General features: G+C 65.9%; 54 protein-coding genes and 1 pseudogene (1 of these 55 running past the window's edge). 31 read left to right on the forward strand and 24 right to left on the reverse strand.

Annotation, left to right across the window (positions count from 1 at the left end; translation table 11 throughout):
• Positions 1–231: 231 nt before the first annotated feature.
• Complete coding sequence (locus tag ACFPOB_RS16900; RefSeq protein WP_377799579.1) at positions 232–1,338, forward strand: hypothetical protein; 1,107 nt, start codon at positions 232–234, stop codon at positions 1,336–1,338.
• 199 nt (positions 1,339–1,537) lie between these two features.
• The gene (locus ACFPOB_RS16905; RefSeq protein WP_092156799.1) at positions 1,538–1,843 is read left to right on the forward strand and encodes a hypothetical protein; all 306 of its coding nucleotides are present in this window, start codon (positions 1,538–1,540) and stop codon (positions 1,841–1,843) included.
• A gap of 126 nt (positions 1,844–1,969) precedes the next feature.
• Here ACFPOB_RS16905 and ACFPOB_RS16910 read toward each other — a convergent pair whose 3' ends face one another.
• The 5 genes from ACFPOB_RS16910 to ACFPOB_RS16930 form a co-directional block, all read right to left on the reverse strand.
• Complete coding sequence (locus tag ACFPOB_RS16910; RefSeq protein WP_377799580.1) at positions 1,970–2,440, reverse strand: hypothetical protein; 471 nt, start codon at positions 2,438–2,440, stop codon at positions 1,970–1,972.
• Between the two features lie 104 nt (positions 2,441–2,544).
• Complete coding sequence (locus ACFPOB_RS16915) at positions 2,545–3,981, reverse strand: homospermidine synthase (protein WP_377799581.1); 1,437 nt, start codon at positions 3,979–3,981, stop codon at positions 2,545–2,547.
• 83 nt (positions 3,982–4,064) lie between these two features.
• Positions 4,065–4,877: a phosphodiesterase gene (locus tag ACFPOB_RS16920; protein WP_377799582.1), complete on the reverse strand. Its 813-nt coding sequence runs from the start codon at positions 4,875–4,877 to the stop codon at positions 4,065–4,067.
• 123 nt (positions 4,878–5,000) lie between these two features.
• Positions 5,001–5,537 carry a GNAT family N-acetyltransferase gene (locus ACFPOB_RS16925; protein ID WP_377799583.1) on the reverse strand — a complete coding sequence of 179 codons (537 nt, stop codon included), beginning with the start codon at positions 5,535–5,537 and terminating at the stop codon, positions 5,001–5,003.
• Positions 5,538–5,875: 338 nt separating this feature from the next.
• Positions 5,876–7,021: a type III PLP-dependent enzyme gene (locus ACFPOB_RS16930; protein WP_377799584.1), complete on the reverse strand. Its 1,146-nt coding sequence runs from the start codon at positions 7,019–7,021 to the stop codon at positions 5,876–5,878.
• Positions 7,022–7,682: 661 nt separating this feature from the next.
• Between ACFPOB_RS16930 and ACFPOB_RS16935 the strand changes: the two genes are divergently transcribed.
• Positions 7,683–9,260, forward strand: a complete 1,578-nt coding sequence (locus tag ACFPOB_RS16935; protein ID WP_377799585.1) for an OpgD/OpgG family glucan biosynthesis protein — start codon at positions 7,683–7,685, stop codon at positions 9,258–9,260.
• 157 nt (positions 9,261–9,417) lie between these two features.
• Here ACFPOB_RS16935 and ACFPOB_RS16940 read toward each other — a convergent pair whose 3' ends face one another.
• The gene (locus tag ACFPOB_RS16940) at positions 9,418–9,846 is read right to left on the reverse strand and encodes a RidA family protein (RefSeq protein ID WP_377799586.1); all 429 of its coding nucleotides are present in this window, start codon (positions 9,844–9,846) and stop codon (positions 9,418–9,420) included.
• Between the two features lie 164 nt (positions 9,847–10,010).
• Here ACFPOB_RS16940 and ACFPOB_RS16945 point away from each other — a divergent pair, with 164 nt between their 5' ends.
• A complete protein-coding gene (locus tag ACFPOB_RS16945) occupies positions 10,011–10,727 on the forward strand; it encodes an AprI/Inh family metalloprotease inhibitor (RefSeq protein WP_377799587.1) in 717 nt (238 codons plus the stop codon).
• Between the two features lie 141 nt (positions 10,728–10,868).
• Here the strand turns inward: ACFPOB_RS16945 and ACFPOB_RS16950 are convergent, their stop codons facing one another.
• Positions 10,869–11,486, reverse strand: coding sequence for a GNAT family N-acetyltransferase (locus tag ACFPOB_RS16950; protein ID WP_377799588.1), 618 nt, complete (start codon positions 11,484–11,486; stop codon positions 10,869–10,871).
• Between the two features lie 160 nt (positions 11,487–11,646).
• The gene (locus ACFPOB_RS16955; protein WP_377799589.1) at positions 11,647–12,243 is read right to left on the reverse strand and encodes a LysE family translocator; all 597 of its coding nucleotides are present in this window, start codon (positions 12,241–12,243) and stop codon (positions 11,647–11,649) included.
• A gap of 98 nt (positions 12,244–12,341) precedes the next feature.
• Between ACFPOB_RS16955 and ACFPOB_RS16960 the strand changes: the two genes are divergently transcribed.
• From ACFPOB_RS16960 to lpdA, 11 genes are all read left to right on the forward strand, one after another.
• Positions 12,342–13,205 carry a LysR family transcriptional regulator gene (locus tag ACFPOB_RS16960; RefSeq protein ID WP_377799590.1) on the forward strand — a complete coding sequence of 288 codons (864 nt, stop codon included), beginning with the start codon at positions 12,342–12,344 and terminating at the stop codon, positions 13,203–13,205.
• Positions 13,206–13,293: 88 nt separating this feature from the next.
• Complete coding sequence (zapE, locus tag ACFPOB_RS16965; protein ID WP_377799591.1) at positions 13,294–14,472, forward strand: cell division protein ZapE; 1,179 nt, start codon at positions 13,294–13,296, stop codon at positions 14,470–14,472.
• Positions 14,473–14,474: 2 nt separating this feature from the next.
• Positions 14,475–15,077: a TetR/AcrR family transcriptional regulator gene (locus tag ACFPOB_RS16970; RefSeq protein WP_377799592.1), complete on the forward strand. Its 603-nt coding sequence runs from the start codon at positions 14,475–14,477 to the stop codon at positions 15,075–15,077.
• A 244-nt stretch (positions 15,078–15,321) separates the two neighbouring features.
• Positions 15,322–16,284: a malate dehydrogenase gene (gene mdh / locus ACFPOB_RS16975; RefSeq protein ID WP_377799593.1), complete on the forward strand. Its 963-nt coding sequence runs from the start codon at positions 15,322–15,324 to the stop codon at positions 16,282–16,284.
• Positions 16,285–16,357: 73 nt separating this feature from the next.
• The gene (sucC, locus tag ACFPOB_RS16980; RefSeq protein WP_377799594.1) at positions 16,358–17,554 is read left to right on the forward strand and encodes an ADP-forming succinate--CoA ligase subunit beta; all 1,197 of its coding nucleotides are present in this window, start codon (positions 16,358–16,360) and stop codon (positions 17,552–17,554) included.
• Positions 17,555–17,563: 9 nt separating this feature from the next.
• Entirely contained in the window at positions 17,564–18,448 is an 885-nt protein-coding gene (gene sucD, locus ACFPOB_RS16985; protein WP_377799595.1) for a succinate--CoA ligase subunit alpha, read from the forward strand.
• 145 nt (positions 18,449–18,593) lie between these two features.
• On the forward strand, positions 18,594–21,551 hold the full coding sequence (locus tag ACFPOB_RS16990) for a 2-oxoglutarate dehydrogenase E1 component (RefSeq protein WP_377799596.1): 2,958 nt from the start codon (positions 18,594–18,596) through the stop codon (positions 21,549–21,551).
• 39 nt (positions 21,552–21,590) lie between these two features.
• The gene (gene odhB, locus ACFPOB_RS16995) at positions 21,591–22,868 is read left to right on the forward strand and encodes a 2-oxoglutarate dehydrogenase complex dihydrolipoyllysine-residue succinyltransferase (RefSeq protein WP_377799597.1); all 1,278 of its coding nucleotides are present in this window, start codon (positions 21,591–21,593) and stop codon (positions 22,866–22,868) included.
• An 11-nt stretch (positions 22,869–22,879) separates the two neighbouring features.
• Positions 22,880–23,266, forward strand: a complete 387-nt coding sequence (locus ACFPOB_RS17000) for a hypothetical protein (RefSeq protein ID WP_377799598.1) — start codon at positions 22,880–22,882, stop codon at positions 23,264–23,266.
• Between the two features lie 15 nt (positions 23,267–23,281).
• Positions 23,282–23,707 (forward strand): VOC family protein, encoded by a 426-nt coding sequence (locus tag ACFPOB_RS17005; protein ID WP_377799599.1) that lies wholly within the window; start codon positions 23,282–23,284, stop codon positions 23,705–23,707.
• A gap of 27 nt (positions 23,708–23,734) precedes the next feature.
• Positions 23,735–25,135 carry a dihydrolipoyl dehydrogenase gene (gene lpdA, locus ACFPOB_RS17010; RefSeq protein ID WP_377799600.1) on the forward strand — a complete coding sequence of 467 codons (1,401 nt, stop codon included), beginning with the start codon at positions 23,735–23,737 and terminating at the stop codon, positions 25,133–25,135.
• 117 nt (positions 25,136–25,252) lie between these two features.
• Here the strand turns inward: lpdA and folD are convergent, their stop codons facing one another.
• A complete protein-coding gene (gene folD, locus ACFPOB_RS17015) occupies positions 25,253–26,107 on the reverse strand; it encodes a bifunctional methylenetetrahydrofolate dehydrogenase/methenyltetrahydrofolate cyclohydrolase FolD (protein ID WP_377799601.1) in 855 nt (284 codons plus the stop codon).
• A gap of 223 nt (positions 26,108–26,330) precedes the next feature.
• Here folD and ACFPOB_RS17020 point away from each other — a divergent pair, with 223 nt between their 5' ends.
• The 5 genes from ACFPOB_RS17020 to ACFPOB_RS17040 all read left to right on the forward strand — a co-directional run bounded on the left by ACFPOB_RS17020 (position 26,331) and on the right by ACFPOB_RS17040 (position 31,546).
• Complete coding sequence (locus ACFPOB_RS17020; RefSeq protein ID WP_377799779.1) at positions 26,331–27,659, forward strand: cytosine deaminase; 1,329 nt, start codon at positions 26,331–26,333, stop codon at positions 27,657–27,659.
• Positions 27,660–27,795: 136 nt separating this feature from the next.
• Complete coding sequence (locus tag ACFPOB_RS17025; RefSeq protein ID WP_377799602.1) at positions 27,796–29,223, forward strand: FAD-binding oxidoreductase; 1,428 nt, start codon at positions 27,796–27,798, stop codon at positions 29,221–29,223.
• Positions 29,224–29,231: 8 nt separating this feature from the next.
• Complete coding sequence (locus tag ACFPOB_RS17030) at positions 29,232–29,825, forward strand: NAD(P)H-dependent oxidoreductase (protein WP_377799603.1); 594 nt, start codon at positions 29,232–29,234, stop codon at positions 29,823–29,825.
• 81 nt (positions 29,826–29,906) lie between these two features.
• On the forward strand, positions 29,907–30,380 hold the full coding sequence (locus tag ACFPOB_RS17035; protein WP_092156821.1) for a MarR family winged helix-turn-helix transcriptional regulator: 474 nt from the start codon (positions 29,907–29,909) through the stop codon (positions 30,378–30,380).
• 311 nt (positions 30,381–30,691) lie between these two features.
• Positions 30,692–31,546: a DMT family transporter gene (locus ACFPOB_RS17040; protein WP_377799604.1), complete on the forward strand. Its 855-nt coding sequence runs from the start codon at positions 30,692–30,694 to the stop codon at positions 31,544–31,546.
• Between the two features lie 132 nt (positions 31,547–31,678).
• Here ACFPOB_RS17040 and ACFPOB_RS17045 read toward each other — a convergent pair whose 3' ends face one another.
• On the reverse strand, positions 31,679–32,581 hold the full coding sequence (locus ACFPOB_RS17045) for an NAD(P)-dependent oxidoreductase (protein WP_377799605.1): 903 nt from the start codon (positions 32,579–32,581) through the stop codon (positions 31,679–31,681).
• Positions 32,582–32,685: 104 nt separating this feature from the next.
• Between ACFPOB_RS17045 and ACFPOB_RS17050 the strand changes: the two genes are divergently transcribed.
• Positions 32,686–33,771 (forward strand): LacI family DNA-binding transcriptional regulator, encoded by a 1,086-nt coding sequence (locus ACFPOB_RS17050; RefSeq protein ID WP_377799606.1) that lies wholly within the window; start codon positions 32,686–32,688, stop codon positions 33,769–33,771.
• 7 nt (positions 33,772–33,778) lie between these two features.
• Here ACFPOB_RS17050 and ACFPOB_RS17055 read toward each other — a convergent pair whose 3' ends face one another.
• From ACFPOB_RS17055 to ACFPOB_RS17075, 5 genes are all read right to left on the reverse strand, one after another.
• Positions 33,779–34,675 (reverse strand): NAD(P)-dependent oxidoreductase, encoded by an 897-nt coding sequence (locus ACFPOB_RS17055; protein ID WP_377799780.1) that lies wholly within the window; start codon positions 34,673–34,675, stop codon positions 33,779–33,781.
• Between the two features lie 43 nt (positions 34,676–34,718).
• A complete protein-coding gene (locus ACFPOB_RS17060; RefSeq protein WP_377799607.1) occupies positions 34,719–35,624 on the reverse strand; it encodes a carbohydrate ABC transporter permease in 906 nt (301 codons plus the stop codon).
• A complete protein-coding gene (locus ACFPOB_RS17065) occupies positions 35,617–36,570 on the reverse strand; it encodes a carbohydrate ABC transporter permease (protein WP_377799608.1) in 954 nt (317 codons plus the stop codon). Before ACFPOB_RS17065 ends, ACFPOB_RS17060 begins: the two co-directional genes overlap by 8 nt.
• Positions 36,571–36,631: 61 nt before the next feature.
• A complete protein-coding gene (locus ACFPOB_RS17070) occupies positions 36,632–37,939 on the reverse strand; it encodes an ABC transporter substrate-binding protein (protein WP_091836484.1) in 1,308 nt (435 codons plus the stop codon).
• Positions 37,940–38,044: 105 nt separating this feature from the next.
• The gene (locus ACFPOB_RS17075; RefSeq protein ID WP_377799609.1) at positions 38,045–39,097 is read right to left on the reverse strand and encodes an ABC transporter ATP-binding protein; all 1,053 of its coding nucleotides are present in this window, start codon (positions 39,095–39,097) and stop codon (positions 38,045–38,047) included.
• A gap of 244 nt (positions 39,098–39,341) precedes the next feature.
• Here ACFPOB_RS17075 and ACFPOB_RS17080 point away from each other — a divergent pair, with 244 nt between their 5' ends.
• From ACFPOB_RS17080 to ACFPOB_RS17090, 3 genes are all read left to right on the forward strand, one after another.
• Positions 39,342–40,103: a FadR/GntR family transcriptional regulator gene (locus tag ACFPOB_RS17080; RefSeq protein WP_377799610.1), complete on the forward strand. Its 762-nt coding sequence runs from the start codon at positions 39,342–39,344 to the stop codon at positions 40,101–40,103.
• A gap of 177 nt (positions 40,104–40,280) precedes the next feature.
• Complete coding sequence (locus ACFPOB_RS17085; RefSeq protein ID WP_377799611.1) at positions 40,281–41,255, forward strand: 2-hydroxyacid dehydrogenase; 975 nt, start codon at positions 40,281–40,283, stop codon at positions 41,253–41,255.
• A complete protein-coding gene (locus ACFPOB_RS17090) occupies positions 41,240–42,064 on the forward strand; it encodes an AprI/Inh family metalloprotease inhibitor (protein WP_377799612.1) in 825 nt (274 codons plus the stop codon). The genes ACFPOB_RS17085 and ACFPOB_RS17090 overlap by 16 nt, the downstream gene beginning before the upstream one ends.
• A gap of 168 nt (positions 42,065–42,232) precedes the next feature.
• Here the strand turns inward: ACFPOB_RS17090 and denD are convergent, their stop codons facing one another.
• The 7 genes from denD to ACFPOB_RS17125 form a co-directional block, all read right to left on the reverse strand.
• A complete protein-coding gene (gene denD, locus ACFPOB_RS17095) occupies positions 42,233–43,216 on the reverse strand; it encodes a D-erythronate dehydrogenase (RefSeq protein WP_377799613.1) in 984 nt (327 codons plus the stop codon).
• A gap of 188 nt (positions 43,217–43,404) precedes the next feature.
• Positions 43,405–44,151 (reverse strand): SDR family oxidoreductase, encoded by a 747-nt coding sequence (locus ACFPOB_RS17100; protein ID WP_377799614.1) that lies wholly within the window; start codon positions 44,149–44,151, stop codon positions 43,405–43,407.
• Positions 44,152–44,176: 25 nt separating this feature from the next.
• A complete protein-coding gene (locus ACFPOB_RS17105) occupies positions 44,177–44,623 on the reverse strand; it encodes a GNAT family N-acetyltransferase (RefSeq protein WP_377799615.1) in 447 nt (148 codons plus the stop codon).
• A 1-nt stretch (position 44,624) separates the two neighbouring features.
• Positions 44,625–45,299 carry a GNAT family N-acetyltransferase gene (locus ACFPOB_RS17110; RefSeq protein ID WP_377799616.1) on the reverse strand — a complete coding sequence of 225 codons (675 nt, stop codon included), beginning with the start codon at positions 45,297–45,299 and terminating at the stop codon, positions 44,625–44,627.
• Positions 45,296–45,622, reverse strand: coding sequence for a hypothetical protein (locus ACFPOB_RS17115; RefSeq protein WP_377799617.1), 327 nt, complete (start codon positions 45,620–45,622; stop codon positions 45,296–45,298). The genes ACFPOB_RS17110 and ACFPOB_RS17115 overlap by 4 nt, the downstream gene beginning before the upstream one ends.
• Positions 45,619–46,458, reverse strand: coding sequence for an isocitrate lyase/PEP mutase family protein (locus tag ACFPOB_RS17120; RefSeq protein WP_377799618.1), 840 nt, complete (start codon positions 46,456–46,458; stop codon positions 45,619–45,621). The genes ACFPOB_RS17115 and ACFPOB_RS17120 overlap by 4 nt, the downstream gene beginning before the upstream one ends.
• 145 nt (positions 46,459–46,603) lie before the next feature.
• Complete coding sequence (locus tag ACFPOB_RS17125) at positions 46,604–48,442, reverse strand: IlvD/Edd family dehydratase (RefSeq protein ID WP_377799619.1); 1,839 nt, start codon at positions 48,440–48,442, stop codon at positions 46,604–46,606.
• A gap of 343 nt (positions 48,443–48,785) precedes the next feature.
• On the opposite strand from ACFPOB_RS17125, the gene ACFPOB_RS17130 reads away from it, so the two are divergent.
• Both ACFPOB_RS17130 and ACFPOB_RS17135 read left to right on the forward strand, forming a co-directional pair.
• Entirely contained in the window at positions 48,786–49,970 is a 1,185-nt protein-coding gene (locus tag ACFPOB_RS17130; protein ID WP_377799620.1) for a pyridoxal phosphate-dependent aminotransferase, read from the forward strand.
• A 2-nt stretch (positions 49,971–49,972) separates the two neighbouring features.
• The gene (locus ACFPOB_RS17135; RefSeq protein ID WP_377799621.1) at positions 49,973–50,308 is read left to right on the forward strand and encodes an NIPSNAP family protein; all 336 of its coding nucleotides are present in this window, start codon (positions 49,973–49,975) and stop codon (positions 50,306–50,308) included.
• Here the strand turns inward: ACFPOB_RS17135 and ACFPOB_RS17140 are convergent.
• Together ACFPOB_RS17140 and ACFPOB_RS17145 are read right to left on the reverse strand one after the other, a co-directional pair.
• Positions 50,292–51,605: an MFS transporter gene (locus tag ACFPOB_RS17140; RefSeq protein WP_377799622.1), complete on the reverse strand. Its 1,314-nt coding sequence runs from the start codon at positions 51,603–51,605 to the stop codon at positions 50,292–50,294. The two genes, ACFPOB_RS17135 and ACFPOB_RS17140, sit on opposite strands and share 17 nt — an antisense overlap.
• Before the next feature lie 70 nt (positions 51,606–51,675).
• Positions 51,676–52,569 carry a tellurite resistance TerB family protein gene (locus ACFPOB_RS17145; protein WP_377799623.1) on the reverse strand — a complete coding sequence of 298 codons (894 nt, stop codon included), beginning with the start codon at positions 52,567–52,569 and terminating at the stop codon, positions 51,676–51,678.
• A 278-nt stretch (positions 52,570–52,847) separates the two neighbouring features.
• Between ACFPOB_RS17145 and ykgO the strand changes: the two genes are divergently transcribed.
• From ykgO to ACFPOB_RS17170, 5 genes and pseudogenes are all read left to right on the forward strand, one after another.
• Complete coding sequence (gene ykgO, locus ACFPOB_RS17150) at positions 52,848–52,973, forward strand: type B 50S ribosomal protein L36 (protein ID WP_038363015.1); 126 nt, start codon at positions 52,848–52,850, stop codon at positions 52,971–52,973.
• Positions 52,974–53,204: 231 nt separating this feature from the next.
• Positions 53,205–53,783 (forward strand): tetratricopeptide repeat protein, encoded by a 579-nt coding sequence (locus ACFPOB_RS17155; protein WP_377799624.1) that lies wholly within the window; start codon positions 53,205–53,207, stop codon positions 53,781–53,783.
• Between the two features lie 182 nt (positions 53,784–53,965).
• Positions 53,966–54,379, forward strand: coding sequence for an MbcA/ParS/Xre antitoxin family protein (locus ACFPOB_RS17160; RefSeq protein ID WP_377799625.1), 414 nt, complete (start codon positions 53,966–53,968; stop codon positions 54,377–54,379).
• Positions 54,376–55,086, forward strand: coding sequence for an RES family NAD+ phosphorylase (locus ACFPOB_RS17165; RefSeq protein WP_377799626.1), 711 nt, complete (start codon positions 54,376–54,378; stop codon positions 55,084–55,086). Before ACFPOB_RS17160 ends, ACFPOB_RS17165 begins: the two co-directional genes overlap by 4 nt.
• Positions 55,087–55,099: 13 nt before the next feature.
• Positions 55,100–55,721 (forward strand): annotated as a pseudogene (locus tag ACFPOB_RS17170) (endonuclease/exonuclease/phosphatase family protein) (it continues 178 nt past the right edge of the window).

Raw genomic sequence — 55,721 nt, forward strand, 5'->3', positions numbered from 1 at the left:
GTGGCTGGGGTCCACATCGCTCGCTCCAAGATGGCCTGAACAACCCCTTGGAATCACGAGTGCCCCAGTCGCTCAACCCTTTCGGGACGGGCTCTTACTGGCCGTTGACCCTGTTTCGCGATGGAGAGCGCCCGGTAACGACCTGCTCATCGCAGTTGGCGAAACTTCGTCCAACGAGTGGGATGAGGCGGCTGGCTGGGGTGCGGGCTGCCCAATGGGTTGGGTTCTGTCGTGTCCGGGGACGAGATCAGCGCCATCTGGCAGCGAGTCAAATTGCGCCTGCAGGAAAGCGGCCAACGCCTTCAGCCGCGTCTGCAGGGCCTGGCCGAAGTCGCGCCGGGTCGCTTCGATCTCGCCGCGCGGCTGGTCGATCTCGCCGACGTGACCGAGGCCGGTCTTGCGCGGATCTTGCGGCCGGTCCGGCGTGCGCTGCGCTCCGGCGTGGTCGGCCTGACCGGCGGCCTCGTTTGGCGCGGTCTTGCAGCCCTGACCGGCATCAGCCTGACCGCGATGCTCGTCGCCGGCCTCTCGTCCGGTTCGTCCGAGCCCGCGCTCGCTAGTCTTGCCTCACCGACAGAGGCTTCGGTTGCTTCCACGGTCCGTGATGTTCGCCTTCAGGCGCTGCCGATCGCGGTCGGGCAGGATGGCTGGGTGGCGATCGGCCGTCCGATCGCGCTGTTCGGGCTGGACTCGCCCGAACTCGACAAGCGCAGCGGTTATGAGGCGCGGCGCAGCCAGGACGGCCAGCGGCGGGAAGACCTGCTGAGCTTCGGCGAGTTCGATGGCGACAAGTCGTTCCTCTCGCTCAAATTCCAGGTCAACCGCGATGCGCAGGTCCAGAAGGCGTTGGCCGGCCAGTCGCAGCCCTTCGTGATCACGCTGGTGCGCGAGAGCGCGGCGCGCGGGCTCTCGGTCGGGCGCAGCGGTGCTGCCACCACGATCGAGACCAAGTTCGGTATCGTCGAGACCGCCGATATCGGCCTCAGCGACGGCACGTCCGGACGGGCGTGCATCGCCTTCCGCCATCTCGATGGGGCGGCGCATCTGTCCTTCTCCGGCTGGTGGTGCGGCAGCGAGGCGCGGCCGGCCGACCGGGCGCAACTGATCTGCCTGATCGACCGGATCGATCTTCTCAGCGCCGGCGACGATCCGGAGCTGCGCGCCAGCTTCGCCCGCACCGAGCTCAACCGCCGGCAGGGCTGCTCGGTGCCGCGGCTGGCCGCGACCGGGCGCAAGAGCTCCTGGCTCGATGCCGACGCCAAGGCGCCGGCATTGCGGCCGACCAAAGCATCGGACCGAAAAGTGGAGTCCACTTTTCGGAAAACTCCGATGCTCTGATAACGAGATAGATCACCGTCATTGCGTCCTGTCGGACGCGCGGTGATCTAGCGGCAAGCAGGCGCCGCCGCGGTAACGGCCTCGTGTTGCGGCGGCGCACTGGCGGACCGCAACAAAAGCATTAACTCAAGAATTGTATCGTCAGCGACAGCCGGTCCGCCAGCAGCCTCGGCGGGGGCAACCGCCTCAGGAGATCGTCATGCGTTCGCTTTCCCGTCTTGCCGCCGGCTTGGCCCTGTCTGTTGCAGCCGTCACTTTCGCGGTCTCGGTCGCCGAGGCCCAGCAGCAGCGCAAGCCCTTGCGCGTCACCGTGCAGAAGCGCAGCTATTTCGACGCTGGCAATGTCGTGCCGGTCGGCAGCATGAACCGCTATGCGTCGCAGCATTTCGTGGCGAGCCCGGTCTATTCCGCAGCCGGCGAGCTCTACGGCGAAGGCACGCTGCCCTCGCGCATCGGCTCGGGCGCCAACCCCTTCGCCAACAGTTTCTCGACGCCGCGCTTCTGAGCGGCGCCTGACGATTGTGCGTCATTGCGTAGTCACACGTTCGCAATGACGCCTCGTCAAGTCAGGCCGACGCCTAACCTCCAAGAGGACTATCGCGGAGCGTCTTCCGACTGGGCTTACTGAGAACTAGTTCCGGTAGGCCTTGAAGAAGTCCATGCCGATCTGGCCAATTGTCCAGGTTCCATTGAAAAAACCTGCCTCGCCGATCTGGCCAGCAACGTAGGCCGCCCGACCGACATCGCCGCTTTTGATACCACCGCCGCAGCTTGTCTCATTCGCCGGGATGCGGATGATCTCGTCGACCTCAACCCCGCGGATGCTCTCCAACACCTTGGCAATAGCCGTCTCCCTCTCGAAATTGGGAAGGCTGCCGGCTGGCTTGTCTCGCTCGATGCGCAGGATTTCGATCCGTGCAATCACCGGGCTGTCTTGGGCTACTGGCGGTATGGCCGGCAGTAGCACGACCTGATGAAATTGCACCCCGCGACAGGCGAACGCCGGCATAGCAGCCACAAGTTGAGCTGTGAGCGACAAGGATAGGATGATCGCGGCTCGCCACATGCCGACAGCATAGCGCGACCAAGGTGCTGCATCCATCGCTGGCTGCGCCGATGGCGGAGCGCCGGGATGATCTCTCTTGAACAGTGCTGATTCCGCTGTTCCGGGCCACCGTGCGGCAGCCCGGAACGCAGTCATGCGCGTCAGCGCACCAGGATATTCCTGAACTGCCAGGGGTCGGAGGTGTCGATATCCTCCGGGAACAGGCCCGGGCGGCCGTCGAGCGGCGTCCAGTCGGTGTAGTAGCCCTTCACCGGGCCGAGATAGGGCATCTGGATCGCAAGGCAGCGGTCGAGATCCATCTCCTCGACCTCGACGATGCCGGCCTTGGGGTTCTCCAGCGCCCAGACCATGCCCGCGAGCACGGCCGAGGTGACCTGCAGGCCGGTCGCGGTCTGGTAGGGCGCGAGCTGGCGCGCTTCCTCGGTCGAGAGCTGCGAGCCGAACCAGTAGGCACCCTTGTCGTGGCCGTAGAGCAGCACGCCGAGCTCATCGATGCCGTCGATGACCTCGTTCTCCTCGAGGATGTGGTGCTCTTCCTGCGGCCGGCCGGCATTGCCGAACATCTCGTGCAGCGAAAGCACGGCGTCGTTGGCCGGGTGATAGGCGTAGTGGCAGGTCGGCCGGTAGATCGCCTTGCCGGTCTCGTCGCGCACGGTGAAGTAGTCGGCGATCGAGATCGACTCGTTGTGCGTCACCAGGAAGCCGTATTGCGGGCCCGGGGTCGGGCACCAACTGCGCACCTTCGTCTCGGCGCCGGGCTGCATCAGGTAGATCGCCGCCTGCGAGCCGGTCTCATGGGTGCGGGCATTGTCCGGCATCCATTTCTCATGGGTGCCCCAGCCCAGCTCGGCCGGCTGCACGCCCTCGGAAATGAAGCCCTCGACCGACCAGGTGTTGACGAAGACGCCCGGCGGCTTGGGGTTCTTCGAGCGCTGCGTGTCGCGCTCGGCGATATGGATGCCCTTGACGCCGACCTGCTTCATCAGCCCCGCCCATTCCTCGCGGGTGGTCGGCTGCGGCACGTTCAGGCGCAGGTCGGAGGCGATGTTCAGCAGAGCCTTCTTGGCCAGCCAGGAGGCCATGCCGGGATTGGCGCCACAGCAGGAGACGGCCGTGGTGGAGCCCGGCGCGCGGGCGCGCTTGGCGGCGAGAGTCATCTCGCGCAACGCATAGTTCGAGCGCTCGCCCGGGCCCTTCGTCTCGTCGAAGTAGAAGCCGAGCCAGGGCTCATTGACCGTGTCGATATAGAGCGCACCGAGGCTGGAGCAGAGCTCCATGATGTCGCGCGAGCCGGTGTCGCAGGAAAGGTTGACGCAGAAGCCCTGGCCGCCGCCGGCGGTCAGCAGCGGGGTGAGCATGGTCTTGTAGTTTTCGAGCGTCACGGCTTCATGGATGAAGCGGATGCCGCGCTCGTCCAGAAGGGCGCGGTTGTCGTCGTCTGGCGCGATGACCACGAACCGGCTCTTGTCGAATTTCAGATGCCGCTCGATCAGCGGCAGTGTCCCGCGGCCGATCGATCCGAAGCCGATCATCACGATCGGGCCGCTGATCTCGCCGTATACGGGCCAATCCGTCATTCTTTTGCACTCCTGGGTGAGTTTGGTTGAGGATAAGCGGACGCTGGTATGGGGCGGGCTCTCCGGCGTCAATGCCGGCGAACTCACTCCTTGCCGAGGCTGAAGGGGTAGGGGCCTTCGAAGGCGCCGACATAGGCGGTGTGCGAGATCAGGCCGGTGCCGGGCCGCCCCATATGGAGCATGAAGGCCGGCGGCTCCATCAGGAAGCGCGCCTCGGCGCCCGGCGTCAGGTCGAGGATGACCTGATGGGCGACGCCAGGCACGACCTGGCCGATCGTGCCGGCATAGCGGACCTGGACCGGGCGGTGATGGTGGCCGCTGAGCACGCGCTCGATATTGGGATGGCGCGCGACGATCTCTGTGAGGCGCGCCGCGCCGTCCTTGAGCATGACCGCGTCCATATAGCCGAGGCCGCAGGAGAAGGGCGGGTGGTGCGTGAACACCAGGACCGGCCGGCCTTCGGCTTCCGCCAGTGCCCGTTCGAGGAAGTCGAGGCGCGCATCGCAGATGGCGCCGGAGCTGGAACCCGGCAGCAGCGTGTCGAGGCCAATCAGTCTGAACGGACCGAGATCGGCCTTGAACTGGATGAAGCCGCCGCTGATATCGGCATGCGGACCGAGGTCGAGCCCGGCGATCATCGGCTCGCGGACATCGTGATTGCCGGGGATCAGCAGCGTCGGCAGGCCGAGCTTGCCCAGCATCGAACGGACGAGCGCATATTCCTCCGGCAGGCCGCTCTCGGTCAGGTCGCCGGTGATGACGAGGATGTCCGGGCGGACGGGCAGGGCGGCGACGGCGTCGAAGGCGCGCTGCGTCATGCCGATCGTGTCGGAGACCTTGAGCGCGAGGCGGCCGGGCGGGCAGATGTGCAGGTCGGAGAGATGGGCGATCAGCATATCGTCTTCTTCGTCAGGAATGCAGCCTGGACCGCCTTACCTGACGGCAGCCCGCGCGGCCAAGGCCGCGCGGGCTTCAATGACGCGATTTGATGACGGATCGACTACGATCTAAGGGCGACGTCAGGCTGCGCGACGTCGGAGACCGTCCATTCCCTCGGCCGGGGCGAGCACCCCGGTGGCCTTGAGCACGCCATTCGCGCCCCGGAGCGCGCCGTCACGCAGTTCCAGGCCGAGGAAACGCTCGCGCTCGAACGGGCCGGGCATGGCAAGCTCGGCCATAGGCTTGGCCGTGAAGCCGAAGCGCTCGTAATAGGGCGCATCGCCGACGAGCAGGATCGCGCCATGGCCGCGGCAAACGGCGCGCCAGATCGCCTCGCGCATCATCGCCTTGCCGAGACCCTCGCCCTGCAGCTCCGGCGAGACCGCGAGCGGGCCGAGCAGCAGCGCCGGCTTGCCGTTGGCCTCGACATGCCAGAGCCGCACGGTCGCGACGACCGCACCGTCGCGCTCGGCCGTCAGCGCCAAGCCATCGGCCGGAAGGCGGCCTTCGCGCAGGCGCTCGCTCGACTTCGTCGAGCGGCGCTCGCCGAGGCAGCGGTCGAGCAGGGCCTCGCGGGCCGGGATATCGGTCTCGATCTCGTCGCGGATCGTGATCATGACGCACCTCCTGCCGGAGCGCCCGCCATCACGCGGACCTTCCCGGCGCCGCGCGGACGCGGCCACAAGCAAGGGATTGTGTGGAAGAGGGTCCGGCGGGAGCCACGTCCGCGCGCTCCTTTCTTGGAGGCGCGAACGCTCCGCCCGGTTTCTCGGGCAGCCTGCCGATAGTGGCAGGGCGCTTCGCCGGACCCGATTGGTTCGAGGCTGGCGAGCCAGCCCTCGGCGCGCTTTCCGTCCGGCTGATTTCAGCCGGACGAGAAGAATTCGCGCCTACCTAAAGTTGAGCATGTTCTGATCGCAAAAGTGGGATCCACTTTTGCGGAACATGCTCGGCGTCAGATGACGTATTGCTTCAGCGGCGGGAAGCCGTTGAAGGCGACGGCCGCATAGGTCGTCGTATAGGCGCCGGTGCCCTCGATCAGGACCTTGTCGCCGATCTCCAGGCTGAACGGCAGCATGTACGGGGTCTTCTCGTACATGACGTCGACCGAATCGCAGGTCGGGCCGGCGAGCACGCAGGGAACCGTGGCGTCGCCGTCCCGGATCGTTCGGATCGGGTAGCGGATCGCCTCGTCCATCGTCTCGGCGAGACCGTTGAACTTGCCGATGTCGAGATAGACCCAGCGAACCTGGTCGTCCTCGCTCTTCTTCGAGATCAGCACGACCTCGGCCTCGATCAGGCCGGCTTCGCCGACCATGCCGCGGCCCGGCTCGATGATGGTCTCGGGCAGACGGTTGCCGAAATGCTTCGACAGCGCCTGGAAGATCGCATCGCCATAGGCCGGGACGCCCGGGATCGGCTTCAGGTAGCGCGCCGGGAAGCCGCCGCCGAGGTTGACCATCGACAGCGAGAGACCGCGGGTGGCGCACTCCTTGAACACGGCCGAGGCCGAGGCCAGGGCCGAATCCCAGGCGTTCACATTCGCCTGCTGCGAGCCGACATGGAACGAGATGCCATAGGCCTGCAGGCCGAGACGATGGCCGTGCTCGAGCACGTCCGCGGCCATTTCGGGCACGCAGCCGAACTTGCGCGAGAGCGGCCAGTCGGCGCCGGCGCCATCGCAGAGGATGCGGCAGAAGATGCGCGAACCTTCAGCCTTGGTGGCCGCGGCGGCACGGGCGATCTTCTCGACCTCGGCCTCGCAGTCGACGGCGAACAGGCGCACGCCGAGCTCCATGGCGCGGGCGACGTCGCGCTCCTTCTTGATGGTGTTGCCAAAGGAGATGCGGTCCGCCGTGGCGCCGGCCGAAAGCGCCAGCTCGATCTCGACGACCGAGGCGCAATCGAAGCAGGAGCCGAGCTTGGCCAGGAGACGCAGCACTTCCGGAGCCGGGTTCGCCTTGACCGCGTAGAAGACGCGGGTGTCCGGCAGCGCCCGGGAGAAGGCGACATAATTCTCGCGAACGACCTCGAGGTCGATCACAACGCAGGGGCCGTCCTCGCGGCGGTCACGCAGAAATTCACGGATGCGCTCGGTCATGAGACGCAGCTCCCTTCGGCGCAAGCGGCGCCGATGCGACGTGTAGCCGGTTGAAACGACCGCGACCCGAGGCGCTGTGGAGACGCCTAAGGACTGCGGACGAAACGTCCGGACCCGAAACACCGTCGATTGGGGAGACCCCGCACGGCCGGCAATGAAGGACAAGCCTCTTCGGTGCCGGCCTGTGGAAAGCCGGCGAGACCAAAAAAGCCCGCTCCGTCGTTGCTTTAAGCTGCGTCCCCCGTGGAGATTCGGGGTTCGCCGGTTTTGCCTCCGGCTGCCGGTCGCTGTTCGGGAGCGGCCCTCTTGCAAGAGCCGGGAGCGTGATTTGAGGGGATGTCCATCCCCCTCCATCCGTTTCCCATCCCTGGCGGCTGTCCGGCCTCTTGTCCGGATGCCCACCGACCAGCACGCGGCCACAGGCACGTGCGAATTGGGTGTGCCTCATATACGGGCGGGTGCCAGTTGCTTCAAGTTTTTTCTGACGGCCGGGACCGGATTTTTTACAGGACGGACCCGCAGAGCGCGCGGGGCGACCTCGCGCCCTTTCAACGCTGGCTGGCTTGGGCCGCGGCTACGCCCTAGACCGGCCCCATTTCATCGCCTAAGTCGTTGGCGCAGCGCGCCTTCGCGCGCCTACATCTAGGGGCAAGCTTCGATCATGACGGTTACCGATCGCCGCCGGGTTCTGGCCGGGCTGAGCGCCGCTCTGTGCGCCACTGCCGCGCCGCAGGCTTTGCTGGCGCAGCAGCCGGAACAGGCGCCGCCGCAACCGCGATTCGGCTTCGAGGAGGTGACGCGCCGAGCTCGCGAGATCGCGGCTGTACCTTATGAAGCCGGGCCGGCCTTGCCGGAAGCGCTGACAAGGCTCGATTTCGACGCCTGGCGCGAGATCCGCTTCCGACCAGAGCGGGCGCTGCTCGCCCAGTCGAATTCCGGCTTCCGTATGCAGATGTTCCACCCCGGCTTCCTGTTCACCCGGCCGGTGACGGTGAACGTGATCCGCGACGGCGTGCCGATGCCGATGCCCTATGCCGCCAATCTCTTCGATTACGGGCGGACCAAGTTCGACAAGCCGCTGCCGGTCAATCTCGGCTTCGCCGGCTTCCGTCTCCACTACCCGCTCAACGATCCTCGCGTCTTCGACGAGCTGATCTCCTTCATCGGGGCGAGCTATTTTCGTGTGCTCGGGCGCGCGCAGCGCTATGGCCTATCGGCGCGCGGCCTTGCGATCGGCGCGGGCGTGCCCGGAGGTGAGGAATTTCCGATCTTCCGCGAGTTCTGGGTGGAATCGCCGACAGCCGATGCGGACCGCGTTACGGTCTATGCCCTGCTCGATTCGCCCTCGGTCTCCGGGGCCTACCGCTTTCACATCTATCCCGACGGCGACAGCGTCGTCGATGTCGGCGCGGTGCTATTCCCGCGCAAGCCGATCGAGAAGCTCGGCCTCGCGCCGCTGACCTCGATGTTCTTCACCGGCGAGAACGACAGGCGCTTCCACGACGATTTCCGCACCGAGTTGCACGATTCGGACGGGTTGATGATCCATTCCAGCACTGGCGAGTGGATTTGGCGGCCGCTGCGCAACGCCCGCGTCCAGGCCGTCTCGTCCTTCGTCGAGCGCAATGTGCGCGGCTTCGGCCTGATGCAGCGCGACCGGGTGTTCGAGCACTATCAGGACCTCGACCTCAACTACGAGCTGCGGCCATCCTATTGGATCGAGCCGCAGGGCGACTGGGGCGAGGGCGTGGTCGAGCTGATCGAGCTGCCGACCACCGACGAGACCAACGACAATATCGTCGCGCTGTGGGCGCCGAAGTTGGCGCTTGAGCCCGGCCGCGAGTTCCGCTTCGGCTACAAGCTGACGGCGATGCTCGAATCCGGCGATCTGCATCCGGGCGGGCGGGTGATCAACACCTATCAGGCCAAACCGAAGGCGCTCGGCTCGGGCGAGGCGGTGACGGAGAATACAAGGCGCTTCATCGTCGACTTCGCCGGCGGTGATCTCGGCTACTATCTGAAGCAGCCGGAGAAAGTAGAGATCGTGCCCTCGATCGCCTATGGCCGGATCAACCGCGCCTTCCTGGTGCCAAATCCGAAGACGGAGGGCTTCCGCGCCTTCATCGACATCGTGGTCGAGCCGGGCCAGCTCGCCGAGATGCGCGCCTTCCTGAAGAGCGGCAGCAAGACTCTGACCGAGACCTGGAGCTATCCCTGGCGGGCGCCCGACCCGAGCTGATCCTTGCGAGGGTTCCGTTCAATCTTGCGGGTCGTCCCGCGCGTAGCGAAGCGAAGACCCGGGACCCATTCCGGACCCTCTTTCGGATAGGTTCCGGAATGAATTCCGGATCGGCGCCGCTGACGCGGCTTGTCCGCGATGACTTGGAAGGGGTGGGTCAGAATTTCGGCGCCGTGGCTGCACGCGTCGGTTTGCGCCGCTTCTCGGGAGCGGCTGCGACGACTTCGATCTCGACCTTGAACTCCGGTAGGGTGAAGCCGGAGACGATCATCAGCGTCGAGGCCGGCGGCGGCTCGCCGACATGGGCATCGCGCGATTCCATATAGCCCTTCATATGGGCACGGTCGGTGACGTAGGCATTGATGCGGACGATGTCCTTCAGCGTCATCCCCGCCTCGGCCAGGATCGCGGTGATGTTGGCAAAGCACAGGTCGGCCTGTTCTCTGACCCCTTCGGGGATCGTGCCGTCGGCCGCGATGCCGAGCTGGCCGGAGCAGAGGACGAGCCGCTGGCCTGCGGGCACCTCGCAGCCATGGCTGTAGCGGGCGAAGGGCGCGCGGATCGAAGAGGGATTGAGCGGCTTCATCGTTCGGTCCGGATGGTGGGACACCTTCTGCCATGTCGTCCGCGCGCTGCAAAACCATGTTGAGACTTGACCGACGCCCCTTTGCAGCCTTGAACGCGCTCATGCCACGTTCAGGCGACAGGTTTCACGGTGCTGAGGGTGGCCGAGCTATCGAAATGACGGGGATGAGCTTGAGGACTTCTGCGCTGCTGCGGGCCGCGAGCCTGCTGCCTCTCGTGCTGCTGACCGCCTGCGCCGGCTCGCAGCGCTTCGGCGGGTATGGCTCGGGTCCGGGCCAAGCCGCCTCGCGCGCGCCGGTCTATAGTGAGCCGGTGCAATCGGCGCCGCCGATCCAGTCGGCTCCGATCACGTCCGAGCCGTTGCCGCCGCCGGGTGGCTATCCGAGCGCGCCGCCCCCGCAAGGCGGCGGTTATCCGGTGGGCGGCCCTGCGCCCGGCTTGCCGCCCCAGAACGATCCTTACTTTGATCCACAGGCAGGACAGCCTGGGCAGCAGCCCCCGGCCCAGCCGCGTCCGGCCGAGCCGGCGCCGCCGCAGGTCGCCAATGTTAATCCCGGTGCGACGCCCGGGGGCGGTTCGACACGCAGCGGCTCGGTTTCGTCGCGCGACGGCGTGATCGGCACCTGGACGGCGCAGGAGGCGACAGGAGGCTCCTGCAGGGTGCAGCTTTCGAGCTCGCCTTCGCTCGACCTTTATCGCGCCAATGCCACGGGCTGCAGCAATCGCGACCTGCAACAGGTCAACGCCTGGGATTATCGCGACGGCGAGGTCTATCTCTACCAGCGCGGGGGCTCGGTCGTTGCTCGCCTGCGCGTCGGCGGTGCCGGCACCATGAATGGCGCGATCACCAAGTCGGGCGCTGGGCTCTCGATGAATCGATAAAGCGCGCTTGGAAGCGGCTCCATCTCGTCATGCTCGCCCTTGTGGCGAGCATCCACGTCTTTAACACCGCTTCCGAAGAACGAAGACGTGGATGATCGGGACAAGCCCGACCATCACGGTGGAGGTCGTTCAGATCCCCAGTCAGTGCCGCGAGGCGCTGCGGCCGAACAGCGCCTGCGGCCAAAACTTGCGCTGCAGCGAGAGCGACAGGGTCGCAAAACTGCGGGCGTTGTCCATCGCTTCGTCGAGCAGCGTGAACGGCGTCGGCGCGCCGGTGGCGATCCGGCCTTCGACATCGGCGTAGCCGCCGACCATCTCGGCTTCGAACTTGCGGGCGAGGTTCCGCATCGCAGCGTTTTCCGGCAGGCAGGTCATGTAGAGCGTGCGGATGTTGCGGTTTCGCGCGGCGGTGATGAGCCGGCCGAACAGCGCCTCGCCGATCCCGCGCCGGCGCCAGTCGCGCTCGACGCTGAAGGCGGCTTCGCCGGTCTGGATGACGATCTCCTCCAGCCCTCGCAGTTCGGCGGCGCCACGGACCTCGCCGGACTCGACATAGGCGTAGACGAGCCCACCCACGCCGAAGGTCGTTTCAACATAGTTCCGGAGGAACTCATCGGAAACCGCCGTCCCGAAGCGTTCGCGCCGCGTGGCGGCGTCGAGACGAAGCAGATGGGCGGTGAAGAGGTTGCGCTCGGCAGGCCAGAGACGCCTGACCTCGCCGTGCCTGGCTTTGGCGCCAGACTTGATCGAACGATTCAATTGCAGCTCCTGTGAAAGCGCGGTTGCGCTGCCCAAGGAGGCGTGTCTTCCCTAACTCGGAGACCAAGATGCGCTCACGATCTGGGAATACAAGTGGCGCGATTGCGGCAATTTACGGCTAAATGCCTGTAAAAATGGCCGGAAATGGTAAACCTGCGCGCTAACGCCACATGGTCAGGATCGAGGCGGCCAAAGCCACCGCAAGCGTGACGTTGAGAACGCGCCACTGCCAATCCTGCTTCAGCAGCTTCGCCAGAAGCAGGCCGGCGACGCACCAGAGCATCAGCGACAACAGCGCGAGGATGCCGAAGACGGTTCCGAGCAGGGCTGCGAGTTCTCCTGCGCCGCGGGCAAGCTCGCCGAAGGAGGCGGCGGCGCCGAGCGTCATCGCCCAGCCCTTGGGATTCTGCAGCTGGATCCAGAGCGCGCCGAAAAAGCTCGTCGGCTTGGCGATGCTCCTGTCGAGATGCGGCGGGCCGCTGCGGCCGATCCTGATGGCCAGCCAGAGCAGATAGGCGGAACCGGCGAGCTTCATCGCGAATTCGAGCGAGGGCATAGCCAGGAGCAGACCGGCGAGCCCGGCCGCAGCCGCGACTGCCATTCCGGCCAATCCGATCGCGACGCCGATCATGAAGGGCAGGGAGCGACGGAAGCCGAAATGGGCGCCAGAGGCGGTAGCGAGAGTCGTGGTGGCGCCCGGTGTCACCGTCGAGATGGCGGCGAAGGCGATCAGCGGCAGGACCGATTCCGGCGACATGAGGCGGCTCCACAATGGAGCCAAGGACATAGGTCTCCTGACGGGATCATGAAAACGAATGTTGAAGGGATTCGGCATTACGATCCATAATGCCCGCCATGCGCAATCTCGATCTGGAACTGATCCGGGCTTTCGTCGCTGTCGCCGACCATGGCAGCATGACCGTGGCTGGCAATGTGCTGCATCTGACGCAGAGCGCCATTAGCCAGCAGATCATGCGGCTTGAGCGGCGGCTCGGGCAGGCCCTGTTCCTGCGCGAGCGGCGCGGATTGAAGCTGACGGCCTCGGGCGATCGCCTGCTCGCCAAGGCGCGCCGGCTGATCGGTCTCAATGACGAGATCTGGGCTGAGATGACGACAAGCTGCGCCGGTACGGTGCGGCTCGGTGTGCCCTATGACCTCGTCGGCACCGCGCTTGCGCCGATTCTGAAGGGTTTCGCCGATGCGAGCCCGCTGGTCGAGATTTCACTGGTCTGCGCGTCCTCGCCACAATTGCTGGAGGCGCTCGGCAAGGGCGAGGTCGATCTTGCTTTGGTCGAGGAGCCGCTTTCGGCCGCCGGCGGCGAATGCCTCGGCATTGAACGGCTGGTTTGGGTCGGCGCCAAAGCCGGCACCGCTCATCTGAAGCAGCCATTGCCGCTTTCGCTCGTCGCCGATAGCTGCGCCTTCCGACCGGCGGTGACCGAAGCGCTCGACGTGCAAGGCCGCGCCTGGCGCAGCGTCTTCGAGAACGGCAATATCGATGCGACGACTGCGACGGTCCGGACCGATCTTGCCATCACCGCCTGGCTCGCCTGCACCGTGCCGCCCGATCTCGACATTCTCGGTTCCGAGGAAGGCTTGCCTGAGCTTCCGCCCTTCGCGATCACGCTGCATCTGTCGCGCTCGCAGCCCTCGGAGTCGGCGCGCGAGCTCGCCCGCCATCTGCGCGCCGGCTGGGTGCGCCCGCGCCAGGCCGCATAGCGCGCCGGCCTCGCCGAGGGTTGCGGGGCGGGCCGCCCTGCCGTAACCCGGAAGGCGACGTCTCTCCTTGCTGTCCCGCCTCCAGGCCATGTCCGCCACGCTCCCCGAACGCTATGACACCCTGGTCGCCTCGGGCGCGATCGAGCGCGATCCGGCGCAGGTCGCTGTCATCAGGCGCTTGCAAGCGCTGTCCGACACGCTCGCCAGCCGCAAGCTGGCGAAGAAGAGCAGCGCACTCGGCTGGCTGTTCGGGCGCAAGCAGCCAGCTGCGGACGCAGTCAAGGGCCTCTACATCTGGGGCTCGGTCGGCCGCGGCAAGACCATGCTGATGGACCTGTTCTACGAGACGGTCCCGGTCGCGGCGCGGCGGCGCGTGCATTTCCACGCCTTCATGGCCGATGTGCATGAGCGCATCCATGCCTATCGCCAGGCGCTCAAGGCCGGGACGGTCAAGGAGCCGGACCCGATCGGGCCGGTGGCGGCGGAACTGGCGGAAGAGGCAATCCTGCTCTGCTTCGACGAATTCACCGTCACCGACATTGCCGACGCGATGATCCTCGGACGCTTGTTCACCAAGCTCTTCGCCGACGGCGTCACCGTGGTCGCGACCTCCAATGTCGAGCCGTCGCGGCTCTATGAGGGCGGGCTCAACCGGGCGCTCTTCCTGCCCTTCATCGACTTGTTCGCCAGCAAGGTCGACGTGATCAAGCTGGAGGCGCGCACCGATTTCCGGCTGGAAAAGCTCGGCGGCGCCCCGACCTATCACGTGCCCGCCGACGACAAGGCTAAGGCCGCGCTCGACAAGGCCTTCAGCCAACTGAGCGGCGTGGCGCAGGGCACGCCCACGACCATCTCGATCAAGGGCCATGAGCTGAAACTGCCGCAGGCGGCAGGTGCAGTAGCGCGGGCGAGCTTCGCCGATCTCTGCGCGCAGGCCTATGGCGCCTCGGACTATCTCGCGCTCGCCCAGCGCTTCCATACGCTGATCTTCGACGACATTCCGATCATGGACATGGAGCGGCGTAACGAGGCCAAGCGCTTCATCATCCTGATCGATACGCTCTATGAGAGCCATGTGAAGCTCGTCGCCTCAGCGGCGGCGGAGCCGACCGGCCTCTATGTCGCGCAGAGCGGCCGCGAGGCCTTCGAGTTCGACCGGACGGTCTCGCGCCTGATCGAGATGCGTTCGGAAGAATACCTCGCCTTGCCGCATGGCCGGGCCGACTCGGCGGCGAGCGGCGACGCGACCGGGCTGGTGGAGACCTGAGCGTGGCTGCGCCGCGCGAGCCGAGCGAGATGCGCATTCTCTCGGTCGCCGGCGAGCATCTGCGCCGGCACGGCCTGCGTCGCTTCACCGTGGTCGCGGTGGCGGAAGAGGCGGGCATGACCCATGCCAATGTCTATCGCTACTTCCCCTCGCGCACGGCGCTGATCGATGCTGTCGTCGATGTCTGGCTTAAGGCGGCCGAGCGCTCGCTCGCCGACATCGCCGACGGGCCTGACCCTGCCGAGGACAAGCTCGAGCGCCTGATCCTGGCGCTCGCCAAGGCGAACCGCACCCTGCTGCACGAGGAGCCGCATCTCTTCGCGGCGCTGTCGCAGGCCGTGGCCAAGCGCCATGCGATCAGTCGGCGCAACCGCGCCCGCGTCCGAGCCCTGTTCGAACGGGTGATCGACGACGGCATCGCCACCGGAGCCTTCGAGCCGCGCGACCGCGACCGCGCTATCGCCTTCGTGATCGACGCCACCCACCGCTTCATCCATCCTGCCTCGCTGGAACTGGAGGCGGATGTGCCGCAGGAATCGGTCGATGCCAGGCTCGCTACGCTGATCCGGGTGGCGCTGCGCACGCTCGCGACCGGCGTCATCTAAAAAATGACAGTTTCTGTAAATTGTAACGGCCTCATTGTGAGGCGACTTGACGGCGCATAGCGGGTTATCGGCTGCTAACGATTTGTTTTTCCTTGGTATTCCCCGCCTGAAGGGTCACGGCGACCAATTCGGGCTATTCCAATGTGCCTTCGCGCGCGGGGTTGAGCCCGGAAGCGGCTTGCGTCAAAGAACCGTCGGCTTTTCGGCTTCACCTGCTCTCGCATCCAACAACAAGGATTCGGCAATGGCCCGCAAGAAGATCGCCCTCATCGGCGCCGGACAGATCGGCGGCACGCTCGCGCACCTCGCGGGCCTCAAGGAGCTGGGCGACGTCGTCCTGTTCGATATCGCCGAGGGCATTCCCCAGGGCAAAGGCCTGGATATCGCCGAGTCCGCCCCGGTCGACGGCTTCGACGCCGGCTACAAGGGCACGCAGTCCTATGAGGACATCAAGGGCGCCGACGTGATCATCGTCACCGCCGGCGTGCCGCGCAAGCCCGGCATGAGCCGCGACGACCTGATCGGCATCAACCTCAAGGTGATGAAGTCGGTCGGCGAGGGCATCAAGCAATATGCTCCCAAGGCCTTCGTGATCTGCATCACCAACCCACTCGACGCGATGGTCTGGGCCCTGCAGAAGTTCTCGGGCCTGAAGCCCAACATGATCTGCGGCATGGCCGGCGTGCTCGACTCCGCCCGCTTCCGCCACTTCCTCGCCGACGAGTTCAAGGTCTCGGTCAAGGACGTCTCGGCCTTCGTGCTCGGCGGCCATGGCGACGACATGGTGCCGCTCGTCCGCTACTCGGGCGTCGCCGGCATCCCGCTGCCGGACCTCGTCAAGATGAAGTGGACGACGCAGGAGCGCCTCGACGCCATCGTCGAGCGCACCCGCAAGGGCGGCGGCGAGATCGTCAACCTGCTCAAGACCGGCTCGGCCTTCTACGCCCCGGCCGCCTCGGCGATCGCCATGGCCGAGAGCTATCTCAAGGACCAGAAGCGCGTGCTGCCGGCGGCCGCTGCGCTCAAGGGCCAGTACGGCGTCAAGGACATGTTCGTCGGCGTCCCGGTGGTGATCGGCGCCAAGGGCGTCGAGCGGGTCGTCAAGATCCGCCTCAATGGCGCCGAGAAGGAGATGCTGGCCAAGTCGGTCGCCTCGGTCCAGAGCCTGATCGACGCCTGCAAGAGCATCGACGCGTCATTGGCGTGAGACAGACGGGTGGCGTGATGGCCGGCGGCCGTCACGCCATCGCCTCTCCCTTTACCGGCACAGGACATCAGGCATGAACATCCACGAATATCAGGGCAAGGCGGTTCTCAAGGAGTACGGCGCGCCCGTCTCCGCCGGCTTCCCGGCGCTATCGGTGGCGGAGGCCGTCGAGGCGGCGAAGAAGCTGCCCGGACCGCTCTATGTGGTGAAGAGCCAGATCCATGCCGGCGGGCGCGGCAAGGGCAAGTTCAAGGAACTGCCGGCGGACGCCAAGGGCGGCGTGCGCCTCGCCAAGTCGATCGAAGAGGTCGAGGCCCATGCCAAGGAGATGCTCGGCAACACGCTGGTGACGCTGCAGACCGGCCCGGCCGGCAAGCAGGTCAACCGCCTCTACATCGAGGACGGCTCGGACATCTCGAAGGAATTCTACCTCTCGGCGTTGGTCGACCGCGAGACCTCGCGCATCGCCTTCGTGGTCTCGACCGAGGGTGGCATGGACATCGAGAAGGTGGCCCATGACACGCCCGAGAAGATCAAGACCTTTTCGGTCGATCCGGCGACCGGCATCATGCCGCATCACGGCCGCACCGTCGCCAAGGCGCTCGGTCTGACCGGCGATCAGGCCAAGCAGGCCGAAAAGGTGCTCGCCCAGATCTATGCCGCCTTCGTCGGCAAGGACATGGCGATGCTCGAGATCAACCCGCTGATCGTGACCACGCAGGGCCAGGTCAAGTGCCTCGACGCCAAGGTCTCGTTCGACTCGAACTCGCTCTACCGCCATCCCGAGCTGATGGAGCTGCGTGACGAGACGGAAGAAGACGCCAAGGAGATCGAGGCGTCGAAGTACGACCTCGCCTATATCGCGCTCGACGGCACGATCGGCTGCATGGTCAACGGCGCGGGCCTCGCCATGGCGACGCTCGACATCATCCAGCTCTACGGCGAAAGCCCTGCGAACTTCCTCGATGTCGGCGGCGGCGCCTCCGAGGAGAAGGTCACCGCGGCCTTCAAGATCATCACTGCCGACCCGAAGGTGAAGGGCATCCTGGTCAACATCTTCGGCGGCATCATGAAGTGCGACGTCATCGCCCGCGGCGTGATCGCGGCGGTGAAGACCGTCGGCCTCGAAGTGCCGCTGGTCGTGCGCCTCGAAGGCACCAATGTCGAGGAGGGCAAGCAGATCATCCGCGACTCCGGACTCAACGTCATCCCGGCCGATGATCTCGACGATGCGGCGCAGAAGATCGTTGCTGCGATCAAGAAGGCTTGAGGTAAACCGATGTCCATCCTGATCGACAAGAACACCAAGGTCATCTGCCAGGGCTTCACCGGCAAGAACGGCACCTTCCACTCCGAGCAGGCGATCGCCTACGGCACGCAGATGGTCGGCGGCACCTCGCCCGGCAAGGGCGGCTCGCTCCATCTCGGCCTGCCCGTCTTCGACACCGTCGCCGAGGCGCGCGAGAAGACCGGCGCCACCGCCTCCGTCGTCTATGTCCCGCCGCCGGGCGCAGCGGACGCGATCTGCGAGGCGATCGATGCCGAGATCCCGCTGGTGATCTGCATCACCGAGGGCATCCCGGTGCTCGACATGGTCCGCGTCAAGCGTTCGCTCTCCGGCTCCAAGACCCGCCTGATCGGGCCGAACTGCCCGGGCGTCGTCACTGCCGGCGAGTCGAAGATCGGCATCATGCCGGCCAACATCTTCAAGCCCGGCTCGGTCGGCATCGTCTCACGGTCGGGCACCCTGACCTATGAGGCGGTGTTCCAGACCACCAATGAAGGCCTCGGCCAGACCACGGCGGTCGGCATCGGCGGCGACCCGGTCAAGGGCACCGAGTTCATCGACATGCTCGAGATGTTCCTCGCCGACGAGAAGACGACCTCGATCGTGATGATCGGCGAGATCGGCGGCTCGGCCGAAGAGGACGCAGCGCAGTTCATCAAGGACGAGGCCAAGCGCGGGCGCAGGAAACCGATGGTCGGCTTCATCGCCGGCCGCACGGCTCCTCCCGGCCGCCGCATGGGCCATGCCGGCGCGATCATCTCCGGCGGCAAGGGCGGCGCCGAGGACAAGATCGCGGCTATGGAAGCGGCCGGCATCCGGGTCTCGCCGTCGCCGGCGCGCCTTGGAAAGACCTTGGTCGAAGTATTGAAGGGCTGAGGAACGGGTCATTCCGGGACGCGCCGCAGGCGCGGGCCCGGAACCCATCAACACAGGTCGCGACAGCAAGGGTGCTGTCGCGGTTATGGATCCCGGGCTCCGGCTGTGCCGGCCCCGGGATGACGGAGAGGAAGGCAGGACGATCATGGCTCGCCAGGACATCAACGAGGCTCTCGCGCAGACGGGTTTCCTCTATGGCGGCAACGCGGCCTATATCGAGGACCTCTACGCCCGCTATCAGGCCGATCCCAAGTCGGTCGATCCGGAGTGGCAGGGCTTCTTCTCCGCGCTGAACGACGACAAGCAGGCGATCGTCGACAACGCCAAGGGCGCGTCCTGGAAGAAGCCGAACTGGCCGATCCCGGCCGGTGGCGAACTGGTCTCGGCGCTCGACGGCAACTGGGCCGCGGTCGAGAAGGCCGTCGGCGAGAAGCTTGGCGCCAAGGCCAAGGCCGCCGGCGCGACCCTGTCTGCCGCCGACGTCCAGCAGGCGACGCGCGACTCGGTCCGCGCGATCATGCTGATCCGCGCCTACCGCATGCGCGGCCATCTCCACGCCCAGCTCGACCCGCTGGGGATCGAGAGCCAGAAGGATCCGGAGGAGCTGTCCCCGGCGGCGTTCGGCTTCACCGAGGCCGATCTCGACCGCAAGATCTTCATCGACAACGTGCTCGGCCTGGAGTTCGCCACCATCCGCGAGATGACGGCGATCCTGCAGCGGACCTATTGCCAGACGCTCGGCGTCGAGTTCATGCACATCTCCGATCCCGAGCAGAAGGCCTGGCTGCAGGAGCGGATCGAGGGGCCGGACAAGGAGATCGCCTTCACGCGCGAGGGCAAGAAGGCGATCCTGAACAAGCTGGTCGAGGCCGAGGGCTTCGAGAAGTTTCTCGACCTCAAGTTCACCGGCACCAAGCGCTTCGGCCTCGACGGCGGCGAGTCGCTGATCCCGGCGCTGGAGCAGATCATCAAGCGCGGCGGCGCGCTCGGCGTGCGCGACATCGTCTTCGGCATGGCCCATCGCGGCCGCCTCAACGTGCTGACCCAGGTTCTGGGCAAGCCGCATCGTGCGCTGTTCCATGAGTTCAAGGGCGGCTCCTTCGCCCCCGACGACGTCGAGGGCTCGGGCGACGTGAAGTACCATCTCGGTGCTTCGTCGGATCGCGAGTTCGACGGCAACAACGTCCATATCTCGCTGACCGCGAACCCCTCGCATCTGGAGATTGTCGACCCGGTGGTGCTCGGCAAGGTCCGCGCCAAGCAGGACCAGTTCGGCGACATCGTCGAGCGCTCGAAGGTGCTGCCGCTGCTGATCCATGGCGACGCGGCCTTCGCCGGCCAGGGCGTCGTGGCCGAATGCCTCGGCCTGTCGGGTCTCAAGGGCCACCGCACCGGCGGCTCGCTGCACTTCATCATCAACAACCAGATCGGCTTCACCACCTATCCGCGCTATTCGCGCTCCTCGCCCTATCCGTCCGACGTGGCGAAGATGGTCGAGGCGCCGGTCTTCCATGTGAACGGCGACGATCCGGAAGCGGTCGTCTTCGCCGCGAAGATCGCGATCGAGTTCCGGCAGAAGTTCCACAAGCCGGTCGTGATCGACATGTTCTGCTATCGCCGCTTCGGTCATAACGAAGGCGACGAGCCGGGCTTCACCCAGCCGCTGATGTACCGCAAGATTCGCGGCCACAAGTCGACGCTCGAGCTCTACAGCGCGAAGCTCGAAGCAGAGGGCGTGATCCAGCCGGGCGAGCTCGACCAGATGCGCGCCGCCTGGAAGGAGAAGCTGGAGGTCGAGTTCGACGCCGGCCAGGCCTTCAAGCCAAACAAGGCCGACTGGCTCGACGGCCGCTGGGCCGGCATGAAGGCGATCCGCGCCGACGAGGACGACCCGCGCCGTGGTGCCACCGGCGTTCCGGAAGCGACGCTCAAGGAGATCACGCAGAAGATCACCGAGGTCCCGGAAGGCTTCAACGTCCACAAGACGATCCAGCGCTTCCTCGACAATCGCCGCAAGGCGGTCGAGAGTGGGCAGGGGATCGACTGGGCGACGGCGGAAGCGCTGGCCTTCGGCTCGCTGCTGCTCGACGGCAATCCCGTCCGCCTCTCCGGCCAGGATTGCGAGCGCGGCACCTTCTCGCAGCGCCATTCGGTGCTGATCGACCAGGAGACCGAGGCCCGCCACACCTCGCTGAACAACATCCGCGAGGGCCAAGCGCGCTACGAGGTCATCAACTCGATGCTCTCGGAAGAGGCGGTGCTCGGCTTCGAATACGGCTACACCCTGTCGGAGCCGAACGCGCTGACGATGTGGGAGGCGCAGTTCGGCGACTTCGCCAATGGCGCGCAGGTCGTGTTCGACCAGTTCATCTCCTCGGGCGAGCGCAAGTGGTTGCGCATGTCGGGCCTCGTCTGCCTGCTGCCGCACGGCTATGAGGGCCAGGGTCCCGAGCACTCCTCGGCCCGTCTCGAGCGCTTCCTGCAGATGTGCGCCGAGGACAACATGCAGGTGGCGAACTGCTCGACCCCGGCGAGCTATTTCCACATCCTGCGCCGGCAGCTGAAGCGCGACTTCCGCAAGCCGCTGATCCTGATGACGCCGAAGTCGCTGCTGCGCCACAAGCGCTGCGTCTCCGACCTCAGCGAGCTGGCCGAGGGCTCGAGCTTCCACCGCGTGCTGCACGACGATGCCGAGCGCGGCAAGTCGACGACCAAGCTGGTCAAGGATTCCAAGATCCGCCGTGTCGTGCTCTGCACCGGCAAGGTCTATTTCGACCTGCTGGAGGAGCGCGAGAAGCGCGGCATCGACGATGTCTATCTGATGCGGGTCGAGCAGCTCTATCCGTTCCCGCTGAAGTCGCTGGCGCAGGAACTGGCGCGCTTCAAGAGCGCCGACGTCGTCTGGTGCCAGGAGGAGCCGAAGAACCAGGGTTCCTGGACCTTCGTCGAGCCCTATCTGGAATGGGTGCTGGGCCATGCCGGTTCGAAGTCGAAGCGGCCGCGCTATGTCGGCCGCCCGGCCTCGGCCGCGACCGCGACCGGCCTGATGTCGAAGCACACTGCCCAGCTCAACGCCTTCCTGGACGAGACCTTCGCGGTCTGACCCTACGCCTGATCTAAAAGACACGAGAAGAGGCCTGACATGGCGACCGAAATCCGCGTTCCGACCCTCGGCGAATCCGTTTCCGAGGCCACCATCGGCAAGTGGTTCAAGAAGCCGGGCGACGCGGTGAAGGCGGACGAGCCTTTGGTCGAGCTCGAAACCGACAAGGTGACGCTCGAGGTCAACGCGCCGGCAGCCGGCGTGCTCGGCGAGATCGTCGCCAAGGAAGGCGAGACGGTCGGCGTCAGCGCGCTGCTCGGCACCATCGCGGCTGGCGACGGCAAGGCCGCGGCCGAGCCGAAGAAGGACGACGCGGCGGTCGCTCAGGCCGCGGGCAAGGCCGGCGCCGAGACCTCGGCGGAAGCGCAGAAGAAGGCCGGCGAGGTCGCCGGCGCGACGCCGGTGAAGCCTGCGACCAAGGCGGCCGATTCCGGCCCGGCGGTCTCGCGCCTCGCCGCCGAAAGCGGCGTCGATCCGTCCAGTGTCAGCGCCTCCGGCAAGGATGGCCGCGTCACCAAGGGCGACATGCTGGCAGCGATCGCGACCGGCCCGGCCGTCGCCGCGGCCGCGCCCGCCGCTCCGGTTCAGGTCCGCGCTCCGTCGGCTCCGGACGACGCCTCGCGCGAAGAGCGCGTCAAGATGACCAAGCTGCGCCAGACCATCGCGCGCCGCCTCAAGGAAGCCCAGACCAACGCCGCGATGCTGACCACCTTCAACGAGGTGGACATGACCAACGTCATGGCGCTGCGCAACCAGTACAAGGACGTGTTCGAGAAGAAGCACGGCGTGAAGCTCGGCTTCATGGGCTTCTTCGTGAAGGCCTGCGTGCAGGCGCTGAAGGAAATCCCGGCCGTCAACGCCGAGATCGACGGCACCGATATCGTCTACAAGAACTACTACCACATCGGCGTCGCCGTCGGCACCGACAAGGGCCTGGTCGTGCCGGTGGTGCGCGATGCGGATGAGCTCTCCATCGCCGGCGTCGAGAAGAAGATCGGCGAGTTCGGCAAGAAGGCTAGAGACGGCGCCCTCAAGATCGAGGAGATGCAGGGCGGCACCTTCACCATCTCGAATGGCGGCGTCTACGGCTCGCTGATGTCGACGCCGATCCTGAACGCGCCGCAATCGGCGATCCTGGGCATGCACAAGATCCAGGAGCGGCCGATGGTCGTCGGCGGCAAGATCGAGATCCGCCCGATGATGTATCTGGCGGTCAGCTACGACCACCGCATCATCGACGGCAAGGAAGCCGTCACCTTCCTGGTTCGCGTCAAGGAAGGCCTGGAGGACCCGGCGCGCCTCGTGCTCGACCTCTGAGACCGATCTGAATGGTGATCCCGGCAAAGCTCGTCGCTGGCGGCCTCGTCCTTGCGGGGATCATCAATCTGCTGCCGGTGGTCGGCATGGCGGGCGCTGACTGGCTGCGTTCGCTGTACGGGCTTGAGATCCGAAGCCTCGATCTCGAAATCCTGCTGCGGCATCGCGCCGTCCTGTTCGGTATCGTCGGGGGGCTGCTGCTGGTTGCTGCCTTCCGGCCCGGACTGCGCGATGTGGCCGTGCTCGTCGCTGGTGCGAGCATGATGAGCTTCATCGTGATCGCCCTGCTCGTCGGCGGCTACGGGCCTGCGATTAGGAAGGTCGTGATTGTCGACATTGTTGGGATCTTGGCTCTCGTTCCGGCCATAGTTGCGCGGTCGGCGTCGTCGAGCCGATAGGAAGGGGGACGGAGCATGGCCTTCGGACCTAACCCGCCACCGATCCAGGCGCATCTCTGCGTCAAGGGCGGCGAGGCGGCGATCGTCTTCTACGAGAAGGCCTTTGGCGCGCAGTGCACCTTCAAGGCGATGGCGAAGGACAGCGTGCGCGTGATGCACGCCAATCTCGTCATGTTCGGCAGCGAAGTGATGCTGCATGACGAATTCCCAGAGTTCGGTGACGACGTCATGGCGCCGAACTCGCGCAGCAGTGCCAGCATGGCGATCAGCATCAACCTGCCGAAGCCTGCCGATGTCGATGCCGCCACGGCAAAGGCGCAGGCCGCCGGCGCCGATATCCTGCTCCAGCCCACGGACGTGTTCTGGGGTGCGCGCTATGCAAGGCTGGGCGACCCCTTCGGCCATGTCTGGGCCTTCAACGCGCCGCCGGCGCAACGGTAATCGTAAAGTCTGAACGGAAGAGAGACCATGTCCTACGATCTCGTCGTCATCGGAACCGGCCCCGGCGGCTATGTCTGCGCCATCCGCGCCGCCCAGCTCGGCCTCAAGGTCGCGGTGGTCGAGAAGCGCAAGACCCATGGCGGGACCTGCCTCAATGTCGGCTGCATTCCCTCGAAGGCGCTGCTGCATGCCTCCGAGATGTTCGAGGAGGCCGGCCATACCTTCGAGAGCCTCGGCATCACTGTCGGCAAGCCCAAGCTCGACCTGAAGCAGATGCTGGTCCACAAGCAGGAGACCATCGACGCCAACGTCAACGGCGTCGCCTTCCTGCTGAAGAAGAACAAGATCGACCCGTTCCACGGCACGGCCTCGATCCCGGCCGCCGGCAAGGTCGTCGTCACCGCCGAGGACGGCAAGACGCAGGAGCTGACGACCAAGAACATCGTGATCGCCACCGGCTCTGAATCCGCGGCGCTGCCGGGTGTCACGACCGATGAGAAGACGGTGGTGACCTCGACCGGCGCGCTCGAGCTCACCGCCGTGCCGAAGGAGCTGCTGGTGGTCGGCGCCGGCGTGATCGGCCTGGAGATCGGCTCGGTCTGGGCCCGGCTCGGCGCCAAGGTCACGGTCGTCGAGTTCCTCGACCGCATCCTGCCCGGCATGGATGACGAGATCGCCAAGCAGTTCCAGCGCATCCTGCAGAAGCAGGGCTTCACCTTCCATCTCGGCTCGAAGGTCACCAAGGTCGAGACCGGCAAGAAGGGCGGCGCCACCGTCACGGTCGAGCCGGCAGCAGGCGGCGAGGCCAAGACGCTCAACGCCGACATCGTGCTGGTCGCGATCGGCCGGCGCCCGAACACGGACGGTCTTACCCTCGACAAGGCCGGTGTCGCGACCGAGCGCGGCCGTGTCGTCATCGACGATCACTTCAAGACCAATGTCGACGGCATCTACGCGATCGGCGACGTGGTGCGTGGGCCGATGCTCGCGCACAAGGCAGAGGACGAGGGCGTTGCCGTCGCCGAGATCCTCGCCGGCAAGCATGGCCATGTGAATTACGATGCCATTCCGGGCATCGTCTACACAGCCCCCGAGGTCGCCGCGATCGGCAAGACCGAGGAAGAGCTGAAGGCTGCGGGCATCGCCTACAAGGTCGGCAAGTTCCCGTTCACGGCCAATGGCCGGGCGAGGGCGATGCGGCACACCGACGGCTTCGTCAAGTTCCTCGCCGATGCGGCGACCGACCGCGTGCTCGGCTGCCACATCATCGGCCCGCATGCCGGCGACCTGATCGCCGAGGTGACTGTGCTGATGGAGTTCGGCGGTTCGGCCGAGGATCTCGCCCGCACCTGCCACGCCCATCCGACGCTGGCCGAGGCGGTCAAGGAAGCGGCGCTCGCCGTCGACAAGCGCCCGATCCATATGTGAGCGGGATCATGCACGTCATTCTCGGGCGGCGCTCAGCGCCGGCCCGGAAATCTCGTGCAGGATAGGGCGCCTTCTTGTCCTGAGATGGTCGGATCAAGCCCGACCATGACGGAGCTATCAGCCCCGCCGCGCGCGATAGGCGGTCAGCGTGTTGCGCAGCAGGCAGGCGATGGTCATCGGGCCGACGCCGCCGGGGACGGGCGTGATCGCGCCGGCGACCTCGGCCGCCTCGGCATAATCGACATCGCCGGCGAGTTTGCCGTCGGGCATGCGGTTGATGCCGACATCGATCACCGTCGCGCCCGGCTTGATCCAGTCGCCCTTGACCATGCGCGGCCGGCCCACCGCGGCGACGACGATGTCGGCGCGGTTTACAACCGCCGGCAGGTCGCGCGTGCGCGAATGGGCGATGGTGACGGTGCAGTCGGCCTGGAGCAGGAGCTGCGCCACCGGCCGGCCGACCAGCTCCGAGCGGCCGATGACGACCGCGTCCAGCCCCGACAGCGAGGGCAGCGCCTGCTTCAGCAGCAGCATGCAGCCGAGCGGCGTGCAGGGCACGAGGCCGTTCTTGCCGCCGGCGAGCAGGCCGGCATTGATCGGGTGGAGGCCGTCGACATCCTTGGCCGGGTCGATGGCGTCGATGACGCGGCCGGTGTCGATATGCCTGGGCAGCGGCAGCTGGACGAGGATACCGTCGACGCCGTCATCCGCGTTGAGCTCGGCGATCTTGGCGAGCAATGCCGCCTCGGTGGTTTCCGCCGGCAGGCGATGGGCGACCGAGTTCATGCCGATCTCGGCGGCGAGCTTCTCCTTGGAGGCGACATAGACCTTGCTGGCTGGGTCCTCGCCGACGAGCACGACATGCAGGCCGGGCGCGGGCTTGCCGTTAGCCTTGAGCGCCGCGACCTCGCGGCCGATCTCCGCCCGCAATTCCGCCGCCGCTGCCTTGCCGTCGATGATGCGTGCCGCCATGACCAGCTCCTTGGTGAGGCATCGGATCGAAAAGCGGATTCCTGTTTCCGGTTTGATGCCCTGTGCCGCTCTCTTGCTGCATTGCGACAGGACGGACAAGGGCTGCCTTGCTTTGAATGTCCGGCGGGTGGGGATGCCGCTCGTGCCGCTTGATCGGGACGCAGCGAGCCAGCATGGTCGGCGGGTGATTCAGAGGGCGGCCTGCAAGCCGGAGACGATCGACGTGACCACCGGCTTTGCGGCAATCCCGGCCTCCGGCAGCTATGTGCTGCGCAATGCCCGGGCGCCTGCCTGCCTGGTCGAGGCCGGCAGCCTGGCGAGCGACCGCAACGGCTTGGCGCTGCTCGACATCGCCGTAGAGGATGGCGCTGTCGCCTCGATTCTGCCGGCGGGCACGCCTGCGCTCGATGCCTTGCCCTCGCTCGATCTCGATGGCGGCATCGCGCTGCCACGTCTGGTCGATGTCCACACCCATCTCGACAAGGGCCATATCTGGCCGCGCCGGCCCAATCCGGATGGCAGCTTCATGGGCGCTCTAAGTGCCGTCGCCGCCGATCGCGAGGCGAACTGGTCGGCCGAAGATGTGCGGGCGCGCATGGAATTCGGCCTGCGCTGCGCCTATTCGCACGGCACCGCGGCAATCCGCACCCATCTCGACTCGCTGGGCAAGCAGATCGGCATTTCCTGGCCGGTCTATTCCGAATTGCGCGCCGAATGGGCCGGTCGCATCGCGCTGCAAGCCTCGCCGCTGTTCGGCATCGATGCCGTCGCCGATCCCGTGCATATGCAGGCGATCACACGTGCGGTGACGGACCATGGCGACAGCCTGCTTGGCGCCGTCACCTATATGGTGCCGGAGCTCGATGCCGCGCTCGACACGCTGTTCCGGACCGCGATCGAAAACGGTTTCGATCTCGACTTCCATGTCGACGAGACCAACGATCCGGCGGCGCGCTCGCTCGAGCACATCGCTGACGCAGCCCTGCGCCATCGCTTTCCCGGAAAGATCCTGGTCGGACATTGCTGCTCGCTCTCGCTGCAGCAGCCGCAGGACGAGGCGCGCATCATCGCCAAGGTCAGGGAAGCCGGCATCGCCGTGGTCTCGCTGCCGATGTGCAACATGTATCTGCAGGATCGCCAGCGCGGGCGCACGCCGCGCTGGCGCGGCGTCACCGCGCTACATGAGCTGAAGAGCGCCGGCGTGCCCGTGATGATCGCGTCCGACAACACCCGCGATCCGTTCTACGCCTATGGCGATCTCGATCTCATCGAGACCTTGCGCGAGGGCACCCGCATCCTCCAGCTCGACCATTCCGACCGGGATTGGGCTAGCGTGATCGCGACGACGCCGGCCGATATCATGGGCCTGTCAAGCGCGGGCCGCGTCGCCGTTGGCGGCCCCGCCGATCTGATCCTGACGCGCGCCCGCGACTGGACCGAATTCTTCGCCAGGCCGCAGGTCGACCGGACCGTGCTGGTCAATGGCCGCGCCATCGACCGGACCTTGCCCGACTATCGTGAACTCGATCATCTGATGGCGAGCGCAACCTGACAATGTTACCCGCCATCCCCTCTTCCCGTCATGGTCGGGCTTGTCCCGACCATCCACGTCTTTCTCCGTCGAGGGCGGTGGTCAAGACGTGGATGCTCGCCACAAGGGCGAGCATGACGCCACAGGAATGCCCCGCATGACCGCACGCTACGACATCGACGCTCTGAAGCGCCGACTGAACGGCATCCGCACCGAGGACAATCCGGCGCTCGTCAAGCAGAAGAGCCGCGACTTCTTCTGGTATTCGCCGAAGCTGAAACGGCAGCTCGACCATGTCGTCGCCGACATCATCGTCTCGCCGGTGAGCGAAGCGCAGGTGCTGGAGACGCTCTCGGCGGCGCATGCGCTCGCCATCCCGGTGACTCCGCGCGGCACCGGCACCGGCAATTACGGCCAGGCTATGCCGCTTTCGGGCGGCATCGTGCTCGACCTTTCCGGCTTCAACAAGGTGACCAGCATCGAGGCCGGACGTTATGTCGCCGAGCCCGGCGCCGTGCTGGCCAGGATCGACCAGGAGACGCGCGCCCATTCGCGCCAGGAGATCAGGCTGCACCCTTCGACCTATCACACCGCCTCGGTCGGCGGCTTCATCGCCGGCGGCTCCGGCGGCGTCGGCTCGATCAAATGGGGCGGGCTACGCGACTGGGGCAACATCATCTCGCTGCGCGTTGCGACGATGGAAGGCACGCCGCGCATCCTCGAGCTCCAGGGCGAAGACCTGCACAAGGTCGCCCATGCCTACGGCACCAACGGCATCATCACGCAGGTCGAGATGCCGCTCGGCCCGGCCTATGGCTGGGTCGATGTCATCCTCGGCTTTGGCGAGTTGCGCGCCGCGGCTGAGTTCGCCAACGCGCTCGGCGAGCAGGACGGGCTGGCGCTGAAGAACCTCGCCGTGGTCGCGGCACCTGCGCCGCACGACTATTTCCTGCGCCACAAGAAGTTCCTGCCGCGCGAAAGCCACTGCGTCATGATCATGGTGGCCGATTTCGCGGTCGAATCCATGCTCGCTTTCGCCCGCCGCTTCGGTGGCTCGCAGGTGCTGATGCGCTCCGATAAGCTGACGGCCGAGGAGGCGAAGGGGCTGCCGCCGACCTTCGAGCTCGGCTGGAACCACACCACCTTGCGGGCGCTGCGCGTCGATCCGTCGATCACCTACCTCCAGGTGCTTTATCCCTTCCCGAACCAGGTCGACCTCGTTGACAAGATCCATGCCCGCTTCGGCGACGAGGTCACCTGCCATCTCGAATTCGTCCGCTTCGACGGCAAGATCACCTGCTTCGGCCTGCCCCTGGTGCGCTTCACCAGCGAGGAGCGGCTGGAGGAGATCATGACGATCCATGAGGAGATGGGCGCGCCGATCTTCAACCCCCATCGCTACACGCTGGAAGAGGGCGGGATGAAGCAGACAGACGAGGTCCAGCTCGCCTTCAAGCGCGAGGCCGACCCGCAGGGGCTGCTCAATCCCGGGAAGATGATCGCCTGGGAAGACCCGAACTACGATTACCGTTCGGGCAAGACCTTCCTGTTCAAGGCGCTCGGCGAAGCCGGCGTCGGCGCCTGAGCCCTGCCATGCGCGTGCTTGTCCTCTATGCCCATCCCGATCCTGAAAGCTTCGGGGCGGCGGTGCACGAGACTGTCGTCTCCGGCCTGCGCCGTGCCGGGCATGAGGTCGACGATTGCGACCTCTATGCCGAGGGCTTCGACCCGGTGCTGAGCCGCGAGGAGCGTGTCGGCTATCATGATCTTGCCAGCAATCAGAAGACTGTAGCCGGCTATGTCGAACGTCTGCTGCGGACGGAAGCGCTCTTCCTCTGCTTCCCGGTCTGGAACTACGGCTATCCCGCGATCATGAAAGGCTATTTCGATCGGGTCTTCCTGCCGGGCGTCTCGTTCAAGCTGGTCGATGGCTCGATCCGCCCGAATCTCTGGAATATTCGCCGGCTGACGACGGTGACGACCTATGGCGGCTCGCGCTGGCGCACCTTCCTGATGGGGGATCCACCGCGCCGGCAGATCAAGCGGGGATTGCGAGCGGTGTGCCATCCTGCAGCGCGGGTCTCTTACCTCGCGCATTACGACATGAACCGCTCGACGCCGCAGAGCCGGACAGCCTTTCTCGCCAGAGTTGACGCGGAAATCGCACGGATTCAAAAGCCTGTCTGACAATTGTCATCGGCCTGTCATGAAGGCGGGCGATTGCACAGCCGGCGAAAAGTATCCGCAACCTTTTCCAAGGGCCGGCTCATGACCAAGTCCCTCGAAAAAAGCGTCGGCCGTGCCCTATTGGTGACGGCCCGGCTCCACAGGGCGCGGATGGGCGAGCGGCTCAACGCGCTCGGGCTCTTCCCGGGCCAGGAACAGGCCCTGAAATCCCTGCAGGGCGCCCCGATGACGATGGGCGAGCTTGCGACCCTGCTTCGGGTCAAGCCGCCGACCGTGTCGAAGACGATCGGCAGGCTCTCGCTGCAGGGGCTCGTCACCCGCGAGGGCGGCGGCCGTGACGGCCGGCTGGTGCAGGTGGCCCTGACCGAGAACGGCCAGAAGACCGCGGCGGCGCTCGATGCGGTCTGGAACCAGGTCGAGGAAGAGCTGCTCGAAAAGCTCGACGCCAAGGAGCGCAAGCAATTGCGCAAGCTGCTGCGCAAGGCGTCGAAGGGCCTATCCAAGGCCGGCGCCGATGTCGATGACGGCGAGGACGAAGCTGAAGATGCGGCTTGAGACGCCTCAAGCATCTCTCTGATCAACCCCGCCGTCATTTCGGCCGGAGCGCCAGAATCCATCGTAGAGCACGGCGTCCTCGCTGGTTCCGGAGCTTTGCGGCTTCGCCGCTTGTCCGGAACGACGCCGCGTTATGATTGATCCAGCTCCGGTGACATGACTTGCATGCATTCTCGGGCTGGTTCTAAGCCTTAAATCGGTTCATTGATGTCTCGTCATTCCTCCAGAGCATGACGAGACGCTCAGCCTTGTCGGCCGCTCCCGCTCCGCTTCCGGATACGCGCCGGACACGCCTAACTGCCATCGCTCTGATGAGCGGGGCGATCATCTGCTTTTCCCTGCTCGACGCCTGCGCGAAATGGCTCGGCAGCACGATGCATCCGATGCAGGTCGTCGTGGCGCGCTATCTGGTCAGCGTCGCCCTGGTCTCGATCCTGCTCAACCCTTTCAGCCATCCCGGCATCACCCGGACCAAGCGGCCCTGGCTGCAAGGCTTCCGCTCGCTCCTGCTGCTCGGCTCGACGGCGCTCAACTTTGTCGCCCTGCAATATCTGCAGCTGGCCGAGACGGTCTCGATCATGTTCGCCGGGCCACTGCTGGTGGCCTTGCTGGCTGGGCCGCTGCTCGGCGAGTGGGCCGGGCCGCGCCGGCTGATCGCGATCGGTGTCGGCTTCCTCGGTGTGCTGGTGGTGACGCGACCGGGGCTCGGTGGCTTGCATCCGGCCGCCCTGCTCAGCCTCTGCGGCTGCTTGTGCTACGCCTTTTACGCTTTGTCGACGCGGATGCTTGCGTCGAGCGATTCGCCGCAGACGACGATGTTCTATTCCGGCATCGGCGGGGTGGTGATCATGCTGCCGCTGCTGCCGTTGTACTGGTCCTGGCCTGCGAACTGGCAGAGCTGGCTCTTGATGTGCGGCACCGGCTTTTTCGGTGCGGTTGGTCATTGGCTGCTGATCCTGGCACATCAGCGCGCACCGGCGACGATACTGGCGCCGTTCATCTATTCCCAGATCGTCTGGATGATCCTGCTCGGCTGGTTCGTCTTCGGCCAGATACCCGACCGCTTCACCTTCATCGGCGCGGGAATCGTCATCGCCTCCGGGCTCTATCTGCTCTATCGCGAGCGCATCCGGCACGTACCTGAAGGCTCGGCCCGGCTCGACTGACTCTGGCATGCATCTTGGAGCCTCCACCCGTGGATGGAGGCGATGATGACGGTTTTGCGCCGCAACTGGCTACCGGCTGCCGCGTTCGGCACAGATGTGATCCGGGCCCATCCCGCCACGGCACAGCTGGACTCAGCCGAGCGAAACCTTGCTCTGGCCGGCGACGAAATCCGAGAGCATCGGCACGTAATCCTCGCCCTTGCCGCTGGCGACGGCGGCCGCATAGACGTTCTTGACGGCGCTGCCGACCGGGTTCGGAACGCCGGCGGCGTTCGCGAGGCTTTCCAGATAGCGCACATCCTTCAGCGCGTTGGAGAGCGTGAACTTGTGTGCATCCCGATCGCGTTCGAGGACGTACTTCATGAAGGTTTGGTAGAATCCGCACTCCATGCGCCCGCCGGTGATGACGCTGTCGAAGGTGTGCGGGGTGATGCCGACCTTCTGCGCCAGGGTCAGGGCCTCGGCGTAGATTGCGCCGTAGCCGAGCGAGAGGAAGTTGTTGAGCAGCTTCATCTTGTGGCCGTCGCCGACGGGCCCGAGATGGACGATCTTCTGGGCCCAGGCTTCGCAGACCGGGCGAATGCGTTCGAAAACCGCGCTGTCGGCGCCAATCATCGTCGAGAGTTGACCGAGCTTGGCCTGGGCGGGGGTTCCGCCCAGCGGTGCGTCACAGAGGTGCAGGCCGATGGCTGCGAGCCGTTCCGCCAGAGCGATCGTCGAGACCGGGTCGGAGGTCGAGCAGTCGACGATGACCGTGCCCGGCCTGGCGCCGGCGGCGATGCCGTCTGGGCCGTCGATCACCTGCTCGACCTGCGGCGAGCCGGTGACGCAGAGGAAGATGATGCTGGCTTTCTCGGCGAGCTCCTTCGGCGTGGTGGCTTCCGCAGCGCCCGCAGCCTTCAGCTCCTCGACCGGCCCACGGTTGCGATGGCCCATCACGGTGAGGGGAAAGTCCTTGGCGAGAATGCAGCTCGCCATGCCCTGGCCCATGTAACCGACGCCGATGAAGCCGATCGATTCTTTAGTCGTGCTCATCTTCAGTTTCTCCGAAATCTATGAGATGGAATTACGTCATGCGGAACGATTTGGCCAAGAACTGGTTGAATGCATCGGCTTCTAGGCTTCAGGAGAAGCGATTGATGGCGAATGACGGACACTCGCGCGATCCCTCGGGGGCGGGGAAGGCGGGTGTGAGACCAGGTGGGCGCGGACGCGTTACCTTGCAGATCATCGCCGACCGGCTGGAGGTCTCGACCGCGACGGTCTCGCTCGCGCTGCGTGAAAGCCCGCTCGTCGCCGATGGCACGCGCTTGCGCGTCCAGCAAATCGCGCGCGAGATGGGCTACAGCTACAACCGTAGCGCGGCCTCGCTGCGGACCGACCGGACCAATATCCTCGGCGTCGGCTTCCACGACATCACCAACCCCTATTTTGCCGAGCTGCTTGCGGCGATCGAGGAGACTGCGGCCGCGCATGGCCGCTCGATCCTGCTGGGCACCTATGCCGAGAACCTGCAACGGCAGGACCGCGTGCTCAACACGCTCAAGGAGTATCGCCCGGACGGGATGATCATCTGCCCGGCCGGCGGCACCACGGGCGAGACCTTGCAGCATCTGATGGCGGCGCAGGTGCCGCTGGTCCAGCTCTCCCGTGAGATTCCAGGTATCGGGCTCGATTTCGTCGGCTCCGACGACCGGCATGGCACGGTTCTCGCCGTGGAGCACTTGCTCGGCCTCGGCCACACTCGTATCGCCTTTCTCGGCGAGAGCCCGCTGATCTCGACCGGTCGCAACCGCTATCGTGGCTATTGCGAGACCCTGGCCAAGCACGGGTTGCCGCTCGATCCGACGATCGTCTACTCGGCTTATGGCACGCGCGAAAACGGGCTGAAGGGCGTCCAGAAGGTGCTCGACGCCACGAATCCGCCGACAGCCGCGATCTGCTTCAACGACCTCACGGCCTTCGGTGCAATGCTCGGCCTGCGTCATCGCGGGCTGGAGGCCGGCGCCGATTTCTCGCTGATTGGCTGCGATGACGTGCAGGAAGCCGCGCAGTGGTATCCGGCGCTGACGACGCTGAAGAACTTCCAGGAGGATATGGGGCGCAAATCGGCGGAGATGCTGCTCCAGCGCATCGCCGACCCGTCGGCACCGCCGCAGCGCGCCGTGCTGACGCCGGAGCTGGTGGTGCGCGGGACCACGGCGCCTCCGAAGGCCGCGCGCTGAGACGGAGCTAGGCATCGTTGTCCGGTTTGCGGTTCAGCGCCCGATAGGCGCGTACCACATGCGAATCGTCGCGCCCGCCATGGCCGAGGCCCGAGGCGGCGAGAAACATCTGGTGCGCGGCTGCCGCCAGCGGCAGCGCCGCCTTGGCGGCTCGCCCCGCGTCGAGGACGATGCCGAGGTCCTTGACGAAGATGTCGACGGCGCTGGCGACCGGCGGCTCGTCGTCGAGCATGCGTGGGCCGCGATCCCGCAGCATCCAGGACGAGGCTGCCGAGCCGCCCATGATCTCGAACAGCATCTTGCCGTCGATGCCGGCCTTCTGGGCCAGCGAAAGCGCTTCGGCCGCGACCGCGATATGGACGCCGCAGAGCAGCTGGTTGACGGTCTTCACCGTCGCACCCTGGCCGGGCTTCTGCCCGACATGGAAGACCTTGTCGCCCATGGCGTCCAGCACGGGTTTCGCCTTGGCGAAGCTGTCGGCGGGAGCGGCGACCATGATGGTCAGCGTGCCTCCTTCCGCGCCCTTGACGCCGCCCGAGACCGGCGCGTCCACGAAATGCCGGCCGGTGTTGGTCACGGCGTCGGCGATGGTCTCGACCTCGCCGGGCGGGCAGGTCGCCATCAGGATGACGGTGGCGCCCGGAGCTAGCGCCTCGAGCGCGCCGGCGTCGAACAGGACCGAGCGGGCCTGTGCGGCGTTGACTACCATCAGGACGAGCGCCTCGGCTCCTTCAGCCGCAGCAGCGGCGCTGTCGGCTGTCTGGCCGCCGGCCGCGACAAGCGCAGCACGGGCGCTCTCCCTCATGTCGAAACCGGTGACGCGGAACTGACGCTTGCGGAGGTTCTCGGCCATCGGCGCGCCCATGGCGCCGAGTCCGATGAAGGCGATTGAGGTCACGACGATTTGCCTTGGTTGGAAGGCAGGCGGCCCCGCCACCCGCCGGGAACTACTCCTTCACCGCACCCGTCATCGAGGCGACGTAGTAGTCGACGAAGAACGAATAGAGAATCGCGACGGGGATCGAGCCGAGCAGCGCGCCGGCCATCAGCGAGCCCCAATGGTAGACGTCGCCCTCGACGAGCTGGGTCAGCACGGCGACCGGCACGGTCTTCTTCTCCGCCGACTGGATGAAGGCGAGCGCGTAGATGAACTCGTTCCAGGACAGGGTGAAGGCGAAGATGCCGGCCGAGATCAGCCCCGGCAGGGCAAGCGGCAAGGTGATCTTCCAGAGCGTCTGCAGACGGGTCGCGCCGTCGATCATGGCGCATTCCTCGAGCTCGTAGGGGATCGACTTGAAGTAGCCGATCAGGAGCCAGGTGCAGAACGGGATCAGGAAGGTCGGATAGGTCAGGATCAGCGCGAGCTGCGAGTCGTACAGGCCGAACTGGAAGATCAGTGTCGCCAGCGGAATGAACAGGATCGAGGGCGGCACCAGATAGGCGAGGTAGATGGCGAGGCCGACATAGTTCGAGCCCTTGAACTTCAGGCGCTGGATCGCATAGGCGGCGAGCACGCTGGCGAAGAGCGACAGCGCGGTGGCGACCGTCGCCACCGTCATCGTCGTCAGCAGCCATTGCGGGTAGTCGGTCTGGAAGAGCAGCTTGTTAATATTGTCCAGCGTCGGCGACTTCACCCAGAACGGGTTGTTGTTCTTGTAGTCGAGCAATTCGCCGTTCGGTTTGATCGCCGTGATCGCCATCCAGTAGAACGGGAACAGCAGCACGATCACGAAGAGCGAGAGCGGCAGATAGAGCGTGATGAAGCGACGCGGTCCGGAGGACCAGTCGATCACGCCGGCCCGCTCCTTGTCGACGAGGTGCGGGCGTGGGGCAGGGGTGGCCTGGTCAGTCATTGTCTTCTCCCTGCTGCCATTTGCGGCGGGCGAGCGCGTAGTAGCTGAACAGCGTCGCCATCACGAGGAAGGGGATCATCGCCACCGCGATCGCCGCGCCCTCGCCGAGCTGTCCGCCGGGGATGCCGCGCTGGAAGGCGAGGGTGGCCATGAGGTGGGTCGAGTTGATCGGGCCGCCGCGGGTGATGGCGTAGACGAGCTGGAAGTCGGTGAAAGTGAACAGCACCGAGAAGGTCAGCACGATCGCCAGGATCGGCATCAGCATCGGCAGGGTGACATGGCGGAAGCGCTGCCAGGCATTGGCGCCGTCGAGCATCGCCGCCTCGTAAAGCGCCGGCGAGATCGTCTGCAGGCCGGCGAGCAGCGAGATCGCGACGAAGGGGATGCCGCGCCAGACATTGGCGGCGATCAGCGACCAGCGGGCTGGCCAGGGCGAGCCGAGGAAGTCGATATAAGTGTCGCGCCAGCCGAGCACGTCGACCAGCACATAGGAGATGATCGAGAACTGCGGGTCGTAGATCCACCAGAAGGCGATCGCCGACAGCACGGTCGGCACGATCCAGGGCACCAGGATCAGCGCGCGCAGCAGCGATTTGAACGGCAGATGGTTGTTGAGCAGCAGGGCCAGCCAGAGGCCGAGCCCGAACTTCCCGACGGTCGCGACGCCGGTATAGAGCAACGTGTTCCAGACCGAGGTGATGAAGACCGGGTCGTGCCAGAGCGACTCGAAGTTCTCCAAACCGATGAAGACGCCGCTGCGGCCGATGCGCGTATCGGTGAAGGCGAGCCAGATGCCGAGGCCGAGCGGGTAGCTCAGGAAGACCAATAGCAGGCCGATCGCCGGCAGCAGGCAGATGAAGATCAGGAATGGCTTGTAGTCGAACAGCCTGACCAACCAGCTCTGCGAGAGCTGGGGTGCGGGCCGGGCCTCTGCCGCAATAGTCATGGTGCTTTACTCCGTGATGGAGCCGCGCCGCCGGGCAAGCCGGCGGCGCGGTGTCGACGGATCAGGTGCGATAGTAGCGCTTGGCTCGGCGCTCGGCCTCGGCCGCCGCCTGCTCGGGCGTCGCCTGGCCGGCGCAGACGGACGCGACCATCTGCACCATGACGTATTCGGCGTTGACGGTGCCGGCCGCCTCGGTGATCGCGCCCTTGTAGCCGCTCCACAGAGCCCGCTCCCAGGTGTCGCGATAGACCAGGATCTTGGGATCGCTCTCCCAGACCTTGCTTTGCGCATAGCCCTTCAGCGGCTGGGTCCAGTAGCCGAAGCAGCCGGTCAGCCACTTGTCGTACTGCTCCTTCTCCATCATGAAGCGCAGATATTCCTTGGCCGCGTTCGGGAACTTGGTGTGCTTGAACACCATGGCGTTGATGACCAGCGCCGTCTCTGTCGGCCGCCCGACCCCGGCGCCGATCGGCATCGGGGCATGGTTGAGATCCTTGCCAATCTCCGCGGTCTTCTCGTCCTTCGAGTTCTTGATCGAGAAGTAGAGCGAGACGCCGTTCTGGGTCAGGCCGATTTCGCCGGCGGTCAGCGCCTTGTTGTTGCTGATGTCGAGCCAGGACAGCGTGCCCGGAATGAAGGTCTCGTAGAGCGCCTTGGCGTATTTCAGCGCCTCGATCGTCTCCTTGCTGTTGATCGCGACCTTGTTGTTCTCGTCGACCATGTAGCCGCCATGCGACCAGACCAGCCAGTTGCAGAACGAGTTGCCGTCGCCGACGGCGTTGCCGAGGGCAAAGCCCGCCGGATGGCCCTTGGCCTTGAGCTTGCGGCAGAGATCGAGGAAGCCGGCATGGTCGGTCGGGAACTTGTCGAAGCCCGCCTCCTTGACCCAAGATTCGCGATAGACCGCCGGGCCGCCGGAGCCGCCCATCGGGATCGAGATCCAGGTGTTGGTCTTGTCCTTCTTGCCGTATTTCTCGGCAACCGGGTACCAGCCGCCATATTTCTTGCCGAGGTCCTCGGCGACCGCAGTCAGGTCGATCAGCTTGTCGGCGAAGATGTGCGGATCGTCGGCCCAGCCGACGACGACATCGGGGCCGGCGCCGGTGTTGGCGGTGACGGCGGTCTGCGGGCGCAGGTCTTCCCAGCTGGCATAGTCGACACGGACCTGGACGCCGGTCGCCTTGGTGAAGGCTTCGGTGTTCTCGTTGAAGATCGTCTGGTCGGGGTCGACGAACTTGGTCGGACGCAGCACGCGCAGCGTCGCGCCCTTCTCGATATTGGCGGTCTGGGCGATTGACGGCGCGGCAAGGGTAGCGCCGGCGGCGAGGCCCGCTCCGCCAATCAATACATCACGTCTGGAAATGCTCATCGCTTGTCTCCTCCGGGTTGCCGCGAGGCCCTGCATGGGAGCCTCGTCGCGATTTATTCGGACATCGCCGCCGCCGGAGTGTTCTCCTTGCGGCGGCGACGGAAGTCAGATCCGCTTGCCGGTCGCGGCGTCGAAGAGATGGGTCACCGAGATGTCGGGCCGGATCTTTATGGTCTCGCCGGGCTTGGCGGTGATGCGCTCGCGGAAGATGCAGGTCAGGTCCTGGCCGCCGCAGCGGACGACGACCTGGGTTTCCGAGCCCATCGGCTCGACGACCACGACCTCGGCCGGCAGCCCGTTCGGGTCGAGCTGGATGTGCTCGGGACGGATGCCGAACACGGCCGCCCGGTCGTTCGAATCGGCCGGGTGCTTGCCGATCGGCCAGATCACGCCTCCTTCGGTCTCGAAGCCGTTGGCGCGGATCGTACCCTTCAGCAGGTTCATCGACGGTGAGCCGATGAAGGCCGCGACGAAGAGGTTGGCGGGATTGTCGTAGAGATCGAGCGGGGCGCCCATCTGCTCGACGATGCCGTCATGCATCACGACGATCTTGTCGGCCATGGTCATGGCCTCGATCTGGTCGTGCGTGACATAGACCGTCGTGGTCTTCAGGCGCTGGTGCAGCTCCTTGATCTCGGTGCGCATCTGCACGCGCAGCTTGGCGTCGAGATTCGAGAGCGGTTCGTCGAACAGGAAGACCTGCGGGTCGCGCACGATGGCGCGGCCCATCGCGACGCGCTGGCGCTGGCCGCCGGAGAGCTGGCGCGGATAGCGGTCGAGCAGGTTCGTGAGGCCGAGGATGCCGGCGGCCTTGCTGACGCGCTCGTCGATCTCGGCCTTCGGCGCCTTCCGCAGCTTCATCGAGAAGGCCATGTTGTCGGCCACCGTCATATGCGGATAGAGCGCATAGTTCTGGAAGACCATGGCGATGTCACGCTCCTTCGGCGGCACGTCGTTGACGACGCGCGAGCCGATCCGGATCTCGCCGCCCGAGATGTTCTCCAGGCCGGCGATCATGCGCAGCAAGGTCGACTTTCCGCAGCCCGAAGGGCCGACGAGGATGACAAACTCGCCATCGTTGATATCGATGTCGACGCCGTGAATGACCTGCGTCGAGCCATAGGCCTTGCGCACGTCGGCAATCTGGACGGATGCCATGTTTGGTTTCACTCCCGCACTTTGGTTGCCCCGGGGCGCCTGACACGATCCCCGCCGGCGGCGTTGCAGATATCGGCTTCTGACGGCCGATCGAAACGAGACCGCGCTACCCAGGCGAGCCGCCTGTTGCGTCAACTTCGTTCGCGGATAAAGTCATACGATAGAAACAGGCGTGTCAAGCGCCGGGCGGGCAGCGGAACGAGCTCTCCGACGCTGCCGGTCACGGAGGAAAGAGCGTGGTCCGATGCAGCTCCATGTCAATGCACGTGTGACGAGGCTCAACCCCGATCGGCTATTCGGCCAGGTCGCGCACCGTCTCGCAGTCGCGATCATCACCGGCGCCTCGCCGACCGGCGCGTTGCTGCCGAACGAGGACGACCTGAAGGGCGAGATCTCGGTCTCGCGCACGGCCTATCGCGAGGCGGTGAAGTTCCTAAGCGGCAAGGGGCTGGTCGAGGCCAGGCCGAAGAGCGGCACGCGGGTGGCGCCGCGCGAGGCCTGGAACCTGCTCGATCCGGATGTGCTGGCCTGGCATTTCGAGGCCGACCCCAACGAGAAATTCATCCGCGACCTGTTCGAGCTCAGGCTCTTCGTCGAGCCGAGCGCCGCAAGACTGGCGGCGCAGCGGCGCAGCGATGCCGACCTCAAGCGGATCGAGGCGGCCTTTCGCGGCATGGTCGAGAATCCGCCCTATGCCGCGCTGACGGTCAGCGCCGACCTTGCCTTCCACGAGGCGATCTTCGCCGCGACCCGCAACCCGCCGCTGCAATGCCTGGCGCCTGCCGTCTCCGCGACGATCCAGTGGTCGCTGTTCCTGAAGGCGCCCGACGACCGCTTCTTCTTCACGGCGTCGCTGATCGATCACGAGCGGGTCTTCGACGCGATCGTTCAACGCGACGGCGATCTCGCGGCTGCCAGGATGAGCGGGCTTGTGATCGACAGTCTGAACAGCACCTTGGGTCTGCTAGCCGGTCGAGCTGATGCAGAGGCGGGCAAAACCGCGTGATTAAATCATACTATATCAGGCTGAATCGACAGCGGAGCCGGGATGGCATAACCGGCTCTACGAGCAGCCCCTGTCTGCGGCTGTGGGAATTCCCCGGCGGCGTTCCAGCAGATAAGTTGATTTAATCGTTTTAAGAATTTGAAATCAAGCCATGCAGCGTTCCAGGAAAGCAGGACCATGACCGCACAGAACAAGATCGAGATCGTCATGACCGGGCCGCTGATGGCCTATGCCGCCGATCAGTTGAAGGCGCGCTTCACCGTGCACGAACTCTGGAAGGAGCAGGACCGCGCGGCAGCACTCGCGGCCGTGAAGGATCGCGTGCGCGGCGTCGCCGGCGGCGGCGCGCATGTGCGTATCGACGACGCGCTTTTCGACGCGCTGCCCAAGCTCGAAGTCGTCTCGAATTTCGGCGTCGGTTACGACAATGTCGACGCCAAGGCCGCTGGCAAGCGCGGCATCATCGTCACCAACACGCCGGACGTACTGACCGACGAGGTCGCCGATCTCGCCATCGGCCTGCTGCTGGCGACAGTCCGGCAATTGCCGCAGGCCGATCGCTATCTGCGTGCCGGCAAGTGGCTGCAGGGCGCCTATCCGCTCACCACCTCGCTGCGCAAGCGCAAGATCGGCATTGTCGGCCTCGGCCGGATTGGCAAGGCGGTCGCACGGCGGCTCGAAGCCTTCGACGTGCCGATCGTCTATCACGGCCGCTCGCGCCAGGCCGATGTCGCCTATCGCTACTATCCCTCGCTGGTCGAGATGGCCGAGGATGTCGATACGCTGGTCTCGGTCGCGCCGGGCGGCGACTCGACCTATCACATCATCAATGCCGAGGTGCTGAAGGCGCTCGGGCCGAACGGTATCGTCGTCAATGTCGGCCGCGGCACGGTGATCGACGAGCAGGCGCTGATCGAGGCGCTGAAGGCTAAGACCATCCTCTCCGCCGGCCTCGACGTGTTCGAGGACGAGCCGCGCGTCCCGGCCGAGCTGATCGCGATGGACCATGTCGTGCTGCTGCCGCATGTCGGCTCGGCATCGGTGCATACGCGCGAACAGATGGGCCAGCTTCTGGTCGATAATCTGGTTTCATGGTTCGATGGCAAGGGTCCCCTGACGCCGGTTGCCGAGACGCCATGGAAGAAAGCCTGATCAGAATACGAATCCGCCGGGTGTGGCGAGGCGCGGCGGTCGCAGTTCTGGCGCCGCTCAGCGTCTCGCCGGCCCCAGCCCAGACGGCGCCGCTGCCGCGCGGCGCCGAAAAGGCGCCCGAGGCCCTGAAGCCGTTCATCGGCGCCTGGGACATCGAGAAGCTCGGCGCCTCGCGGGAGTGCACGGTGACCTTCGGTGCCGAGCCGGCCGGGCAGGGCCGCCAGCTCCGCTTTCCGGCGACCTGCCGGCGCGCCCTGCCGATCCTCACCGGGGTCGTCGCCTGGGATGTGGCCGACGGTTCGCCGCGGCTGCTCGACGGCCATGGCAAGGCAGTGATCATCTTCAGCGACAAGGCGGATCCGGGCCGCCGCGGCAAGGGCAGCGATGGCGCGCAATACGGGCTCGATCCATCGGGCTATGTCCGGGCGCAGCAGCGCCCGGCGCCGAGCCAGGCCGAGCTCGCGGCGACGGCAGCCGCGCGCCCGACCGCGGTCGACCCCGCCACTGCGCCGGCAGTTGCGAGCGTTCCGGGCCGCTATGCGGTGATGCGGCAGGCCGGCCGCGAGGTCTGCAAGCTCGCTCTGTCGACGAACCCCTCCGCCAATGCGGGCGCCTTCGTGACGAGCTTCGATGGGCTCTGTCCCGATACCGGGCTGACGATCTTCTCGCCCGTCGCCTGGCGCTATGAGCAGGGCCGGCTCGAATTGATCGCCCGCAAGGGACACAAGGTCGAGCTGATCTTCGAGGGCGGGCAGTGGCGCAAGGACCCGGCGGTCGGCGCGCCGCTCATGCTGAAGAAGCTGCCCTGACGATCAAAGCCGTCATTCCGGGGCGCTGCGTAGCAGCGAGCCCGGAATCCAGAGCCGATGAGCGATCCAGAGAAGGCGGAAACCGACAGTCAGGTTTTGATACTGCGCTGGTTCTGGATTCCGGGCTCGGGCCTTCGGCCCGCCCCGGAATGACGGCGCGGATAAGAGTTAAGCGACGAACGTCCCGCCGAGCTCATCGTCGATATGGACACGGATGATCTCCTCGAAGCTCGATTCCGCCTTGAAGCCGAGCGCCGGCGCGCGCCTCGCGTCGAAATTGCGCGGCCAGCCGGCGACGATGGCGTCGATCACCGGATCGGGCACGCGCTTGATGCGCTTGACGACGTTCTCGCCGGCGACCTTGCGCAGCGCCTCGATCTGCTCGGCGACGGTAGCGGAATAGCCCGGCATGGTCAGGGCCCGGCGCGGGCCGATCGCGTTCGTGTCCATCGTTGCGGCATGGACGAGGAAGCCGACGGCCGAGCGCGGCGAGGCATGCCAGTGGCGAACCTGATCTGAGACCGGCAGCACCGCGTCCTGGCCGTTGAGCGGCTCGCGGATGATGTTGGAGAAGAAGCCGGAGGCGGCCTTGTTCGGCGCGCCCGGCCTGACGCAGATCGTCGGCAGGCGGATGCCGACGCCGTCGAAGAAGCCGCGGCGGGAATAGTCGCTGAGCAGGAGCTCGCCGATCGCCTTCTGCGTGCCGTAGCTGGTCAGCGGCGTGGTGAAGAACTCGTCCTCGATCTTGTCATGGAAAGGCGCGCCGAAGACGGCGATCGAGGAGGTGAAGATCACGCGCGGCTTGTAGCCGTCGCCGGTGAGGCGGATCGCGTCGAAGAGATAGCGTGTGCCGTCGAGGTTGATGCGGTAGCCCTTGTCGAAATCGGCTTCGGCCTCGCCGGAGACGATCGCCGCGAGGTGGACGATCAGTTCGGGGCGCGACGCGATCAGCTTCTCGGCTTCGCCGGGCTGCGACAGGTCCGAGGTCAGTGACTCGAAGGCGAAGGGTGCGTTCGCCGGCGCCGACGCGGGGAAAACGTCCTGCGCCGTCACCTTGTCGATCGCCTTGCCGCCGAGGCCGCCGTCTCGCGCCAGGCGCTCGATGAACTTGCGGCCGACCATGCCGGCGCCGCCAATGACGAGGATATGCATATCTTTGTCCGATCGGTGTTGTCGTGTTTCGAGGCTGGGGGCAGGAGGCTTCGTCGTTCAGTCCGGAGCACAAGGCCGTCATTGCGAGACGCGTCGGCGACGAAGCAATCCGGTGCGAGAGAGCTCGGCGCTTGCAGGATCGCTTCGCTTACGGTTGCAGTGACGTTCCAAGCTGAGCGAAGAGCGCTCTAAAGCGCAAAACCGCCATCGGCTAGATAGATCTGGCCGGTACTGTAGCTCGCCTCGTCGGAGGCGAGATACACGGCGAGCCAGGCGATCTCCTCGGCGGTGCCGAGCCGGCCCATGGGCTGGCGATCGATGAAGGCCTGGCGGGCGGCGGCCTCGGTCGTCTTGGTCGCCTTGGCGAGATCGACGATACGCTGGTCGAGCGAAGGTGACTGGATCGTGCCGGGGCAGACGGCGTTGGCACGGATGCCCTTCTTGATGAAGTCGGCCGCGACCGCTTTGGTCAGGCCGATCACCGCCGCCTTGGTGGCGCCGTAGACATAGCGGTTCGGGATGCCGCGCACCGAGCCGGCGCCCGAGGCGATGTTGACGATCGAGCCCTTGCCGGCGGCGAGCATGCCGGGGATGAAGGCCTTGATCGTGCGGTGCATTGACTTGACGTTGAGGTCGAAGGAGAACTCCCAGGCCTTGTCGTCGCACTCCAAAACGGTGCCGTGATGGACGAAGCCGGCAGCGTTGACGAGGATGTCGATGGTGCCGACTTTTTCGGCGAAGGCTTCGACCGCCTTGGTCGAGAGCACGTCGAGCTTGCGCTTCTTGGCTTTCGGGATGCCCTCAAGCAAGGCGACGTCCTTGTCGGTCGCCCAGACCGTGGCGCCCTCCGCCACGAAGGCTTCGGCGATCGCGCGCCCGATGCCCTGGCCGGCAGCGGTGACGACCGCGACCTTGCCCTTCAAACGTCCTGCCATGTCGCTTCTTCCCTTGGTTTCCCGGTTATCGAAGACTTTTGCGCATATGGATCAGCCGGCGATCAGGCAGATCCTCGAAATGGGTGGTCTGGTAGCCGAGGCGCTCGTACCAGCCGATGCGGTCGGTGAGCTTGACGTGCGTGTAGAGATGGACCGCGTCGTGCCCAAGCGCCTTGGCTCGCTCCTCGGTGAAATCCATCAGTTGCGAACCGATCTTCCTGCCGGTGGCGGCGGGTGCGACCGCGATGCTCCAGAGCGTGAATTTCGCCGGTTCGTCCTCGAGCACGAGGACACCGTCCAGCGTCCCCTCGCTCTCGGCGAGCCAGATTTCATGCTCAGCCAGCACCTCGCGATAATCAGCGATGCGCGGCAGCGAGGGCACGCCGATGATGCTCTCGTTCGGCAGATAGGCGGCCTGCGTCAACGCGACGATCGCCGGAATATCCTCGGTCGTCGCGCGACGCAGGGCCATCTCAGGCGGCTCCGGCCGTCTTCATGCAATCGGCCAAGGAGGTCTTCTGCTGGCCCTGAGCGTCGAAGTTCTCCGGCGCAAGCCAGCTTTCGAAGGCCTGCCCGACCTTGGGCCACTCGCCGTCGAGGATCGAAAACCAGGCGGTGTCGCGGTTTTCGTCCTTCACCACCTGATGCTGGCGGAAGAGGCCCTCGTACTGGAAGCCGAAGCGCTGCGCGGCGCGCTTGGAGGGCTCGTTGCGGTTGTTGCACTTCCACTCATAGCGACGATAGCCGAGCGAGAAGCCGTAGTCGCCGACGAGATAGACCGCTTCCGTCGCCATGCGGGTGCGCTGCATAGACGGGGAATAGGTGATCCAGCCGACCTCGAAGACGCCGTGCTCGGGCCTGATCTCCATCATCCAGAGATGGCCCTTGGCTTTGCCGTCGGCCTCGTCGATCACGGCGAAGGGGATGATGCCGGCCTTGCCTGCCATCGACGTCAGCAGTTCGCCATAGGCCTCGCGGCTCGGCGGAAGCGTCGCGGGCAACCAGTCCCAGACCGATTCATGGCCGTCCATGGCCTGCCAGATATCGTCGAGATGGCGGTTGGGATCGAGCGGCTCCAGTCGGCACCAACGGCCTTGTAGCACCTTGGCTGGCGGGAAGGGGCAGGGCGTCCAGTTCAGCGTCGTCATGCCTTGATCGTCCTGCGCCAGCCGGTGAAGTCGTGGGTGATCTGCCAGTCCGGGCCGAGCTCGGCGGCGATGGCGTCGGCGAGCGCCGCGCCTTCCGCCTCCCAGGCGGCGCGCTCGGCCTCGTCGGCGAAGTTAGAGGCGGCTTCGTCGGCTTCGTCATAGATCGCGTCGAAGGTGTCCATCCAGCTTTCCAGCCGGTCGGCGAGCGCGTCGGACAGGCCGATATCGTCGGCATCGACAGCCTTGCGCTTGCCCTTGGCGTCGATCTGCCAGAGCCCGCTCCTGCCGAGCCATTCCGGGGCGATGAGAAGCTGCCCGCTCACGAGCGCGCCTTGAGATCGTCGCGGAAGAACGGGTTGAGCGGGGCCGAGGCGCCGTTGCCGGCGAAGCCCTTGAAGCTGCCCTCCTGCGCGATCAGGCGCGTCGCCTCGATGAAGGCGGCCCAGGCGGCGCGAGCGAGCGCCGCGCCGATCGAGATGCGGCGCGTGCCGGTGGCGGCGATCTCCGAGACGCTGAGGCCGACATCGCCATAGACCAGCGTGTTGACGGGCTTACCGCCGGCGGCCGCGACGATGGCGCTGATGTCGGCGACCGTCTTCGGGCCGGGGGCGTAGAGCACATCGGCGCCGGCGTCGGCATAGGCCTTGATGCGCCGCACCGACTCGTTCAGCGCGTCGGGGTGGCCGGTCAGGAAGCATTCGGCGCGGGCCGTCAGCACGACACCGGTGCCGGTCTCGTCGACGGCACGGCGGGCGGCCCGGATGCGCTCGACAGCGAACTCGAAGGGATAGAGCGGCTCGTCGCTGCGGCCCGTCGCGTCCTCGATCGAGAGGCCGGCGACGCCAGTCGCGATGCAGAGCTTGACGTTGGCCGCGACGCCGTCGGGCGTGTCGGCATAGCCGTTCTCGAAATCTGCGTTGATGGGCAGGTCCGGCACCGCTTTCACCAGCTCGGCGAGGTGGGCCAGCATCATGTCGCGCGGCACGTCCTGGTCGGCTCGCCCTTGCGTGAAGGCGAAGCCGGCGCTGGTCGAGGCCAGCGCCTTGAAGCCCTGGCCGCGGAGCCAGCGGGCCGAGCCCTCGTCCCAAGGGTTCGGCATGACGAAGCAGCCGGATTCATGGAGTCTGCGAAACGCGTCGACTTGCGGGCTGTAAGTCATTTTAAATCGTTTCAAATGAGCTCAGGGCGTCATACTGTCGTCCCTGAGCCGATTTGTCAGCCCCGCTCCCACGCATCTGCCGGCGAGGCGCGATGCAGCGCGGGAATGGCCAGCGGCGGGAGTTCCGCCGCCGCCCGGCGCGGTGTCAGTGGTTGTCGCGCGGCACGCCGAACTTCTTGTGGATCTTCTGGTACTTGACCGCCGGCTTCAGGACCATGCCCTCGGAGAGCTCGTCGACGATCTTGCGCTGGATCTCCTGCCAGGGCGTCTGGCTCTTCGGGTACTTGTAGCCGCCCGCTGCCTTCAGCTCGGCGCGGCGCTTCTCCAGCTCCTCGTCCGAGATCAGCATGTTGGCGGTGCGCTTCTTCAGGTCGATGCGGACCTTGTCCCCAGTCTTGAGCAGCGCGAGGCCGCCGCCCGTCGCCGCTTCCGGCGAGGCGTTGAGGATCGAGGGCGAACCGGAGGTGCCGGACTGGCGGCCGTCGCCGACGCAGGCGAGCGCGGTGACGCCCTTCTTGATCAGGTAATCCGGCGGCCGCATGTTCACCACCTCGGCCGCGCCGGGATAGCCGACCGGACCGACGCCGCGGATGAAGAGAACCGTGTGCTCGTCGATGGCGAGCGCGGGATCGTCGATGCGGTGGTGATAGTCCTCTGGCCCATCGAAGACGACGGCCTTGCCCTCGAAGGCCATCGGGTCCTTCGGGTTCTCCAGATAGCGCTTGCGGAACTCCGGCGTGATCACCGAGGTCTTCATGATCGCCGAGTCGAAGAGGTTGCCGGAGAGGTTGAGGAACCCGGCCTCCTTCTTCATCGGCTCGTCATAAGCCTTGATGACGTTGCGGTCGCCCGAGAAGGCACCTTCGCAGTTCTCGATATGGGTCTTGCCGTTGGCGGTGATCGCCGGCTTCAGCTTGCCCTTGGCGATCAGCTCGGCGATCACGGCAGGCAGGCCGCCGGCGCGATAGTAGTCCTCGCCGAGATATTCGCCGGCCGGCTGCATGTTGACCAGCAGCGGCGTGTCGTAGCCGATCTTGGTCCAGTCCTCGTTGTCGAGCTTGACGCCGATATGCTTGGCGATGGCGTTGACATGGATCGGCGCATTGGTCGAGCCGCCGATCGCCGAGTTGATGACGATGGTGTTCTCGAAGGCCTCGCGCGTCAGGATCTTCGAGGGGATCAGGTTCTCCCAGACCATCTCGACGATGCGACGGCCGGTGAGATAGGCCATCTCGTAACGGTCGCGATAGGGCGCCGGGATCGCGGCGGCGCCGGGCAGGGTCATGCCCATCGCCTCGGCGAGCGCGTTCATGGTCGAGGCCGTGCCCATGGTGTTGCAGTGACCCGCGGATGGCGCGGACGACGCAACCAGATCGACGAAGCCGCGATAATCGATCTCGCCGGCCGCCATCATCTGGCGCGCCTTCCAGACGATCGTGCCCGAGCCGGTGCGCTCGCCGCGGAAGGAGCCGTTCAGCATCGGTCCGCCCGGCAGTGCGATCGCCGGGATGTCGACCGTCGCGGCCGCCATGATCTGGGCCGGGGTGGTCTTGTCGCAGCCGGTGGTCAACACGACGCCGTCGATCGGGTAGCCGTAAAGGATCTCGACCAGGCTGAGATATTGCAGGTTGCGGTCGAGCGAGGCGGTCGGCCGCTTGCAGGTTTCCTGGATCGGATGGATCGGGAACTCGAAGGGCACGCCGCCCATCTCGCGGATGCCGTCGCGGACGCGAGAGGCCAGCTCGAGGTGGTGGCGATTGCAGGGGGCGATGTCGGAGCCGGTCTGGGCGATGCCAATGATCGGGCGGCCGGACTGCAATTCCTCGCGCGACAGGCCGAAATTCATGGTGCGCTCGATATAGAGCGCGGTCATGTCGGCATTGGCGGGATTGTCGAACCAGGCCTTCGAGCGCAACTGCTCCGGCTTGATCCTGCGGATCGGCTTCTTCCCGTTAGGCGTCTTATCAGTAGGGCTCTTGGCCATCCCGTCATTCCCTCTCGCGGCCAGGCGGCCTTAAGCGCCGCTTCGGCATCGTCTTTAAATCGATTTGATCGACAGGTCATGCCGATCATGAGCGGAGCGGCAAGGGCGCTCGCCGTAAAATCGCTGTATGCTGCATACAACGACTTGGAGCGCCGTGCCAATCGCTTGGTCGACGCCTCCGCCAGCAAAGGTCGCCGCTGCGCAGTTTGCAAGTGTTCCAAATGCGTCCCCGTCCGGACTGGGACGCAAGCGGCGGGCTTGCGCGGTTGCGGGCTTTGCGGCCAAGACAGGTTTGGACACGCGGCGGCTTGAAGACCGATCCGCGAGCGAAGAGGAAACTGCCATGACGCTGCACGTTGTTCCTTCATTCGGACGGATCGGTGAGGAGAACGCCTTCGCCGTGCTCGCCCGCGCCACCGAATTGCAGCGCCAGGGCAAGGACATCATCAATCTCGGCATCGGCCAGCCGGATTTCCCGACGCCGGAGCATATCGTCGAGGCGGCGGTGAAGGCGCTGCGTGACGGCCATCACGGCTACACGCCGGCGAACGGCATCCTGCCCTTGCGCGAGGCAGTGGCGGCCGACCTGCACAAGCGCTTTTCCGTGAACGTCTCGCCGGAGGAGGTGATGATCGTGCCGGGCGGCAAGGTCACTATGTTCATGGCGATCCTGATGTTCGGCGAGCCCGGCGCCGAGATCCTCTATCCTGATCCGGGCTTCCCGATCTATCGCTCGATGATCGAGTACACCGGCGCGACGCCGGTGCCGGTGCCGATCCGCGAGGAGAACGGCTTTGCCTTCTCGGCCGAGGAGACGCTCTCGCTGATCACGCCGAAGACGAGGCTGCTGATCGTCAACTCGCCGGCGAACCCAACCGGCGGCGTCACGCCCAAGGCCGAGGTCGACAAGCTCGTGGCCGGCCTGGCGAAGTTCCCCGATGTCGCCGTGATGTCGGACGAGATCTACGACCAGATGCTCTATGACGGCGAGAAGCATGTCTGCCTCCTGAGCTATCCTGAGATCCGCGACCGTCTGATCCTGCTCAACGGCTGGTCGAAGACCTATGCCATGACCGGCTGGCGCATGGGCTTCTCGGTGTGGCCGAAGCCGCTTTACGACAATGCCCGCAAGCTCGCGGTGAACTCGCATTCCTGCGTCAACGCGCCGGCGCAATGGGCGGGCCTCGCCGCGTTGACCGGCCCGCAGGATGCGGTCGCGATGATGCTGGCCGAGTTCGACCGGCGCCGGAAGGCGGTGGTGGCAGGCTTGAATGCGCTGCCGGGCGTCTCCTGCATCGTGCCGAAGGGTGCCTTCTACGCCTTTCCGAACGTGTCGCAGACCGGCTGGAAGGCGAAGAAGCTGGCCTCGGCCCTGCTCGAGGAAACCGGCGTGGCCACGATCGGCGGGCCGGATTTCGGCGTGCATGGCGAGGGCTATATCCGCCTCTCCTACGCGAACTCGCTGGAGAATATCGAGCGGGCGCTCGGGCGGATGGCCAAGTTCCTGCAGAGTGCGAAGGCTGCCTGACCATGACAATCACCTGCCATCTGCGCTACATCGTCGACCCCTACCAACTCCCGGCCTTCGAAGCCTATGGCAAGGCCTGGATCCGCCTGGTCGAGCGCTTCGGCGGCAAGCACCACGGCTATTTCATGCCTTCGGAAGGCACCTCCAACGTCGCGCTGGCGATGTTCAGCTTCCCGTCCTTCGCCGAGTACGAGGTCTATCGCGAGGCCTCGTTCAAGGATGCCGAATGCCTCGCGGTGGTCGCCGAGAACGAAAAGCATCGCTTCATCGTCAGCTATGAGCGCAGCTTCTTCCGGCCGGTGTTCGAGGACGATCAGGGCGTCAAGCGGGCGCCCTGACGCGCCCAGGTACGAGCCGGACCTGGCGCGGCGCTGCCAGCCAGATCGCCGCCGCCGAGATGAAGCAGCAGGCGATCACCAGCAGGAAGGCGAGGCGATAGCTGCCGGTGGCGTCATGGATCGTGCCGGCGAGCCAGGGGCCGGCCGCACCGCCGCCGAGCAGCGCGACCGTGACGGTCCCGAAGATCGCGCCGAAATGCGGCCCTTCGAAAATCTCGAAGACGATTGGGCCCAGCACCGAGGTGATCGCGTAGCCCAGGAAGCCCTGCGCGATCACCATCACATAGAGCAGCAGGGGCGACGGGGTGTGCTCCAGCGCGATCAGCGCAGCATAGCAGATGGCGAAGCCGAGGCAGCCGATCATCCAGATCCATTCGCGGCCGATGCGGTCCGACAGGCCGCCAAGAGCGATCTGGCCGGGGATGGCCACGGCGCTGACCAGCCCCAGTGCCCAGGCGGCCATGAGCGGGGAGAAGCCGACCTCGATCAGATATTTGGTCTGGTGGACCTGCACCGCATACCAGGCAATCAGCGCGCAGAAATAGCCGATCATGATCCACCACAGGCGTGCCGTGCGCAGCGCTCGCCCCAATGTCCATTCAACCGCGACCCAGGCCGGATCGACAACCGCCGCCTGGCGTTGCGCGGCGACGGTGCCGGCCGGGGCAGTCTCGCCGTCCGGCTGCAGGCCGAGATCCTGCGGCCGGCGCCGAACCAGCAGGTTGAGCGGGCCGAGCAGGACGAGCACGAGCAGGCCCATGATCCAGCAGGCGGCGCGCCAGCCATCGCGGCTGATGATCGATTGCAGCCAGGGCAGGAGCAGCAGCGCGCCGACGCCGACGCCGGAAAAGGCGATGCTGATCGCGAAAGCCCGTCGGCGCACGAACCAGTTCGGCAGGAACAGTGACTGCGCCGAGAAGCTCATCAGATTGGCGCCGCAGCCGACGAGGACGCCGAGCGTCAGGTAGAGATGCCAGGCGGCGCCAATGGCGGGCGCGATCAGCAGGCCCGCCGCCAGCATCGCCACGCCGATCTCGATCACGACACGCGGGCCGTGCCGGTCCATCATGCGGCCGACGAAGGTGCTGGTCACGGCCGAGAGCAGGAAGCCGAAGGAGAAGGCGCCCGAGGCGAGGCCGCGATCCCAGCCGAACTCGTCGATCAGCGGCGGCAGCAGCAGCGAGAAGGCCGTGCGTGCGCTGACGGCTATCGCCATCGTGACGAAGGCGATGCCGATGATGACCCAGCCATAATAGAAGGGTAGGCGTGCCGACCAATGCGGGTTTGGTGATTGCATGCCGCATTGGATGGCCGGGCGCGCCGGGCGGTCAATCCGCGCCCGGCGCACTCCAGCTCTGCGTCAGCGATCAGGCCTTGGCGGCGCTGGCGGCGGCGTCGATGTTGGCGACTAGCTCGGCATCAAGGCCGAGCGAGCCGGCGAGACCGGCGAGGAAGTCCTTTTCCGCCGGGGTGTCCGGATTGATGGCGATGCGGGCGGCCGTATAGATCTGCGCGGCGAGCTCGGGGCTTTCGGCCCCTTCGACCAGCGCGTCGACGCTTGCCGGATTTGCCAGCTCGTAGGCAAGCCATTCATTGGCTGCGGCATCGAGGCCGGCCTCGCGGAGACCGCCCATGATGGCGTTGCGCTCGGTATCGTCGATATGGCCATCGGAGGCGGAGGCCGCGATCATGGCGCGAATGAAGAGCAGCGCATGCTCGTTCTTCGCCGCTTCCGGCTCGAAGCCGGAGCCGGCTGGAGCGGGCAGAGCGGGCTGCTGGTCGGCGCCGAGCAGCGGCTTGCCGGCCTGATAGTTCTGATAGGCCTTGTAGGCGAGGCCGCCGATCAGGGCGAGGCCGCCGATCTTGGCAGCGGAGCCCGCCAGCGAGCGGCCGGCCGAGGTGCCGAAGATCAGCGCGCCGAGGCCGCCGAGCACGGCGCCGGCGGCGAGCTGATTGCCGCCGAGCATGCCCCTAGCCTGCTCGATCAATTGCTCAGGCGTCTTGCCGCCGGAAAGCTGGCCGACCATGTCGGTCGCGCCCTGCTGCAAGCCGGTATTGCGGGCGGCATCCTGCACACCCTGGCTGGCCTGGCCGAAGATCTGGCCGGCCATGCCGGCGAGGCCGCCGGCGCCGCCGGCCTGCTGGACCTGCTGGGCGAGATTGCCGAGCACGCCGCCCAGCCCGCCGGCCTGGCCGCCCTGGGCGCCAGCCTGGCTGCCCGCATTGACGAGGGCATCGAGGAGGGACTTGGCGTTGAACATCGAGAATGCTCCCTGATAGGTCTGCCGTCGCCGCAATCTAGGCATGCGCCAGCCGGGATACTAGGGCGGCCATGCGATTGCGACGGGAGCATGACGCATGCAATCTTCAGGCGGAAAGACGCGCCGGGGCCTTGCCAATCGTCGTAAAATCCTTATACAGCCGGCCATCGCATCAGGCGCGCATGTCGTTTGCTCGATGAGAGCCGGGTTCCGGTTCGCGTCGCCTTCAGGTTTTTTGACCGGTTCTGCCGTAGGGCGAGCCGATGGGAGTACGGGCTATGAAGATCCGCAATTCGCTGAAGTCGCTGCGCGCCCGCCATCGCGACAACCAGCTCGTGCGCCGCAAGGGCCGCGTCTATATCATCAATAAGGTCCAGAAGCGCTTCAAGGCGCGTCAGGGCTGATAAGTCGCGCGGCCTTCGGGCGGCGCCATCAGCGTCCTTGTCGAGATTGAAAGAGCGGGCTGCACAGTGTGCGGCCCGCTTTTTTGGCGCGCACTCGTCTCCCTTCTTGGTGATCTCGCTGGGCCGTGAATTGACGTCGCGCCTCGTCGCGCCCACTTTGGGGGCATGAGGCTCTCTCGACTTGCTCGTATTGCGCTGATTCCTGGGCTGCTCCTCGCAACCGCGCCGGTGGTGCTTGCGCAGCAGGCGCCGTTGCGCGAGGGCGCGGTGCCGAACGCCGACCGCGACGACAAGCCGAATCTGCCGGAAGCGCCGCCACCGCGCAGCCCGGCCGCGACGCTCGACCGGCTGTTCGAACGGCTTGCCGCCGCCAAGTCGCCGGAAGAGGCAAAGGGCATCGCCAATCTGATCCAGCGGCGCTGGGCCCGTTCCGGCTCGGATACGGCCGATCTCCTGATGACGCGGGCACAGGAGGCGCTGAAGGCGCGCGAATTGCCGCTGGCGATCGAATTGCTCGACCGAGTTGTTACGCTCGAACCCGATTGGGCCGAGGGCTGGAATCAACGGGCCAATGCGCTGTTCCTGCAGGGCGACCCGATTCGCTCCATGCTCGACATCGCCGAGACGCTGAAGCGTGAGCCGCGCCATTATGGCGCGATGATGGGTCTCGGCACGATCCTGCGCCAACAGGGCGACGACAAGCGCGCCATGGTCGCCTATCGCCGCGCGCTTGCGGTCTACCCGCAGCTCGAGGCGGTGAAGGAAGCCGTCGAATCGCTCAAGCTCGAGGTCGACGGCCGCGATGCTTGAGTAACCTCACGCGTCATGCTCGGGCTTGATCCGAGCACCTCAAGCCGACTGACGCTTTCGCCAACACACTCTTGTCCTGAGATTCGCGAGTCTTCGCCTTGCTCCGCCCGAGAATGACGCAGGGCAATGGTATTGCCATTTGGCAGCATTTTGCCTATATTCTGCCAAATGGAGATTGCCTGATGAGCCAGCTTTCGCCGGTTCCGACTGCTCCCGACGCCTTTTCGCCCGCCGCGATCACCGAAGCGGAGGCGGCGGCGATGTTCCGCGCGGCCGTGAATCTGTTCCGCCTCTGGAGCCTGACCGACGAAGAAGCGGCCGTGCTGCTCGACCAGCCGGTGCGCAGCTATCGGCGCTGGAAGGCGGGCGAGATCGGCCGGATCGACCGCGACGCCCGGGCGCGGCTCTCCAATCTGATGGGCATCCATAAGGCGCTGCGCCTGATCTTCCGCGAGCCGCAGCGCAGCTACGCCTGGATCAGCGCGGGCAACGACGCTTTCGGCGGCAAGTCGGCGCTCGACGTGATGCTCGGCGGCGAACTCACCGATCTGATGCGGGTGCGGCGCTATCTCGACGCGGAGCGCGGGCTCTGGTGAGCGCCTGGGACTTTACGGTCGCGCAGGTCGAATGGCCTGGCGCCGTCCGCATCATCCGCAGCGCCTTTCCGCCGATCGACCTGTTCGAGGATATCGCCGACCCGGCCGACTGGCCGCTGCTGATCCTGGCGGAGATGAAAACCAATCCGCGTTTGATGGAGACGATCGGCAATCTCGATCTGGTGCCACCTTCCCGCCGCGTCTCCGGCCCGGGCGCGAGCTGGCTGATGGCGCCTTTCACCCATGTCAGCCGCGACCGGCCGAGTCGCTTCAGCGACGGCTCGTTCGGCGTGCTCTATGTCGCCGAGAGCTTCGAGACGGCGCTGTTCGAGACGATCCACCACCATGGTCGCTTCATGGCGCGCACCAGAGAAGCGCCGGGCTGGACCTCGCAGTTCCGCGAGCTGGTGCTGGCGATCGATGGCAAGCTGCACGATCTGCGCGGCGAGCGGGCTAGGGAGAGCGCGCTATTGCAGCCGGACGACTATTCGGAAAGCCAGGCGCTGGGCGCAAAGCTGCGTGCCGCCAAGTCCGATGGCGTCGTCTATCCGAGCGTGCGCCGGGCCGGCGGCGAGTGTGCCGGGCTGTTCTGGCCCGACCTCGCAAGCAATGCCATGCAGGGCCGGCATCTCGACTATCACTGGAACGGCGAGCGCGTCGATCTCTACCGCGAGGCCGGGACCGGCAAGGTGTTCCGGATCGGATAGGCGGAGGATTGTCTTGCGCATCATGTGCCTGAATGGCTGGGGTGGGACGCTGCACGAGGAGGCGCAGGCCTATCTCGCGCGCGAGGCGCCCGATGTCCTCTGCCTTCAGGAGGTCGTCCATACACCTTCGACGTCACGGGAGTGGCTGGAATATCGCGACGGCGACCATGTCCTGCCGCAACGCGCCAACTTCTTCCGCGATGTGTCCGCGGCCCTGCCGGAGCATGTCGCGACTTTCTGCCCGGCGGCGCAGGGTGTCCTGTGGGATGGCGAAGAGGCCGTGCCGTCGCAATGGGGCCTCGCGACTTCGTCCACCGCAGGTTCCCGATCATCGCGCAGGCGCAGGGCTTCGTGCACAAGGGCTTTTCGCCCGACGGCTATGGCGAGCATCCGCGCTCGCGCCCGGCTCACGTCGTCAGGCTCCATGATTTCGAGCGAGGCTGGCCGATCACTATCGCGCATATGCACGGGTTGAGGGATCTGAACGGCAAGATCGATACGCCGGAGCGCCTCGATCAGGCTCATCGTTTCGTTGCCCTGATCGAAGCGGTTGCAGAGAAGGGCGACCGGCTGGTCGTCTGCGGCGACTTCAATGTCGAACCCGGCAGCCGGACCTTCGAGGTTCTGGCCGAGAT

It is taken from the genome of Allobosea eneae (assembly GCF_042657265.1).
Classification (GTDB): domain Bacteria; phylum Pseudomonadota; class Alphaproteobacteria; order Rhizobiales; family Beijerinckiaceae; genus Allobosea; species Allobosea eneae.

Coding starts and splice junctions, on each gene's coding strand:
- ACFPOB_RS16905 (WP_092156799.1), top strand. CDS start 1,538: ATGCGTTCGCTTTCCCGTCTTGCCGCCGGCTTGGCCCTGTCTGTTGCA.
- ACFPOB_RS16910 (WP_377799580.1), bottom strand. CDS start 2,440: ATGGATGCAGCACCTTGGTCGCGCTATGCTGTCGGCATGTGGCGAGCC.
- ACFPOB_RS16915 (WP_377799581.1), bottom strand. CDS start 3,981: ATGACGGATTGGCCCGTATACGGCGAGATCAGCGGCCCGATCGTGATG.
- ACFPOB_RS16920 (WP_377799582.1), bottom strand. CDS start 4,877: ATGCTGATCGCCCATCTCTCCGACCTGCACATCTGCCCGCCCGGCCGC.
- ACFPOB_RS16925 (WP_377799583.1), bottom strand. CDS start 5,537: ATGATCACGATCCGCGACGAGATCGAGACCGATATCCCGGCCCGCGAG.
- ACFPOB_RS16930 (WP_377799584.1), bottom strand. CDS start 7,021: ATGACCGAGCGCATCCGTGAATTTCTGCGTGACCGCCGCGAGGACGGC.
- ACFPOB_RS16935 (WP_377799585.1), top strand. CDS start 7,683: ATGACGGTTACCGATCGCCGCCGGGTTCTGGCCGGGCTGAGCGCCGCT.
- ACFPOB_RS16940 (WP_377799586.1), bottom strand. CDS start 9,846: ATGAAGCCGCTCAATCCCTCTTCGATCCGCGCGCCCTTCGCCCGCTAC.
- ACFPOB_RS16945 (WP_377799587.1), top strand. CDS start 10,011: ATGAGCTTGAGGACTTCTGCGCTGCTGCGGGCCGCGAGCCTGCTGCCT.
- ACFPOB_RS16955 (WP_377799589.1), bottom strand. CDS start 12,243: ATGTCGCCGGAATCGGTCCTGCCGCTGATCGCCTTCGCCGCCATCTCG.
- ACFPOB_RS16960 (WP_377799590.1), top strand. CDS start 12,342: ATGCGCAATCTCGATCTGGAACTGATCCGGGCTTTCGTCGCTGTCGCC.
- zapE (WP_377799591.1), top strand. CDS start 13,294: ATGTCCGCCACGCTCCCCGAACGCTATGACACCCTGGTCGCCTCGGGC.
- mdh (WP_377799593.1), top strand. CDS start 15,322: ATGGCCCGCAAGAAGATCGCCCTCATCGGCGCCGGACAGATCGGCGGC.
- sucC (WP_377799594.1), top strand. CDS start 16,358: ATGAACATCCACGAATATCAGGGCAAGGCGGTTCTCAAGGAGTACGGC.
- sucD (WP_377799595.1), top strand. CDS start 17,564: ATGTCCATCCTGATCGACAAGAACACCAAGGTCATCTGCCAGGGCTTC.
- ACFPOB_RS16990 (WP_377799596.1), top strand. CDS start 18,594: ATGGCTCGCCAGGACATCAACGAGGCTCTCGCGCAGACGGGTTTCCTC.
- odhB (WP_377799597.1), top strand. CDS start 21,591: ATGGCGACCGAAATCCGCGTTCCGACCCTCGGCGAATCCGTTTCCGAG.
- ACFPOB_RS17000 (WP_377799598.1), top strand. CDS start 22,880: ATGGTGATCCCGGCAAAGCTCGTCGCTGGCGGCCTCGTCCTTGCGGGG.
- ACFPOB_RS17005 (WP_377799599.1), top strand. CDS start 23,282: ATGGCCTTCGGACCTAACCCGCCACCGATCCAGGCGCATCTCTGCGTC.
- lpdA (WP_377799600.1), top strand. CDS start 23,735: ATGTCCTACGATCTCGTCGTCATCGGAACCGGCCCCGGCGGCTATGTC.
- folD (WP_377799601.1), bottom strand. CDS start 26,107: ATGGCGGCACGCATCATCGACGGCAAGGCAGCGGCGGCGGAATTGCGG.
- ACFPOB_RS17025 (WP_377799602.1), top strand. CDS start 27,796: ATGACCGCACGCTACGACATCGACGCTCTGAAGCGCCGACTGAACGGC.
- ACFPOB_RS17030 (WP_377799603.1), top strand. CDS start 29,232: ATGCGCGTGCTTGTCCTCTATGCCCATCCCGATCCTGAAAGCTTCGGG.
- ACFPOB_RS17035 (WP_092156821.1), top strand. CDS start 29,907: ATGACCAAGTCCCTCGAAAAAAGCGTCGGCCGTGCCCTATTGGTGACG.
- ACFPOB_RS17040 (WP_377799604.1), top strand. CDS start 30,692: ATGAGCGGGGCGATCATCTGCTTTTCCCTGCTCGACGCCTGCGCGAAA.
- ACFPOB_RS17045 (WP_377799605.1), bottom strand. CDS start 32,581: ATGAGCACGACTAAAGAATCGATCGGCTTCATCGGCGTCGGTTACATG.
- ACFPOB_RS17050 (WP_377799606.1), top strand. CDS start 32,686: ATGGCGAATGACGGACACTCGCGCGATCCCTCGGGGGCGGGGAAGGCG.
- ACFPOB_RS17060 (WP_377799607.1), bottom strand. CDS start 35,624: ATGACTGACCAGGCCACCCCTGCCCCACGCCCGCACCTCGTCGACAAG.
- ACFPOB_RS17065 (WP_377799608.1), bottom strand. CDS start 36,570: ATGACTATTGCGGCAGAGGCCCGGCCCGCACCCCAGCTCTCGCAGAGC.
- ACFPOB_RS17070 (WP_091836484.1), bottom strand. CDS start 37,939: ATGAGCATTTCCAGACGTGATGTATTGATTGGCGGAGCGGGCCTCGCC.
- ACFPOB_RS17075 (WP_377799609.1), bottom strand. CDS start 39,097: ATGGCATCCGTCCAGATTGCCGACGTGCGCAAGGCCTATGGCTCGACG.
- ACFPOB_RS17080 (WP_377799610.1), top strand. CDS start 39,342: ATGCAGCTCCATGTCAATGCACGTGTGACGAGGCTCAACCCCGATCGG.
- ACFPOB_RS17085 (WP_377799611.1), top strand. CDS start 40,281: ATGACCGCACAGAACAAGATCGAGATCGTCATGACCGGGCCGCTGATG.
- ACFPOB_RS17090 (WP_377799612.1), top strand. CDS start 41,240: ATGGAAGAAAGCCTGATCAGAATACGAATCCGCCGGGTGTGGCGAGGC.
- denD (WP_377799613.1), bottom strand. CDS start 43,216: ATGCATATCCTCGTCATTGGCGGCGCCGGCATGGTCGGCCGCAAGTTC.
- ACFPOB_RS17100 (WP_377799614.1), bottom strand. CDS start 44,151: ATGGCAGGACGTTTGAAGGGCAAGGTCGCGGTCGTCACCGCTGCCGGC.
- ACFPOB_RS17105 (WP_377799615.1), bottom strand. CDS start 44,623: ATGGCCCTGCGTCGCGCGACGACCGAGGATATTCCGGCGATCGTCGCG.
- ACFPOB_RS17110 (WP_377799616.1), bottom strand. CDS start 45,299: ATGACGACGCTGAACTGGACGCCCTGCCCCTTCCCGCCAGCCAAGGTG.
- ACFPOB_RS17120 (WP_377799618.1), bottom strand. CDS start 46,458: ATGACTTACAGCCCGCAAGTCGACGCGTTTCGCAGACTCCATGAATCC.
- ACFPOB_RS17125 (WP_377799619.1), bottom strand. CDS start 48,442: ATGGCCAAGAGCCCTACTGATAAGACGCCTAACGGGAAGAAGCCGATC.
- ACFPOB_RS17130 (WP_377799620.1), top strand. CDS start 48,786: ATGACGCTGCACGTTGTTCCTTCATTCGGACGGATCGGTGAGGAGAAC.
- ACFPOB_RS17135 (WP_377799621.1), top strand. CDS start 49,973: ATGACAATCACCTGCCATCTGCGCTACATCGTCGACCCCTACCAACTC.
- ACFPOB_RS17140 (WP_377799622.1), bottom strand. CDS start 51,605: ATGCAATCACCAAACCCGCATTGGTCGGCACGCCTACCCTTCTATTAT.
- ACFPOB_RS17145 (WP_377799623.1), bottom strand. CDS start 52,569: ATGTTCAACGCCAAGTCCCTCCTCGATGCCCTCGTCAATGCGGGCAGC.
- ykgO (WP_038363015.1), top strand. CDS start 52,848: ATGAAGATCCGCAATTCGCTGAAGTCGCTGCGCGCCCGCCATCGCGAC.
- ACFPOB_RS17160 (WP_377799625.1), top strand. CDS start 53,966: ATGAGCCAGCTTTCGCCGGTTCCGACTGCTCCCGACGCCTTTTCGCCC.